The organism is Streptococcus sp. WB01_FAA12, assembly GCF_012843315.1.
Classification (GTDB): Bacteria; Bacillota; Bacilli; order Lactobacillales; family Streptococcaceae; genus Streptococcus.
The window spans coordinates 1-57671 of sequence record NZ_JABAEX010000006.1 but is presented as its reverse complement, the minus strand read 5'-3'; the positions used below and the strand labels follow the sequence as shown (position 1 = coordinate 57671).

Annotated in this window: 56 protein-coding genes and 1 pseudogene (1 of these 57 running past the window's edge); 18 read left to right on the top strand and 39 right to left on the bottom strand. The window is 41.2% G+C overall.

Annotated elements, in window-relative coordinates; translation table 11 throughout:
- The 3 genes from HF881_RS07565 to HF881_RS07555 all read left to right on the top strand — a co-directional run.
- Nucleotides 1-194, top strand: partial view of a hypothetical protein gene (locus HF881_RS07565; RefSeq protein ID WP_169447010.1) — the 3' portion only. 154 nt of this gene lie to the left of the window's left edge; only the last 194 of its 348 coding nucleotides appear in the window; its start codon lies off the left edge, out of view; it ends in the stop codon at nucleotides 192-194.
- Nucleotides 195-361: 167 nt separating this feature from the next.
- The gene (locus HF881_RS07560; protein WP_169447008.1) at nucleotides 362-1396 is read left to right on the top strand and encodes a S66 peptidase family protein; all 1035 of its coding nucleotides are present in this window, start codon (nucleotides 362-364) and stop codon (nucleotides 1394-1396) included.
- A 105-nt stretch (nucleotides 1397-1501) separates the two neighbouring features.
- On the top strand, nucleotides 1502-1765 hold the full coding sequence (locus HF881_RS07555; protein WP_000166112.1) for a SemiSWEET family transporter: 264 nt from the start codon (nucleotides 1502-1504) through the stop codon (nucleotides 1763-1765).
- A gap of 83 nt (nucleotides 1766-1848) precedes the next feature.
- Here the strand turns inward: HF881_RS07555 and HF881_RS07550 are convergent, their stop codons facing one another.
- Nucleotides 1849-2412 (bottom strand): DNA-3-methyladenine glycosylase I, encoded by a 564-nt coding sequence (locus HF881_RS07550; RefSeq protein ID WP_093586100.1) that lies wholly within the window; start codon nucleotides 2410-2412, stop codon nucleotides 1849-1851.
- A gap of 9 nt (nucleotides 2413-2421) precedes the next feature.
- Nucleotides 2422-3015, bottom strand: a complete 594-nt coding sequence (ruvA, locus tag HF881_RS07545) for a Holliday junction branch migration protein RuvA (protein WP_169447007.1) — start codon at nucleotides 3013-3015, stop codon at nucleotides 2422-2424.
- Nucleotides 3016-3173: 158 nt separating this feature from the next.
- Here ruvA and HF881_RS07540 point away from each other — a divergent pair, with 158 nt between their 5' ends.
- Complete coding sequence (locus tag HF881_RS07540) at nucleotides 3174-3671, top strand: helix-turn-helix transcriptional regulator (protein WP_093586104.1); 498 nt, start codon at nucleotides 3174-3176, stop codon at nucleotides 3669-3671.
- Nucleotides 3672-3821: 150 nt separating this feature from the next.
- Here HF881_RS07540 and mutL read toward each other — a convergent pair whose 3' ends face one another.
- The gene (mutL, locus tag HF881_RS07535; RefSeq protein ID WP_093586106.1) at nucleotides 3822-5771 is read right to left on the bottom strand and encodes a DNA mismatch repair endonuclease MutL; all 1950 of its coding nucleotides are present in this window, start codon (nucleotides 5769-5771) and stop codon (nucleotides 3822-3824) included.
- Between the two features lie 208 nt (nucleotides 5772-5979).
- Here mutL and HF881_RS07530 point away from each other — a divergent pair, with 208 nt between their 5' ends.
- Nucleotides 5980-6420 (top strand): LytTR family DNA-binding domain-containing protein, encoded by a 441-nt coding sequence (locus tag HF881_RS07530; RefSeq protein WP_093586108.1) that lies wholly within the window; start codon nucleotides 5980-5982, stop codon nucleotides 6418-6420.
- On the top strand, nucleotides 6417-6875 hold the full coding sequence (locus tag HF881_RS07525) for a DUF3021 domain-containing protein (protein ID WP_093586110.1): 459 nt from the start codon (nucleotides 6417-6419) through the stop codon (nucleotides 6873-6875). The genes HF881_RS07530 and HF881_RS07525 overlap by 4 nt, the downstream gene beginning before the upstream one ends.
- 42 nt (nucleotides 6876-6917) lie before the next feature.
- Here HF881_RS07525 and mutS read toward each other — a convergent pair whose 3' ends face one another.
- On the bottom strand, nucleotides 6918-9452 hold the full coding sequence (gene mutS / locus HF881_RS07520) for a DNA mismatch repair protein MutS (protein ID WP_093586112.1): 2535 nt from the start codon (nucleotides 9450-9452) through the stop codon (nucleotides 6918-6920).
- A gap of 50 nt (nucleotides 9453-9502) precedes the next feature.
- A complete protein-coding gene (gene argR / locus HF881_RS07515; protein ID WP_061418468.1) occupies nucleotides 9503-9949 on the bottom strand; it encodes an arginine repressor in 447 nt (148 codons plus the stop codon).
- Nucleotides 9950-10096: 147 nt separating this feature from the next.
- On the opposite strand from argR, the gene argS reads away from it, so the two are divergent.
- From argS to HF881_RS07500, 3 genes are all read left to right on the top strand, one after another.
- The gene (gene argS, locus HF881_RS07510) at nucleotides 10097-11785 is read left to right on the top strand and encodes an arginine--tRNA ligase (RefSeq protein WP_169447005.1); all 1689 of its coding nucleotides are present in this window, start codon (nucleotides 10097-10099) and stop codon (nucleotides 11783-11785) included.
- Between the two features lie 443 nt (nucleotides 11786-12228).
- Complete coding sequence (locus HF881_RS07505; RefSeq protein ID WP_000084853.1) at nucleotides 12229-12474, top strand: hypothetical protein; 246 nt, start codon at nucleotides 12229-12231, stop codon at nucleotides 12472-12474.
- 197 nt (nucleotides 12475-12671) lie between these two features.
- Nucleotides 12672-13934 (top strand): NRAMP family divalent metal transporter, encoded by a 1263-nt coding sequence (locus tag HF881_RS07500; RefSeq protein WP_169447003.1) that lies wholly within the window; start codon nucleotides 12672-12674, stop codon nucleotides 13932-13934.
- An 84-nt stretch (nucleotides 13935-14018) separates the two neighbouring features.
- On the opposite strand, the gene nrdI is transcribed toward HF881_RS07500, so the two are convergent.
- The 5 genes from nrdI to HF881_RS07475 form a co-directional block, all read right to left on the bottom strand.
- Nucleotides 14019-14489: a class Ib ribonucleoside-diphosphate reductase assembly flavoprotein NrdI gene (gene nrdI, locus HF881_RS07495; RefSeq protein ID WP_169447001.1), complete on the bottom strand. Its 471-nt coding sequence runs from the start codon at nucleotides 14487-14489 to the stop codon at nucleotides 14019-14021.
- Between the two features lie 77 nt (nucleotides 14490-14566).
- Nucleotides 14567-15100 carry an ABC transporter permease gene (locus tag HF881_RS07490; RefSeq protein ID WP_084975960.1) on the bottom strand — a complete coding sequence of 178 codons (534 nt, stop codon included), beginning with the start codon at nucleotides 15098-15100 and terminating at the stop codon, nucleotides 14567-14569.
- A gap of 60 nt (nucleotides 15101-15160) precedes the next feature.
- Complete coding sequence (locus tag HF881_RS07485; RefSeq protein WP_169446999.1) at nucleotides 15161-16447, bottom strand: response regulator transcription factor; 1287 nt, start codon at nucleotides 16445-16447, stop codon at nucleotides 15161-15163.
- 12 nt (nucleotides 16448-16459) lie between these two features.
- A complete protein-coding gene (locus HF881_RS07480) occupies nucleotides 16460-18130 on the bottom strand; it encodes a sensor histidine kinase (protein ID WP_169446997.1) in 1671 nt (556 codons plus the stop codon).
- Nucleotides 18108-18722: a DUF624 domain-containing protein gene (locus HF881_RS07475; RefSeq protein ID WP_000514455.1), complete on the bottom strand. Its 615-nt coding sequence runs from the start codon at nucleotides 18720-18722 to the stop codon at nucleotides 18108-18110. The genes HF881_RS07480 and HF881_RS07475 overlap by 23 nt, the downstream gene beginning before the upstream one ends.
- 133 nt (nucleotides 18723-18855) lie before the next feature.
- Here HF881_RS07475 and HF881_RS07470 point away from each other — a divergent pair, with 133 nt between their 5' ends.
- Complete coding sequence (locus HF881_RS07470; RefSeq protein WP_169446995.1) at nucleotides 18856-19410, top strand: MptD family putative ECF transporter S component; 555 nt, start codon at nucleotides 18856-18858, stop codon at nucleotides 19408-19410.
- Nucleotides 19411-19598: 188 nt separating this feature from the next.
- Here the strand turns inward: HF881_RS07470 and dltD are convergent, their stop codons facing one another.
- From dltD to HF881_RS07385, 17 genes are all read right to left on the bottom strand, one after another.
- Nucleotides 19599-20771, bottom strand: coding sequence for a D-alanyl-lipoteichoic acid biosynthesis protein DltD (gene dltD, locus HF881_RS07465; RefSeq protein WP_169446993.1), 1173 nt, complete (start codon nucleotides 20769-20771; stop codon nucleotides 19599-19601).
- A gap of 47 nt (nucleotides 20772-20818) precedes the next feature.
- Entirely contained in the window at nucleotides 20819-21973 is a 1155-nt protein-coding gene (dltB, locus tag HF881_RS07460; protein WP_169446991.1) for a D-alanyl-lipoteichoic acid biosynthesis protein DltB, read from the bottom strand.
- 171 nt (nucleotides 21974-22144) lie between these two features.
- The gene (locus HF881_RS07455; RefSeq protein ID WP_169446989.1) at nucleotides 22145-22837 is read right to left on the bottom strand and encodes a methionine ABC transporter permease; all 693 of its coding nucleotides are present in this window, start codon (nucleotides 22835-22837) and stop codon (nucleotides 22145-22147) included.
- A 1-nt stretch (nucleotide 22838) separates the two neighbouring features.
- Nucleotides 22839-23900, bottom strand: coding sequence for a methionine ABC transporter ATP-binding protein (locus HF881_RS07450; protein ID WP_125394962.1), 1062 nt, complete (start codon nucleotides 23898-23900; stop codon nucleotides 22839-22841).
- Nucleotides 23893-25266 (bottom strand): M20/M25/M40 family metallo-hydrolase, encoded by a 1374-nt coding sequence (locus HF881_RS07445; protein ID WP_169446987.1) that lies wholly within the window; start codon nucleotides 25264-25266, stop codon nucleotides 23893-23895. Before HF881_RS07445 ends, HF881_RS07450 begins: the two co-directional genes overlap by 8 nt.
- A 98-nt stretch (nucleotides 25267-25364) precedes the next feature.
- Nucleotides 25365-26219, bottom strand: a complete 855-nt coding sequence (locus HF881_RS07440; RefSeq protein WP_000694539.1) for a MetQ/NlpA family ABC transporter substrate-binding protein — start codon at nucleotides 26217-26219, stop codon at nucleotides 25365-25367.
- Nucleotides 26220-26373: 154 nt separating this feature from the next.
- Nucleotides 26374-27219 (bottom strand): transporter substrate-binding domain-containing protein, encoded by an 846-nt coding sequence (locus HF881_RS07435; RefSeq protein WP_125398529.1) that lies wholly within the window; start codon nucleotides 27217-27219, stop codon nucleotides 26374-26376.
- Between the two features lie 102 nt (nucleotides 27220-27321).
- Entirely contained in the window at nucleotides 27322-27645 is a 324-nt protein-coding gene (locus HF881_RS07430) for an AzlD domain-containing protein (protein WP_000253912.1), read from the bottom strand.
- The gene (locus HF881_RS07425; protein ID WP_206283181.1) at nucleotides 27635-28330 is read right to left on the bottom strand and encodes an AzlC family ABC transporter permease; all 696 of its coding nucleotides are present in this window, start codon (nucleotides 28328-28330) and stop codon (nucleotides 27635-27637) included. Before HF881_RS07425 ends, HF881_RS07430 begins: the two co-directional genes overlap by 11 nt.
- A gap of 143 nt (nucleotides 28331-28473) precedes the next feature.
- Nucleotides 28474-29079 carry a hypothetical protein gene (locus HF881_RS07420; protein WP_169446986.1) on the bottom strand — a complete coding sequence of 202 codons (606 nt, stop codon included), beginning with the start codon at nucleotides 29077-29079 and terminating at the stop codon, nucleotides 28474-28476.
- Between the two features lie 184 nt (nucleotides 29080-29263).
- Complete coding sequence (locus HF881_RS07415) at nucleotides 29264-30490, bottom strand: MFS transporter (protein WP_169446985.1); 1227 nt, start codon at nucleotides 30488-30490, stop codon at nucleotides 29264-29266.
- Nucleotides 30487-32421, bottom strand: coding sequence for a protein kinase family protein (locus HF881_RS07410; RefSeq protein ID WP_169446983.1), 1935 nt, complete (start codon nucleotides 32419-32421; stop codon nucleotides 30487-30489). Before HF881_RS07410 ends, HF881_RS07415 begins: the two co-directional genes overlap by 4 nt.
- Before the next feature lie 680 nt (nucleotides 32422-33101).
- Entirely contained in the window at nucleotides 33102-33965 is an 864-nt protein-coding gene (locus HF881_RS07405; RefSeq protein ID WP_169446981.1) for an XRE/MutR family transcriptional regulator, read from the bottom strand.
- A 103-nt stretch (nucleotides 33966-34068) separates the two neighbouring features.
- Nucleotides 34069-35079 carry a tRNA (adenosine(37)-N6)-threonylcarbamoyltransferase complex transferase subunit TsaD gene (gene tsaD, locus HF881_RS07400; protein ID WP_125399516.1) on the bottom strand — a complete coding sequence of 337 codons (1011 nt, stop codon included), beginning with the start codon at nucleotides 35077-35079 and terminating at the stop codon, nucleotides 34069-34071.
- Complete coding sequence (gene rimI, locus HF881_RS07395; protein ID WP_169446979.1) at nucleotides 35069-35506, bottom strand: ribosomal protein S18-alanine N-acetyltransferase; 438 nt, start codon at nucleotides 35504-35506, stop codon at nucleotides 35069-35071. The genes tsaD and rimI overlap by 11 nt, the downstream gene beginning before the upstream one ends.
- Entirely contained in the window at nucleotides 35503-36186 is a 684-nt protein-coding gene (gene tsaB / locus HF881_RS07390) for a tRNA (adenosine(37)-N6)-threonylcarbamoyltransferase complex dimerization subunit type 1 TsaB (RefSeq protein WP_169446977.1), read from the bottom strand. Before tsaB ends, rimI begins: the two co-directional genes overlap by 4 nt.
- 348 nt (nucleotides 36187-36534) lie before the next feature.
- A complete protein-coding gene (locus HF881_RS07385; protein WP_000492021.1) occupies nucleotides 36535-36750 on the bottom strand; it encodes a hypothetical protein in 216 nt (71 codons plus the stop codon).
- Nucleotides 36751-37040: 290 nt separating this feature from the next.
- Between HF881_RS07385 and HF881_RS07380 the strand changes: the two genes are divergently transcribed.
- The gene (locus HF881_RS07380) at nucleotides 37041-37274 is read left to right on the top strand and encodes a DNA-dependent RNA polymerase subunit epsilon (RefSeq protein WP_000639571.1); all 234 of its coding nucleotides are present in this window, start codon (nucleotides 37041-37043) and stop codon (nucleotides 37272-37274) included.
- A 1-nt stretch (nucleotide 37275) separates the two neighbouring features.
- Nucleotides 37276-38958 (top strand): ribonuclease J, encoded by a 1683-nt coding sequence (locus tag HF881_RS07375; protein WP_000331971.1) that lies wholly within the window; start codon nucleotides 37276-37278, stop codon nucleotides 38956-38958.
- A 36-nt stretch (nucleotides 38959-38994) separates the two neighbouring features.
- Here HF881_RS07375 and mnmG read toward each other — a convergent pair whose 3' ends face one another.
- The 9 genes from mnmG to HF881_RS07335 all read right to left on the bottom strand — a co-directional run bounded on the left by mnmG (nucleotide 38995) and on the right by HF881_RS07335 (nucleotide 48534).
- Entirely contained in the window at nucleotides 38995-40908 is a 1914-nt protein-coding gene (mnmG, locus tag HF881_RS07370) for a tRNA uridine-5-carboxymethylaminomethyl(34) synthesis enzyme MnmG (RefSeq protein WP_169446975.1), read from the bottom strand.
- On the bottom strand, nucleotides 40898-41329 hold the full coding sequence (locus HF881_RS07365) for an NUDIX hydrolase (protein WP_169446973.1): 432 nt from the start codon (nucleotides 41327-41329) through the stop codon (nucleotides 40898-40900). The genes mnmG and HF881_RS07365 overlap by 11 nt, the downstream gene beginning before the upstream one ends.
- An 8-nt stretch (nucleotides 41330-41337) precedes the next feature.
- On the bottom strand, nucleotides 41338-41793 hold the full coding sequence (locus tag HF881_RS07360; protein WP_169446971.1) for an NUDIX hydrolase: 456 nt from the start codon (nucleotides 41791-41793) through the stop codon (nucleotides 41338-41340).
- 140 nt (nucleotides 41794-41933) lie between these two features.
- Complete coding sequence (gene mnmA / locus HF881_RS07355; RefSeq protein WP_001282938.1) at nucleotides 41934-43055, bottom strand: tRNA 2-thiouridine(34) synthase MnmA; 1122 nt, start codon at nucleotides 43053-43055, stop codon at nucleotides 41934-41936.
- Nucleotides 43056-43216: 161 nt separating this feature from the next.
- Nucleotides 43217-44608, bottom strand: coding sequence for an argininosuccinate lyase (argH, locus tag HF881_RS07350; protein WP_169446969.1), 1392 nt, complete (start codon nucleotides 44606-44608; stop codon nucleotides 43217-43219).
- Nucleotides 44609-44635: 27 nt separating this feature from the next.
- On the bottom strand, nucleotides 44636-45832 hold the full coding sequence (locus HF881_RS07345; RefSeq protein WP_000031901.1) for an argininosuccinate synthase: 1197 nt from the start codon (nucleotides 45830-45832) through the stop codon (nucleotides 44636-44638).
- Nucleotides 45833-45847: 15 nt separating this feature from the next.
- A complete protein-coding gene (locus HF881_RS07340) occupies nucleotides 45848-46654 on the bottom strand; it encodes an ABC transporter substrate-binding protein (protein WP_093586168.1) in 807 nt (268 codons plus the stop codon).
- A 463-nt stretch (nucleotides 46655-47117) separates the two neighbouring features.
- Nucleotides 47118-47324, bottom strand: coding sequence for a hypothetical protein (locus HF881_RS10520; RefSeq protein ID WP_084925431.1), 207 nt, complete (start codon nucleotides 47322-47324; stop codon nucleotides 47118-47120).
- Nucleotides 47325-47805: 481 nt separating this feature from the next.
- The gene (locus HF881_RS07335; protein WP_084925429.1) at nucleotides 47806-48534 is read right to left on the bottom strand and encodes a hypothetical protein; all 729 of its coding nucleotides are present in this window, start codon (nucleotides 48532-48534) and stop codon (nucleotides 47806-47808) included.
- 157 nt (nucleotides 48535-48691) lie between these two features.
- Between HF881_RS07335 and HF881_RS07330 the strand changes: the two genes are divergently transcribed.
- Nucleotides 48692-49555 carry a helix-turn-helix transcriptional regulator gene (locus HF881_RS07330; protein ID WP_093586172.1) on the top strand — a complete coding sequence of 288 codons (864 nt, stop codon included), beginning with the start codon at nucleotides 48692-48694 and terminating at the stop codon, nucleotides 49553-49555.
- A gap of 50 nt (nucleotides 49556-49605) precedes the next feature.
- Here HF881_RS07330 and HF881_RS07325 read toward each other — a convergent pair whose 3' ends face one another.
- On the bottom strand, nucleotides 49606-50232 hold the full coding sequence (locus HF881_RS07325) for a LysM domain-containing protein (RefSeq protein ID WP_038804695.1): 627 nt from the start codon (nucleotides 50230-50232) through the stop codon (nucleotides 49606-49608).
- A 240-nt stretch (nucleotides 50233-50472) separates the two neighbouring features.
- Between HF881_RS07325 and sdaAB the strand changes: the two genes are divergently transcribed.
- From sdaAB to HF881_RS07310, 3 genes are read left to right on the top strand one after another with little or no spacing between them, the layout of a single operon-like run.
- Nucleotides 50473-51144, top strand: coding sequence for an L-serine ammonia-lyase, iron-sulfur-dependent subunit beta (gene sdaAB / locus HF881_RS07320; RefSeq protein WP_169446967.1), 672 nt, complete (start codon nucleotides 50473-50475; stop codon nucleotides 51142-51144).
- A gap of 8 nt (nucleotides 51145-51152) precedes the next feature.
- On the top strand, nucleotides 51153-52025 hold the full coding sequence (gene sdaAA / locus HF881_RS07315; protein WP_000500025.1) for an L-serine ammonia-lyase, iron-sulfur-dependent, subunit alpha: 873 nt from the start codon (nucleotides 51153-51155) through the stop codon (nucleotides 52023-52025).
- Between the two features lie 21 nt (nucleotides 52026-52046).
- Nucleotides 52047-52676 (top strand): HAD-IA family hydrolase, encoded by a 630-nt coding sequence (locus HF881_RS07310; protein WP_084925422.1) that lies wholly within the window; start codon nucleotides 52047-52049, stop codon nucleotides 52674-52676.
- A gap of 95 nt (nucleotides 52677-52771) precedes the next feature.
- Here the strand turns inward: HF881_RS07310 and HF881_RS07305 are convergent, their stop codons facing one another.
- Together HF881_RS07305 and HF881_RS07300 are read right to left on the bottom strand one after the other, a co-directional pair.
- The gene (locus HF881_RS07305) at nucleotides 52772-54622 is read right to left on the bottom strand and encodes a nucleoside-diphosphate sugar epimerase/dehydratase (RefSeq protein WP_125424959.1); all 1851 of its coding nucleotides are present in this window, start codon (nucleotides 54620-54622) and stop codon (nucleotides 52772-52774) included.
- A gap of 81 nt (nucleotides 54623-54703) precedes the next feature.
- A complete protein-coding gene (locus tag HF881_RS07300) occupies nucleotides 54704-55534 on the bottom strand; it encodes a glycosyltransferase (RefSeq protein WP_125424958.1) in 831 nt (276 codons plus the stop codon).
- Nucleotides 55535-55756: 222 nt separating this feature from the next.
- On the opposite strand from HF881_RS07300, the gene HF881_RS07295 reads away from it, so the two are divergent.
- On the top strand, nucleotides 55757-56923 hold the full coding sequence (locus HF881_RS07295; RefSeq protein ID WP_125424957.1) for an MFS transporter: 1167 nt from the start codon (nucleotides 55757-55759) through the stop codon (nucleotides 56921-56923).
- A 203-nt stretch (nucleotides 56924-57126) separates the two neighbouring features.
- A pseudogene (locus HF881_RS07290) lies at nucleotides 57127-57671 on the top strand (hypothetical protein); the annotation flags it as partial.

Genomic DNA, 57671 nt, shown 5'->3' with positions numbered 1-57671 from the left:
GAAATCATGAGCTGGTTATGGTCAGAATTGGCAAGAAAATGGAGAAGCAAGTTCTACCCCGAACAGGAGCTCATACTACATTGATGAGGGGGCGCCTTTATCATGGCTATATAGACTTAGATATAGAAGGTCAAAAAGAATTGCCTTACTGGATTGATTTGGCTCTCTCCTATAATCAAGAGTTGACCAAGTAACTCATATCTAGTAAGGTTACAGATTAGAAAAACGAAAAGCAACTGCACCAGTGGTTGCTTTTCACTTGCTTTCTTGAGATTCAATAGAACTTCTGAGTCTCATTCTTGTAGTTTTCTCTCACCTTTTGTGATAAAATAGGCTCAATCAATTTCTAGGAGGATGAGATATGGTTTCTACTATTGGTATCGTGAGCTTATCTAGTGGCATTATCGGGGAGGACTTTGTCAAACACGAAGTGGGCTTGGGTGTTCAACGTCTCAAGGATTTGGGACTCAATCCTGTCTTTTTGCCCCATTCGCTAAAGGGCTTGGACTTTATCAAGGACCATCCTGAAGCACGTGCAGAGGATTTGATGCAGGCATTTTCTGATGATAGCATCGACATGATCCTATGCGCCATCGGTGGGGATGATACCTATCGTTTGCTACCTTATCTTTTTGAAAACGATCAGCTTCAAAAGGTTATCAAGCCAAAGATTTTTCTTGGCTTCTCGTATACAACCATGAACCACCTTATGTTGCATAAACTAGGGGTCAAGACTTTTTACGGGCAATCCTTTCTAGCAGACATTTGTGAATTAGACAAGGAGATGTTACCCTATAGCTTCCGCTACTTTAAAGAATTGATTGAGACTGGAAGAACCTCAGAAATCCGTCCTAGCGACGTTTGGTATGAGGAACGGACTGATTTTAGTCCCAAGGCCCTGGGAACAGCTCGTATCAGTCATGTAAATACAGGTTTTGACTTGTTACAAGGAAATGCCCAGTTTGAGGGGGAAATTCTCGGCGGTTGCCTTGAGTCTCTCTATGATATCTTTGACAACTCTCGATACGCAGATAGCACGGAGCTCTGCCAAAAATACAAACTTTTTCCTGACTTATCCGACTGGCAAGGAAAGATTCTCTTGTTAGAAACAAGCGAAGAAAAGCCTGATCCGGAGGACTTCAAAAAGATGTTGCAGGCTTTGAAAGAAACTGGGGTATTTGAGGTCATCAGTGGACTCTTGGTCGGAAAGCCAATGGATGAAACCTCCTATGACGAGTATAAGGAAACGCTATTGGATGTAGTTGACAGCAGTGTCCCGATTGTCTATAATCTGAATGTCGGCCACGCAACTCCAAGAGCCATTGTTCCCTTTGGCGTTCACGCTTATGTGGATGCACAGGAGCAAGTCATTCGCTTTGACTATAACAAAAAATAAACAATTTCTCCATTTTTGTGCTTTGGTATTGATTTTCGTTACAATTTGTGTCTGAATTTATTGCATTTTGCTTATTTCTATGATATCCTTTTGAAGGAGGTGTATATGACTAAACAAAAAATAAATCAAATTGTCGGTTCAATCGGGGCTTTTATCGGGATTATTGTATTTATCGCCTACATCCCACAAATTTTTGCCAATTTACAAGGCAACAAAGCTCAACCATTCCAGCCTTTATCCGCAGCAGTATCTTGTTTAATTTGGGTTATTTATGGATGGACAAAAGAGCCTAAGAAGGATTGGATACTAATTATTCCAAACTCAGCTGGCGTTGTCTTAGGTGGACTGACATTTCTTACTGCACTATAAAAATTACTAGCATATAATCAAAAAGCTGAGAGGAATTTCTCAGCTTTTTTCTATATTCTCAGATAGTTAGACGCTTGCACTCACTAATTTCCGTTTTTCCACTCACAATCATTCTCGTGGTCGTCAATCAGACCTGCCGCTTGTAAAAAAGCTAAAACTGCGACTGGACCTGTGAATTTGAATCCTTTTTTTTTGAGATCTTGAGATAACTTTTCAGACAAGGCTGTTTTAGCAGGTGCTAGGTGATAGTCAGGAACATCATTGATGATGGTTTGTCCATCTACAAAAGACCAGAGGTAAGCATCAAAGGAACCGTAGGTTTTCTGGACTTGTAAAAATGCTTGGGCGTTGGCGCGTGTTGCAAAGAGCTTGGCACGATTTCGGATGATGGCTGGATTATCTAACAAGGCTTCCAACTCCTCATCTGTCATCTCAGAGATACATTGGGCTTGATAGTTGTAAAAGACTTCTCGGAAAGCTTGGCGCTTGTTTAGCACCGTTTCCCAAGACAGACCAGCCTGATAAGTCTCCATACAGAGCAGTTCAAAAAGAGCGCGGTCATCATGAAGGGGTTGACCCCACTCTTCGTCATGATAGGCTATATACAGAGGGTTGTTCATTTTAACCCAACCACAGCGTTTTGGCATCTTATTCTCCTATTTGACCAACATCTTAAGAGCTGACTTGATATAGTTCTCAGCTGTATCCGTCGTTCCCTCAAAGAATCTCTTGATTTTCTTAAGCTCGGTTGCCTTGTAACCCAGTGCCAACATGGCTTCCATAGCTTCTTCCAGTTCTTGGTTTTCAGCGCTGGTTTGCACTGCCACCTTGGCAGGAAGATCATCACTAGCCACAACTACCTTCCCTTCCAAGTCCAGCACCATCTGTTGGGCTGTTTTCTTACCGATTTTAGGGAACTTAGTCAAGTAGGTGATGTTCTTGGTTTCGATGGCTTGAACCAAGCCAGCATTGTCATCGGCTGCGATGATAGCAAGAGCTGACACAGGACCAATCCCTGAGACCGAGATCAGACTAAGAAAGAGTTTCTTCTCATCTTCTGATCGAAAACCATAGAGCAGATGGGCATCTTCACGGACAACTTGATGCACATAAGTTTGAGTTTCTTGATTAACCTGACCTGAGTAGGCATAGGGATTGGCTACATGCAAGATATAACCGATACCATTTGCCTCTAGGACAATGTATTTAGCAGTGATTTTGGTAATGATTCCTTTTAGATATTCGTACATAATTTTTCTCCATTATTTTGCCTATCTAGTATACCATATTTCCCCAAGACAGACTGCAACAAAAGGCGCAACCTCTGGTTGACAAATAGTACAGGAGATTGTATTCTCATTATAAGTAAAAATTGTTAGGATAGAGGTAGAAAAAGGAGGATAGAATCATGAAACTCGCAGAAAAACTATTTGAGCTCAGAAAGGAAAAAGGTTGGTCCCAAGAAAAACTAGCAGAACAAATCAATGTTTCTCGGCAAAGCATCTCCAAATGGGAGTCTGGACAAGTCTTTCCTGAAATCGAAAAAATCATTGAATTAAGTAAGATTTTTCAAGTGACAACTGACTATCTACTATTAGATGAAAACTCTGAAAAAGCTTCCACAGCAGTGATCTTGGAGGAAGACAAGGACAACTACTATAAAGAGGTTAAATCCTTTGGCCTCTGGCAAGTGATTTATATTTTCGTTTTGGCTCTGGCCATCTATCTCTTTTTAGCTGGTTCTAGTTTCCCAGCTGAATTCACCGCCTGGATCTGGCTGACCTTCGTTCTCTTAATCGCTTCTGCAATTGCTATCAACAAGGCTCTCAAAACCAAACAACGTTATCTTGATAAGGTGATTGGTCTTGAGAATCCTTTAGACCAAGACGACTCTACGAAACCTTGAGTCAATTGATTCATATTTTTCAGTACTTTTATAGGACTGGTCTTGTCAAGCAAGTGTAAACCTCGTGTCAAGTTTCCCATGTTCAGTCAAAGTACCTCCTTAGAAAAGCTAAAAAGCCTTGTTCAAAAGGAACAAAGGCTTTTTGTGTTCTTAATATTTCCCCAACTCACGAAGACTAGTATGATTTTCCTGAATACGTCGGAACATCTTTTCCATATCCGACTTGGTGAAATGCACCAAAACAGGACGTCCATGAGGACAGTTATAAGGATTGTCACATTGAGAGAGCTGATAGAGAAGCTGTCTGGCTGAGTGGTCATCGATACGATGGTTGGCCTTGATAGACCGCTTGCAGGACATCATGATAGCCAACTCTGCTCGGTATTTCTTGATCGAAACTTCCTTGGTCAAGAGCAGCATGTCGCACATTTCATAGATACCTGACTCAATCTCTTCTTCTGCCATCCATATGGGATGTTCGCGTAGGATAAATTGATTTTCTCCGTACTCTGCTAGGAAGACGCCCACCTCCTCTAAGAGAGGCATTCTTTCCCTGAGACGAAGGGCATCATCCGCTGGGAATTCAAAGATGTAGGGCACTAGGAGTTGCTGCTGACTCTGGTCAACATTGCCAATACTTTCTCGGTATTCCTCATACTTGACCCGTTCCTGAGCCGCATGCTGGTCTATGATATAGAGGCCATCTCGCCCTTGGGCAAAGAGATAAGTTCCATGCATCTGCCCGAAAAACTCCAACTCTGGGAAGTTTGATGATTCTTCTCGCTCCAGCTTATCATAGGCCTTATCAAGACTAGCTAGATCTAACTCTGGATGATCTAGTTGGTCGTAGTTAGCAGGCTTTCTCTCTGCAAAATGCAGTTTTGCGGGCTTGGTCAACTGGTCCAAGGTTTCCTTGGCAAATAAGGTCAAATCTTTCCCTTCCTCAGTTAATTCAACCTGATGATCAGCCACCTCAGCTTGACTGGGTTTTGAGAGTTCTGTTTTTTCATAGTAGAGCGTATTTTCTTTGAGTGGGAGAATGGTCTGCTCTACCTTTTGACGATTGCGCACGGTCGACTTGGCAAGATTTTCTAAAGCATCAGGTATCAAGGCTTGTTCCTTGAGACTGTTAGAAATAGCCTCTGAAAGCAGCGCCATCAGTTCTTTTTCCTTAGAAATTCGCACTTCTTGTTTGGTTGGATGCACATTGACATCAGCCAGATAAGGATCGATATGGATGTGAATGACAGCCAGTGGAAAGCGCCCTACCATGAGTTTGCTTCCGTAACCGTCAAGGATAGCGCGATTGAGCAAGAAGTTCTTGATATAACGGCCATTGATAAAGAGGCTGATATAGTTGCGGTTGGCTCGGGTTAACTCAGGCAAAGACACAAAACCTGTAATTTCAAAATCTAGATCCGAATTCTCAATGGCAATCATCTTCTTAGCACTCGCCAAACCGTAAATCCCTGCAATAGCTTGACGCAGTTGACCAGTCCCTGCTGTCCGTGTCATTTCCTTGCCATCACTAATCAAGCTAAAAGAAATCTCAGGATGGGCCAACCCCAGACGGTTGACAATATCAATGATATGAGACAACTCCGCCTGCTGGCTCTTCATATACTTGAGGCGGGCTGGTGTATTGAAAAAGAGGTCCTCCACACAAACCTTGGTCCCCACAGGACTAGTCGCTGGGATGATTTCTTCAACTTCTCCTCCACGCGCAACGATCTTGGTCCCATGACTCTCACCATCCACCGCTGTCAACAGAGTCAATACACTGACAGAAGCGATAGAGGGCAAGGCTTCACCACGAAAACCAAGCGTCCGAATCCGAAAGAGGTCTGCTTGATTTTTTATCTTACTGGTCGCATGGCGACGGAGAGCCAATTCCACCTCATCGTGGGCAATTCCATGACCATTATCGGTGATTTGAATTTTCTTAAGACCAGCTTCCTCAATCTCAATGATAATCTGGCTAGAACCGGCGTCAATAGCATTTTCTACCAACTCTTTGACCACACTAGCAGGACGTTCAATAACCTCCCCTGCTGCAATCTGGTTTGCCAGCACCTCTGGCAATTCAATAATATGAGACATCTTTCAGCCCCTTTCTGTATCTATTTTCCTAGAAATTGATTAGTGCTATTATACCATATTTCAGATACTATCAGAAAAAGCAAATACCACATAGACTCCAAATCCCGCCGCATAGGCAAAAGCTCTTGCCATGGGCCCTAAAATAGTGTTTAATAAAGGTGTACAAGAAGTGATCACAATTTTGTATGAAATATAAGGAGAGAAATTTATGAAAGTAGAACTACAGATTAAGGAGACTTACAAGGAAGAAAAGCTGATTGTCCAAGCACCTCAGCCAACCGAAAAAGTCCAGAAAGTCATCGAGTTCGCTGAAAATCTTGACCAAAAAGAAACAATCAAAGGTAAGATTGATGATCAGGTCTATCTAGTTGAAATTGGCAAGATTCAGCGCTTCTATATCGAGAATCGAAAGGTTCTAGCAGAAACTGCCAGTCAGATCTACAGCATTGATTTGCGACTCTATCAAGTGCTTGAAATTCTACCGACAACTTTTATCCAAATTTCCCAATCTGAAATCGTCAATATCGACTCCATCTCTCATCTCAGGCTCACGCCCAATGGTCTGGTTGAAATTTTCTTGAAAAACGAAAGTTTCACCTACTCTTCACGCCGTTACCTAAAAACCATCAAGGAGAAATTAGAACTATGAAAAAACAAATCTTTCACGATGCAGCCACTGGTGTTCTTATCGGCCTCATCCTCTCTATCCTCTTTTCACTCATTTATGCACCAAATACCTATGCCCCACTGAGCCCCGAGTCTCTGATTGGCCAAGCGATGGTTCAACATCAGGTTCACGGTGCCCTGGTCTTACTCTACTGCACGATTATCTGGTCAGCTATCGGCGTTCTCTTTAGCTTTGGCAGTCGCTTATTCAGCCGTGACTGGAGCCTTCTCCGTGCGACGCTTTCCCATTTCTTCCTCATGCTGGCTGGCTTTGCCCCACTAGCAACTCTGGCTGGTTGGTTTCCCTTCCACTGGACCTTCTATCTCCAGCTCATTCCAGAGTTTGCGATTGTCTACCTCATCATCTGGGCTATTCTCTATAAAAGAGAGGCAAAAAAAGTAGACCATATCAATCAACTCTTGGCCCATAAAAAGTAATAGAGAAAAATCCCACTCACAAATGCATGAGTGGGGGTCTTTTTATAATTTTTGCTTGAACTCGACTAAGACATTCATAGCCTGCATAGGCGTCATGTTGTAAACATCCAGTTCAGCTAATTCTGCTAGGATAGGATGCTCTTCAGGCGTATCAAAGAGTGACATCTGTTCAGTGATGGCGCTAGTTTGCCTCATCGGAACTGGACTTTCTTGCCCCTGACTCTCCAGTTGCGTTAAAATCTTATCCGCTCTTGCTAAAAGTTCTGCTGGTAAGCCAGCAATCTTAGCAACATGGATACCGTAAGATTTGTCAGCTGGTCCTGGTTCAATCTTGTGAAGGAAGGTGACTTGTCCATCCTGCTCCAAGGTTGCCACGTGGACATTGATCAAGTGTTCCAAGCTAGACTCCAGACTGGTCAACTCATGGTAGTGGGTCGCAAAGAGGGTCTTGGCTCCGATATGTTCATGAATGTATTCAATGATGGACTGGGCAAGAGCCATCCCATCATAAGTTGCAGTTCCACGTCCCAATTCATCAAAGAGAATCAAGGAATTCTTGGTTGCATGCGAAATGGCATTGTTGGCCTCCATCATCTCTACCATGAAGGTTGATTGCCCTGAAACCAAGTCATCTGCTGCTCCAATGCGGGTAAAAATAGCATCAAAAATCGGCAAATGAGCGCTCTCAGCCGGAACATAAGAACCCAGCTGAGCCATAACCGCCGTCATAGCTAGCTGGCGCATGTAGGTAGACTTCCCGCTCATATTGGGCCCTGTAATCAATTGAATGCTGGTATCTTCTGACATCTGAATACTGTTTGGAATATAGGTCTGAGCTCCCATGACCTTTTCAACGACCGCATGGCGTCCTTTCTGGATAGCGATTTGGGAATCCTCTCCAAACTCAGGCCGAATCAAATGCTGGGTTTCAGCCACAACTGCGAGACTTTGCAAGACATCAACCGTCGCAATTCCTTGGGCTAAAGCCTGCAATCGCTGGATGTACTTGCTGACTTCCTCACGGATGCGCATAAAGATTTCATACTCTAGGTCGGCTGACTTCTCACGCGCCTCCAACATATCCCCCTCGATACGGGCTAATTCCTCAGTACCAAAGCGTTCTGAGTTTTTCAGCGTCGCCTTGCGGAAAAAGTGGGCTGGCACATTTCCCAGTTGCGAATTGGTCACATGGAAATAGTAACCATCCTTTTTATTGTAGTCAATCTTGAGCGTGCTGATGCCAGAGTTTTCTCTCTCCTTAGCCTCAATCTCAGCAATCCATCCAGTCCCTTCTCTGAGCACTAGGCGGTATTTATCCAAGGTCTCATCAAATCCCGTACGGATAATGCCACCCTCCGTAATCACATGAGGAGCTTCAGGAGCAATCGCTGCGCTAATCAAGCTCTCCAACTCAGGGATTCCATCCAACTGTGTGATGAGATAGGCCAGAGCAGGCTGCTCCATGCCTTCTAAAATCGCACGAATCCGTGGCACACTAGACAAGGTGGTCGCTAACTGCAAGAGATCCTTGGGATTGGTCTTGCCAAAAGAAACCCGACTAGCCAAGCGTTCGATATCATAAACACCTTTGAGACTGTCTGTCAAATCACTGCGCTCAAAGAAGTGGTCAAGAAAGACCTGCACCACCTCTTGACGCTGGACGATTCGCTCCTTATCAATCAAAGGGCGATGAATCCAAGAACGCAAGAGGCGCATACCCATAGCTGTTTTGGTTTCATCCAAAAGCCAGAAAAGACTGCCTTGCTTCTTGCCTGAACGGGCATTCTCAACCAAATCCAGACTAGCCTTGGTCGCATAGTCCATCTGTAAGAAATCTTTGATTTCATAGCGAATAACGGGTTTGAGATGGTTCAATTCCCGCATCTGGGTCCGATGAACATACTGGAGCAACTTACTAGCTGCCGCTTGCTCCACAGTTGCTAAACGTGAATCCAGTAAATGAATATCCTCAAAGCCTTCTTTCTCGTAGGAAAGTACCAGATTCATCTGACGACTGAGGATTTGTTCTTCTTCCTCAGACAAGTCATAACCCAGTACCACTTCACGAGCCTTGAGGTTACGGATTTCCCCACAAACCAGCGTAAAATCCAATAGACCCGTCACATAAAAGTCACCAGTCACCAGATCCATATAGGCTAGGCCAAATTGATTGCCATCACGATCTATGGCAACCAAGAAATTGTTCTGACTATCAGGCTTACTGCTATCGACTACTGTACCAGGTGTGATGACTTGAACCACCTCTCGCTTAACAACCCCAACTGCTTGTTTAGGATCTTCCATCTGCTCGGCAATGGCCACCTTATAGCCCTGCTCAATCAAAACATCAATATACTGCTGGGCAGAATGATAGGGGACGCCCGCCATGGGTATCGGATTTTCTGCATTTTTATTACGACTGGTCAGTGAAATCTCTAAAATCTGCGCCGCATTGACCGCATCTTCATAAAACAGCTCATAAAAATCACCCATCCGAAAGAGCAAAAAAGCATCTGGATATTGCTTTTTTATATCCACATACTGCTGCATACCAGGTGATAGTTTTTCTGTCGTCATATTGGCTCTCTCCTTGTCAAAAATAAGGCTTGGGAACAAGTCCCAAAACCCTATTCATCCTTCATCAAATCTAGCAAACGCTCTTCCATGAGCTTGGCAACATGCTGGTCTCGACAAATAACCAGTAAGGTATTGGCTCCCGCAACTGTTCCTAAAATCGCCTCGTCCTTATTTTCATCAACAATATTTGCTAAGACAGCTGCTTCTCCCAGCTTGGTATGAAGTACCAAAGTAAACTCTGCTCTCGCAACCCCTTCTAGGTGATGCGACAAAAACTCTACCAAATCAATCTTTTCTGTTTCATTCGCTAGCACATAATACACCATACCATTTTTCTTAACCTTGATCAAGCCGATCTCGCGCAGGTCGCGAGACAAGGTCGTTTGCGTCACAAAGACATTCCGAACTTCTAGGCGATCTTGGATATCCTTTTGTGTAGCTAGTTTTTCCTCAGTGATCATCTTTTTAATCAACTGGTGTCGTTCTTTTTTTCTCATATCAACCTCTTACATGAATATTTATAACCGATTTCGGGTTTATTTTTAGATATAATTATACCAAAAAAACTGAATAATTCAAAAAAATCTTTCTTCTTTCACTAAATTTATGATAAAATAGAATAAAAGTCCAAAAGGAGCCTACTTATGAGTACAAAAAAACTGATTGCTAGTGAATTGGCTAGCGTCATTGATAGCCTGGATCAAGAGGCTATTTTCAATTTATTAGAACAACCAAAAAACTCTGACATGGGAGATATCGCTTTTCCTGCTTTCTCACTTGCAAAAGTCGAACGCAAAGCCCCTCAAATGATTGCTGCTGAAATCGCTGAAAAAATCAACAGCCAAGCCTTTGAAAAAGTTGTTGCAACTGGCCCTTACGTCAACTTCTTCCTTGATAAATCTGCCATTTCTGGAGCAGTTATCAAAGAGATCATCGAAAAAGGATCTGACTACGCTCAACAAACGGAAGGCAAAGAGCAAAATATCACGATTGACCTATCAAGTCCAAACATCGCAAAACCTTTCTCAGTAGGTCACTTACGTTCAACTGTTATCGGAGATGCTCTTTCTAATATCTTTAAGAAAATGGGCTACAACACTATTAAAATCAACCACCTTGGAGACTGGGGTAAACAGTTTGGTCTTCTCATGGTTGCTTATAAAAAATGGGGAAGTAAGGAAGCCGTCGAAGCTAATCCGATTGACGAATTGTTGAAATTGTACGTTCGCATCAATGCTGAAATCGAAAATGACCCAGCTCTTGATGATGAAGGACGTCTCTGGTTTAAAAAATTGGAAGATGGCGATCCAGAAGCAACTCAACTTTGGCAATGGTTCCGTGATGAAAGTTTGGTTGAGTTCAACCGCATTTACAAACTATTAAACGTTGAATTTGACAGCTTAAACGGGGAGGCCTTCTATAATGACAAGATGGACGAGGCCGTGCAAATCCTTGAAGAAAAAGGCTTGCTAGAAGAATCACGCGGAGCTAGCATTGTTAACCTCGATGATGTTGAACTTCCACCTGCTATGATTAAGAAATCTGACGGTGCAACCCTCTACATCACACGTGATATTGCGACAGCTATCTACCGTGCACGTACTTACAATTTTGTTAAAAATATCTACGCAGTTGGTCAAGAACAATCCAACCACTTTAAACAGTTGAAAGCTGTCTTGAAGAAAATGGGATTTGCTTGGAGTGACGATATGGTTCACGTGGACTTCGGTCTTGTAACCAAAAATCGCCAAAAGCTCTCTACTCGTAAAGGAAACATCATCCTGCTTGAACCAACTCTCCAAGAAGCCATCACTCGTGCTAAAGCTCAAATTGAAGCGAAAAATCCTGACCTCGAAAACAAGGATCAAATCGCCCAAGCTGTTGGGGTTGGAGCTGTCAAATTCTACGATCTGAAGACTGACCGTCGAAATGGTTATGACTTTGATTTGGAAGCAATGGTTTCCTTTGAAGGTGAGACTGGTCCATATATCCAATACGCTTACGCACGTATTCAGTCTCTACTTAGAAAAGCAGACTTCCAACCAAATGCTCAAGCAAGTTACAGTCTAAATGATGCTGAAAGCTGGGAAATTATCAAACTTCTCCAAGACTTTGCCCGTGTCATCAAACGCGCATCTGTTAACTATGATCCGTCGCTAATCGCTAAATACGCAATCAGCTTGGCTCAAGCTTTCAACAAATACTATGCCCACACTCGTATCCTGGATGAAAGTCCAGAGCGCGACAGTCGCCTAGCCCTCAGCTACGCAACAGCTGTTGTTCTCAAAGAAGCCCTTCGTTTGCTTGGAGTAGAAGCACCAGAGAGGATGTAAATCGCCAAAGTTACTTGATTGCAAAGCAATCTAAGTAACTAACGCCAAATCCTATACGGACTTTGGCTTGGCGCTTCACTAGTAAAGAAACATAAATAAGATCGATTTATGTTTCTTTACGTCGTAACTTGAGATACGTGTCTAAACGCTTCACTAATGCATCCCAACAAATAATAGCGATTGGTTTAGACGCATGTCCCAATCACTCAAATAACTTAATCATAAAGCAATCTAAGTAACTAACACCAAATCCTATACGGACTTTGGCTTGGCGCTTCACTAGTCTTCATTTCAACTGGACGGACTTTTCAGTTAAAGGTCAAGACCGTCTTGTTTTATCTGTCGGATACCTGTTCCGCTAGTCTAATCACTTAGTTGAAAAGCGAAAATTTCTTTCGCTTTTCTTATACCATCAACTTTTTTATCAAACCAGGAGAGATTTTATGAGCCAGTATGCTTATATCTTAGTTCTTATCAGTCTTGTCGTTCTTTTTCTCATCAATAAATACGAAAAAGAAAAACTTCAACAACTCCTTCAGGAACAGCTTCTGAAGGACGAAGCTTTCAAAACAGACATACGCGAAAGGATCCAAACAACGGAAAATATCAATGATGTGATTGACTACATCAATAAGGGTTACCGTTTGGGACTCCTGCTTTCTAAGGAAATCACTGAGCAACTGAAATAAGGGAATCCGAGAAGCTTTCTTCTCGGATTTTTTACTCCCATCAATACCATTTCCTTGTGATAATCATATCTTTCATATGATTTTTCTGAAATTTTCTAAATTTTTCAAAAATTATCTTGCATTTCCTTTAAGATTTTTGTAGAATAGTAGCTATCTATTCAGATTATTCTGAAAATTCAAAAATAGGAGTGTTTATTATGTCACAAGTTACGTTATCAAACCAGTCAACCTGGGCAAGCAAACTAAAGGCAATGGGGCCAGGAATCCTAATGGCTTCTGCTGCCGTTGGAGGTTCTCACATTGTATCCTCTACTCAAGCTGGTGGTTCTTATGGTTGGTCACTACTCCTCTTGGTTATCTTGGCCAATGTTTTTAAATATCCATTTTTCCGTTTTGGTGCCGAATATACTGCCGACACTGGCAAAACCTTGGTGGAAGGCTATGCTGAAAAAGGAAAACTCTATCTCTGGATTTTCTTTATCCTCAATGTCTTTTCAGCTATGGTCAACACAGCTGGTGTTGCCATTCTGTGCTCAGCTATCATCGCCAGTGCCTTCCCAATGATCGGTCTTAGCATCACTCAATGGTCCCTCATCCTTGTTGCGGTCATTTGGGCTATGTTACTCTTTGGTGGCTACAAACTATTGGACGGTATGGCAAAATGGATTATGTCTGCTTTGACCATTGCAACAGTTCTTGCAGTTATCATTGCAGCAATTAAGCATCCTGAATACAGCTCTGATTTTGTCGAAAAGACACCTTGGCAAATGGCGGCGCTCCCTTTCATCGTTTCCCTCTTAGGATGGATGCCTGCCCCTATTGAAATTTCAGCCATCAACTCACTCTGGTCTGCTGAAAAGAAAAAGACCGTCAACTTTAATACAGCGGACGCTCTTTTCGACTTTAACGTTGGTTACATTGGAACTGCTATCCTAGCTGTATTCTTCGTGGCACTAGGAGCACTTATTCAATATCCTACAGGACAGGCAGTTGAAGCCGCTTCAGCCAAATACATCTCTCAATTCGTGGGTATGTATGCCTCTGTTCTTGGAGAATGGTCTCGTTATTTGATCACCTTTATCGCCTTTCTTTGTATCTTTGGAACGGTCATCACCGTTATCGATGGCTATTCACGTGTCAATCAGGCATCCCTTCAACTCTTGGCAAATCAAAAAGAGGATAATCGTAAATCTTTGAACATCTGGATGACCATCACAGCTATCATTGGTATCGTCATCATCAAGTTCTTTGCCGGTCAAGTTTCAACCATGCTCCGCTTTGCCATGATTGGATCTTTTCTTACAACACCATTCTTTGCCCTTTTGAACTATGTCTTGGTCACAGGTGAAAATAAAAATCTTCCTTCTTGGTTGAAACTCCTCGCCATTGCAGGATTGATCTTCCTCTTTGGATTTGCGATCTTCTTTATCTATGCACTTGCCATCGGAAAAGCAGGTTAGTTCACAAAGCAGCACCCTCGTCTGGGTGCTTTTTTCTGCATTCAAAAGGCAGTTGAGAAAATCCAACTGCCTACTTGAACGATTCTAACTTTCTGAACCCAATCCATATAAGTCCGCGATAATCGTTGCGACTTTTTTAATATCTCCCAGCATACCACGCATTTCAAAGTCTGCTAGGACCGGGAAGCCAAAGCGCTGGCTGTACTGCTTGGCAGTCAGACAGTACTGGTTATTAAAATTGCGATTACCAGAGCCCACTACACCAAAACACTTACTGGCATTGTCTCCATAGGCGATAAAATCACCCACTGGAGTCGTTAAAATCTCAACATCGCCGTTATCGACACCATTTCCACCTTCTAAATAAGTTGGTAAAAAGGCGACATAAGGGTGATCCATCTCAAAGAATTCTTGACCTTCCTTGACCAGATCCTTGATATGGATTTTTTCAACCTCAATCCCTTCGTACTGAGACAGGAGATAGTCCTTGAGTCGGGTTACAAAACTCTCTGTATTCCCACTCAAACTGATATACACTAAGGATATTTTTTTCATTTTGACCTCGATTTTTATGTTTACGATATAAAAAGAACTAACAAGATTGTAACTTGATAGTTCCCTTTTGTCAATACTTAGGCAGCTTCTTCTGCTTCAACTTCCTCAGCCAAATCTTTTTGTTGACGCCACATCTTGTAAAAGACAATAGCAAGGAAGAGGACATTGATAACAACAAATAAAATCGTTGTTCCCTTTCCAAGGACTTCTGTTCCTAGTCGCAAAGTTTCATCACGGATGGCTTGTACAGCATCTTGCATACCCATATAAGTATAAATCGAACCAACAATGGCAAGCAAAACATAAGCAATGTAAGCATAATTTGCATATTGCAAATGATTACGAACCAAGAGTACAATACCTGCGACTACTAAAATCGCAGATAAAATAATCAAAACGATGTTAACAGTCGAATGCGATAATTCAGCTGTCTTATGTAGATAATTAATCGTATCCTCCAGCTGCTGAGCGCTAATGCCTTGTACTTGTGCTTGACTGGCACCTAGTGCTTCTTTACTAGGTACTGGACTTAGTATTCCAAACAAGGACATAGCTGAAATCAATGCTGATAGGACTAATAAAACCCAAAGATAAATAGGTTTCTTTTTCATAAATTTTCCTCCTTAAGGTATTTTGGACATTATAGCATTTTTTGCACGTAAATACAAGTTTTACAGGGAACTTTCGACTTGTTTGCGGTAAGCTTTTGGTGATTTTCCGCACAATTTACGGAAAACCTTGTAGAAATATCCAACATTGCTGTAACCAACAGCATAGCAAACATCTTCAATACTATCATTGGTTGAAAGCAAGAGCTGTTGCGCTGCCTTAATCCGCTGTTTGTTGAGCAATTCTGCGAAGGTTGAGTTGGTTTCTCGCTTGATTAACTGACCGAGGTAGACAGGATTGATAAAGAGATCCTTGCTGATATCCTTAAGCGAGAGCTCTTTCTGATAATCACGTCCGATGACTTCAAGAACACTCACCACATTTTCATTCATGCGGTACTGGCCAAAAAACTTAGTCAAGGTTTCTTTGATGTAGGCAACCAATTCTTTAAAGGAGTTAATAGCATGGATGGCTTTGACAATCTCGGTCATATCATCCGCTTTTAGATGCTCAAACAAGTGGAAGACATCCATGACAAACTGAGTAAAGAGTTGTTTGGTGATAGCCACGCGCGGGGTATTCTCCAAAACAACCTTCTCTAGCAAGGTTAATTCTTCGATGATTTGATTGATATTTCCTTGGATAATCACGCGATAAATCGGTTCGTAATAAGCAAATAAACTCTCGGATTTTTCTAGATTAACTGAACCGTAGAAGAGGGCTTTTTCAGCGTTGATCTTCCATTTTTCAAAGGCTTGTTGGTAGGGTGCTCCAAAAGGCGTTACTACGATTCCATCTAGTGGTTGATCAGAGATAAAAATCTGCCAGTCTTGACCTAAAACATAGTAAGGAATAGTGAAAGATCCTTGTTTTTCCTTTGAAAGGCCTATCCACCAGCTGTCTTTACCCGCTAAGAAGTTGGTAAATCCCTCTTCATCCAATTCTTGGCTGAGAGTTTGGCTTTGCTCCACCTTTTCCTGAAGCTGTCTCGCAATTTTTTCTAATAGATGACTCAACTCCACCTTATCCACTGGCTTCACTAGATAATCCACGACACTAAGGTTCATTGCTTTCTTGACATAGTCAAACTCCTGATAGCCCGACAGCAAGATATAATAGGTATCTGGAAGCAGCTCCTTCATTTCCTTAATCATCTCAAGCCCTGTCTTATCTGGCATATTGACATCGGAAATGATCACATCTACTGGATTTTCCTTGACATAGTCTAAAGCATCATCAGCATGATTGGCTGTTGCGACGACTTGCATATCCCATTTTTCAAAGGGGATTAATCGCTTGAGCCCCTCTGTCACCATATACTCATCGTCTACTAATAAAACTTTATACATTTCCCTTCCTTTCTATTCATTTTGAATAGTAATACGGTAACGAACACCTTCTTGCTCAGCTGACTCTACACTGATTTGGTAACGATCCCCAAAATAGAGGACAAAGCGTTCGTGTACATTGACTATTCCAATTGATTGTCGCTCTCCGCTATAGCTTGCCTCGTGCTCAAAACTTCTCTGAGTTAGTTTTTCTTGCAAGCTAGCTAGTTTCTCAGCAGTCATCCCGCGACCATTGTCTACCACTAGGATTTCAACAAATCCCTCACCCTTCAAGACCTTGATGCTGATTACATTGTCTGTTCGACGGTGGTCAATACCGTGGGCAAAGTAGTTTTCGACCAATGGTTGGAGCGTAAACTTGGGAATCTTCATATTTTCTAATTCTGGCGCAATCTTAAAACCATAGGCAACTGACTTTGGATAACGCACCATACAGAGATAGCTGTATTTGCGACAAAATTCTAATTCTTGCTTCAGCGTCGTTTCCCGCTCGTCGGAGATATTATTGCGTAGTAAACTGCTAAATTCATAGATAATATCCGCCAGTTCATCTTGGCTTTCCATGACGGCATACATGCGCAGAAACTCTAAGGTATTGTACATAAAGTGAGGATTGATTTGAGCTTGCAGGGCTCGCATATTGGCATCTTTCTGACTTAGCTCTAGCTGATAAATATCGTGGATATTCTTTTCCAGGCGATCCAACATATCATTGGTGGTTTCTGCAATGAGAAGCAACTCTTGGTCTTTTTTAGAGGTATCGATCCGAAGTCCCTCTTCTCCTTGGGCAATAACCTGGATAGACTCCACCAAGTCCACAACCTGCCTTTGGTAATTGGAGAAGGTCTGCCTCAAAGTGGTATATAAGATAATGATAAAGAGAACACTCAAACCAACAATGACAGCGGAACTAGTTAAAGTCCCAGTAAGAACAAAATTCTTGGGAACTGCTGATTGGACTTGATAGCCATGTGATGTCAAACCAACAATCCAATTTTCCCGTTCAGCTACTACATTTTCCCCTATATGAAACAATTCAGTATCAAAAGGGGAAGTGATCGTCACGGCCACAGGAATCAGACCGCGAGTATTATCAATTGCTTGGTAAAGTACATCCTGCGATAAAGAAATGTAGATAACACCTAGCGACTGATCGGAGTTAGGATCAAGTACTGGTATGGCAAAACTATTGGCTGCTGGTTTGAAATCCTCAGCAAGAATTTTCTCCCCGCTACGTTTCTCTCTAGTAGAAACGTAGACTTCCTTGTAGTCTTGCAAAACAATTGCAACACCTGTCACAAAGTCATTTCTTACATACAAATCATCAATGTTTTCATACAAGGATACTGAGACATAGGGAGACGCTTTACGTTGCAACAGCCAGTAAAAATAATCCGATGTACTGAGACTAAAATACTTGTAAATCCCTTCAATCCGTGCTCGATTTTCAACCAGTTCCTGCGCTAGCTGAGTCGACTCTCTGTGGTAATATTCAATCTCACTCACTGTCCGAGTCGTTACACGTTGAGCTACTCGCTGGGCTTCTTTTTCACGGGAACTCCAGTCAGCATAGGAGAGCATGACCGCAAAACTTGCAATGATGACAATCATCACCAAGGTATAGATGCGCAAGAGCGAGTGGAGCCAGAACGGCTTCATTTTATTTTGTCGCCAATTTTTCATGGATACTTTCATATACAGGTTCCAACATATCACTGATAAAGAAATGCCACATCCCAATTCCTACGAAGGAAAGCAAGGCGGGCATATAGTAACCAATTCCTACAAGCATGACCGTACCAAATAAAACCTTGGCAATTGCCGGCAAATTCATAAAAATTCCGATAAGAGCGAGTTTTACAGTATTTCGATAAGAGAGCTCATAGTGAACTTGGAGTTTCAATGAAACGGTATAAGCCAAAAAAACAAAGGCAACAACAAGGATATTGAGAAAGGTTGCCAAGAGATGGAAGATAGTCTGATGGGGCAATTGAACCAAAAGGTACAAACCATAGACTAAGACCAGATCTACAAGTACAAAACTATAGAAAGCTAGGTTGCTCTTGACAAAGTTACTCTTATACAATTCCCAAGCTTCTTTCAAACTATAAGCTCGATAAGTATAACCGTGCTCCGCATATAAACTCATAAGAGTTGCACTAGCTGGTGCCAAACCAAAGACCACACCTCCTGCTAGTGTCAATAACCAGAAAAAAGCCGTCGCAATCATTCCTAAAAAGAAACGATTAAAGACGAATTCTAGAAACTTTCCCATGATATCCTCCTTAAAACAACTATGTAACTATTATATCATATTTCAAACGTTTTCAAAAACATAGAGCACCCATTTACAATCCTCTAAAAGCGTGATACAATTGATTTTGACAGTTTTATATAAGGAGATTCTCATGAAGAAAAATATCTTAACTACCCTCTTAGCCGTCGTCCTCTACTTCCTCTGTCTAGGAATCGGAGTAGTACTTGGACACTTGGTGGATTCAACGGGCAATATGTTCTATGCGCCTGCCTTTTCTGCCCTTGTCGGGGGTAGCGTCTACATGTTTCTTTTGGCAAAGGTTCCTCGTTTTGGAGCGATTACCACTCTCGGACTCTTTATGGCTCTCTTTTTTCTAGCTAGTAAACACGGCGCTGGTGCCTTTCTACCGGCTATCACTTGCGGTCTTGCAGCAGATGCCATCGCTCGTCTCGGCAACTACAGAGATCGAATCAAAAACACCCTCTCCTTCCTCGTCTTTGCTTTTAGTACAAGTGGCCCTATCTTCCTCATGTGGATCCGTCCCAAAGCTTACGTGGCTACCTTACTCGCGCGTGGAAAATCCCAAGAATACATTGACCGTATCATGGTCGCTCCAGAGTGGGACAAAATCCTTCTCTTTGTTTCAAGTATCCTCCTTGGTGCCTTGATGGGTGCTGTGGTTGGGCAATTTCTAAGTCAAAAATAGCCGATAAACTATAAGGTAAAAGCCCTGAAGACTAGCAATGCCTATTTCCAGGGCCTTTTTGTATACAATCTTAGAATTCACTATAGATAAATTCTTGAATGTTGGAAAAATCGGTCACAAAACAGTAAATCACGATGCTCAAGATAACCGTATAGAAAAATAGTGTCCACAAGATTAAACGATGTGTGTTAGTTAGCTTGGTTTGCAAATTTGTAAAGTTCTTTTTCAACTTCCATCCATCCTTTCACTCCAACGTGCATCACGTCAAATAAAAAGTAATCATCATACTCTCTGTTTCCATAGTTTAGTACCGTTGCACCATGGCTTTTTGCGACATCTTCTATTTTTTTATAAGTTTTTTCCCGCATCTCTCTTGAGACACCAGTGTAGTCATTCCATTTCCCGTTTACTGGGAAAATAATAACCTCAACTTCAATGCCCAATTCTTTAGCAACTGTCAAGAAGAGTTCCATATCTGAATATTCAGGTGACTCTAGGTAGCTCAAATCTTTATTGGAATCTTTTAGCGATGCATAGCGATCTTTTAAGTAAGTATTGTAGTAGTTATTATCAACAGCATAGTCATTATTGTCTGTTTTCTTTTTGACCTCTTCCACAAACTGATCCGTCATTTTCTCCCAATCATAGTCTGGGGTTTTATCTCCTAGTGAAGGATAATCTGATTTAGCATGTTTTTGATAAAAAGTCTGTTTGAGCTTAAAGGAATACATCGCGTTCTCAAACTCTAATAGTTTTTTATCAACAATAGTTCCTTTTCCATCTATGAAATAACTTTTGTATTTTTTGTAGATGTCATTTTGTTGCTTGTTCCCCTTGGTAATCTCGATAATGCGATTGATTAGTTTTTCTTTCGTTTCTTTACTAATCTTATCATTATCTAGCATGTGGAAAATATGTTCCTGAGAAGCCTTGTTCAAAAAGGCATCTTGATGGGTCCCATCTTTTTCAAACCACTGAACCGACTCTACTATAGCTACTTTTCGCTTACTCATAGATCCTTCAATAGAGCCCAAGGTCGTAGCCTGAATGATGTTTTGAGAATAACTGGTCCCAATCTGCATGATATTAAAATCGTTGTAGTTAAAAATTTTATTTGGATGATAGTCTTCATTTATCGTTGCAACCAACTCTGAGGAACCCATTAGAACCAGTGTATTGGGGGTGATATTGCTTGTTAGAATATCTCTACTTTTATACTTTTCATATGAGGTGCTATAACGAATACTGTTATCCTTGACTTTATAATAATCATCAATCTTCTTGACATACGTCACATTTAAAAGGGCAAGCGTCGCAATTACGAGCACAAGCGATAGTAAAAATGCTTTTAATTTAATCATCTCGTTTTATCCCATCCCTTCGATCCGTCTAATCTCTTTTCAATCTCTTATCTCTTTAAAATCGTCAGTAAGATTTTATAGGGTTCACCTGAAAAGATAAAGAAACCAACCATAACCAGATTCATGGTCACAAACCAACTTAGTAGCTTATACCAGTTTTTGTTTTTATTTTTCTTATAAAAATTGCTTTTCTTTTGATACACTTCAAATCCAGCCATCAAGATACCATGATAAAAACCATAGACAATGTAACTAACACTAAGACCATGCCAAAAACCCATGACCAACATATTGACCATATAGGCATAGGTTGCATTGTGTAGTCTATTTTTAAACCATTTTTTCCTGATAACCTGCATCAATACTCTTGAAAATACAAAATCTCTCAACCAAGTCGACAAGGTGATATGCCATCTGGTCCAAAAATCCTTGATATCGACACTCAAGAAAGGTTTGTTAAAGTTCATTGGTGTCTGAATACCTAAAATATTACTACTTCCAACGGCCATTAGACTATAGCCCGCAAAGTCGAAGAACAGATACAAGGTATAGAGGTACATATATTTAATTGAGTAAACGACTGTGCCAGTATTATTTAGAGTAAGTAACATCTGGTAAACATAGGTTGATAAAACAACCTTGTAAAGAAGGCCTAGAACGATACGATAAATACCGTCCCCAGCTAACTCTAGATACTCTTTCCGAGGCATGACCTCGTTTATCTCTTTTAAAAATCTCCTACTCCGATCAATCGGACCAGCACTAACTGTTGGGAAAAAGAGCAAAAACTGTAGATAATCTTTTACACTGATTTTTTCTTTGATCAAGCCATCCGATATTTCTAGCATGATCTGAATGGTCTTAAAGGACATATAGGAAATACCAATAAAGGCCAACAAATGCAGAGAAGTCAGGGCAAAGACTTTATTGATCACCAAAGGAAGAATGGAAAGGAAAACCAGTGGTTTCAGCCGCTTTGCTTCTATCCTCTGTGCTAGAAAAACTAGAAAATATTGGTAAACGACAAAAGCGAGCAAATAGACTATCATCGCTCGACTCTTGCCATAGATAGCTCCTGCGAATAAGAGGGAGAGCGCCAAAATATAGTAGTCCTTACGTTTTTCAAAAAAGTTTACCACAAAACCAATCAGTAAAACTATAAACAAGAGAAGGAAAAACTCATTCCCCTCGAAATAATTCATACCAGCCAAACTCCTTTTTCATTTTCTTATCTTGCTTCAGAACTTATCTTTCTAGTTTTTTCCTATCCTATCACTAGAGAGAATTAGCTTTATCTATTATACCATAATTTAAAAACTTTAAATGCCCCTGTTGGCAGCTTCCTAGAACAAAAAAGAGCCCTTCGGCTCTTTTTATTTATGACTTAATTTCTTGGTCAAGAAATCTCCCAAGAACTGAATCGTGAAGATAATCAAGATGATAATGATGGTTGCTAAAACTGTCACATCGTGATTGAAACGGTTAAATCCATAAGCAATGGCTACATTACCAATACCGCCAGCTCCGACCGCACCAGCCATAGCTGTTTCACCGACTAGTGAAATCAAGGTCACAGTCGTCACACGAATCAAATCTGGAAGACCTTCGGATAGGTATACCCCAACGATATCCCAGAATGTCGCTCCGCTAGCCTGAGCCGCCTCAATGACACCACCATCTAGCTCAGCCAAGACAACCTGCACCTGACGGGCAAAGAAGGCAAAGACTGCAAAAGAAAGTGGCACAAGGGCTGCATTTGGCCCGATACTAGTCTTGACGATCAAGTGAGAAAGTGGTGACAAGATAGCCAAAAGGATGATAAAGGGAACCGCACGGAAAATTGAGGTAATCTTATCTAAAATCCAGAAGACTACCTTATTTTCCAAGACACCACCTGGCGCTGTCAAGACGAGGAAAAGACCTGCCACCAGTCCCAAGAACCCTCCGATGATGAAGGAAAGAACTGTCATATAAAGAGTTAGGTAGATAGCCGTTCCCCAGCCGGCTTGACCAGCCCAGCCCATCTTGTAGACATTTGGTAAGTAAGTTTGAATCAACTCGGTCATTTTACTGTCCTCCCTTCAATACTTTTAGCTGTACGCCAGCCTGACGAATGGCTTCTTGAGCACCTGCTAGCGCTGCTTTTTCACCTGACAAGACCACAACCAATTCTCCAACAGGAGTGCCGTCGAGAATCTCGATATTTCCATAGAGGATATTAGCCGTTACTTGGTAATGTTTGTATAATTCATTCAAAAGTGGCTCGTCTGTCGAAGCCCCTGCATACTTGAGTTGGACCAAAAGGCTATTCGCAGACAAATGCTCCACAATTTCTTGCTTCTCAATCTTAACCATGGCTTCGTCAATACCTGTGGCAGTTGAGATGAAGTCTTGAGTCAAAGGTTGTTTAGGATCTGAGAAGATTTCAAGGACACTGCCTTCTTCAATCAAACGACCATCCTGCATAACTGCCACACGGTTGGCAATGTCTTTGACAATCTGCATTTCGTGTGTAATCAGGACAACTGTCAAGCCTAATTTTTGGTTCAAATCTTGCAACAAGGCCAAAATCTGCTTGGTTGTCTTAGGGTCGAGGGCAGACGTTGACTCGTCTGAAATCAAAATTTTCGGATCATTGGCCAAGGCACGCGCAATGGCCACACGCTGTTTTTGCCCTCCAGATAGTTGAGAAGGGTAGTTTTCAGCGCGGTCTGCAAGGCCAACCAAGTCTAACAACTTAGCTACTTTGGCCTTCTTTTCTTCCTTGCTGAGTCCAGAGTGTTTGAGGGCAAAGGCCACATTTTCCTCTGCTGTCTTTTGACTCATGAGGTTAAAATGCTGGAAAATCATCCCAATGTCTTGACGCTTACGGCGCAACTGCTCTGCAGTCAAGGTCACCTTGCCGTCAAAAATCACATCGTTATCAATGGTAATTTTCCCAGCAGATGGCTTTTGCAAGAGGTTAATCACCCGTACAAGGGTTGATTTCCCTGCTCCAGAATATCCAACGATTCCGTAGATATCCCCTTCTTGGATGTGAATGGTCACATCCTTGACCGCTGTGATGGTTCTCTTCTTTTGGTGAAAAGTCACATCGATCTGATCTAACTTAATAATATCTCTACTCATAGCTTCTAATCAGCTCCTCTACTAATTCAATATGGGTGTAGTAATCGGCGATTCGCACGTTTTCATCTCCACCGTGGTCTCGGCTATTGGCATTTCCTAGACCAAAGGCTACCATGGGTACCTCTAGGGCATCAAAGACCGTATGCATAGGCCCTGTACCTGCTGTTGTCGGTAAGACTGAAACGCCCTGTGGATAGAATTTCTTGGCCAACTCAATCACATTGAGAATGGCTGGCGCACTCATATCGCTTCGATAGCTCATCTCTCCCAAGGTATAGTATAATTCTACCTTATCAAAGCCATTTTTGTCTAGCTGTTTCCGAATTTTTTCCAGAACATCATGCGGTTCTAAGCCAGGAACCAAACGAACCTCTAGCTTTGCACTAGCTTCTGCTGGCAAAATAGTCTTAACCCCTTGCCCTTGATAACCTGACTGAATCCCTTCGATATTGAGAGCTGGTTCAAAAAAGAACCGTTTTAGAAAGGCTGCACGATCCTCTTGTAAGAGAGGCAATTCCAAGCCATAAATGCGACTGATTTCCTCAGGATTGCGTTGGGCGTAAGTATCCACCAAGGCCAATTCACGTTCATTTGGCTCTTGTACTTCTTCGTACAAACCTTCAACCAAGATACGACCATCTGCTGCACGCAGGCTACTTAAGGCCTGGATGAGATACCATGGTGCTGACTCCACAACTCCACCATAACTCGAGTGGATATCCACATCAGCACTTTTTACCTTAGCATCAAATGTCACAATCCCCTTGTTTCCGCCAGAGATTTCCAGCTGCTCCAAGGCGTTCTTTGTACCTTGTTCCCAGACTAGCAAGTCCGCCCCACGAAGTTTGTCTGCGTGTTTCTCTAAATACTTATCTAGATCCATGGAAGCAGACTCCTCTGCCCCTTCCATGATAAAGCTAATATTGACAGGTAGGTCATCATGGTGTTGCATGTATTTTCTCAAAGCACTCAAACGAGCCGTGATATGCCCCTTGTCGTCGTCAACTCCACGCCCATACATAAAGCCATTGCGCACAGAAAGGGTAAAAGGATCCTCTGTCCACACCTGGTCACCATCCGCTGGCACGGTGTCATAGTGGTTATAGAAGATCAAGGTCTTAGCATCTGGACGCGAACTCTTGAAATGCGCCATGACAAAGGGAGCCGTATAAGTCTCATCAATCTCTACTTCAGCCCCTACGCGCTTGAAAATCTCACCCAGATAGTTTGCGACTTCCTTAAGTCCAACCTGCTGGGCAAAGACTGATTTCTTGGAAATTAAGGTGCGCAAGACTTCAAAATAATGTTGAGCTACATGATCCTTTTCAAATTTTTCAATCTGTTCTTGTTCACTAGGAAAAACCATATTCTCTCTACCTTTCTATGAACGTATAGTCTTCTTTACAATCCATGCTCTAGACAAAAGTAAGAGGTGGAAACTCTCTCCCACCTCCCTGTGTCTTATTACCAAACTGGTTGGTCCAAACCGTCTGATGTTTCTTCGATAACTTTTTTCACTTCATCAGTGTGGTAAGCTGCGATAATTTTCTTGATGGCATCAGCCTTAGGTGATGATTCCCAATCTTTTTTCGCAACGATGATGTTGTACCATTGTTTTGAGTTTTCATCAGCTTGTTCTTTGAAGAGTGCTTTTTTGTAGTCCAATTTTGCTTCTGTAACGAAGGTATTGTTTACAACGGCAGCGTCAACTGATGACAATGAACGAGCTGTTTGGCTAGCGTCCAATTCAGTAATCTTCAAGTTCTTTGGATTTTCTTTGATGTTTGCGATAGTAGCAAGTTCAGTTCCAGAAACATCCAATTTGATCAAACCAGCTGATTGAAGCAAGTAAAGCGCACGGCTTTCGTTTGTTGCATCGTTTGGTACAGCGATTTCACCGTTATCTGGGATTTCTTCCACTTTAGTGTACTTGTTTTCTTCTCCATTTTTACCTGAGTAAAGGCGGATTGGTGAGATGTAGGTATCTGCAATCGCTACAAGGTCTTTCCCGTTTTCTTTGTTCCAGTTGTTCAAGAAGTTGTAGTGTTGGAAAGCGTTCAAGTCTACTTCGCCATCAGCAGTTGCCTTGTTTGGTTGAGAGTAGTCAGTGAACTCTGTGAATTCCAATTTAATACCATCTTTTTTAACCAATTCTTGGATTTTATCCCAACGTTTTTCTTCAGAACCGCTACGGTTAACTGTTGCTATTTTAACAACTGTTTCATTGTCCGCTTTCTTTTCTGAATTTCCGCAAGCTGCAAGAGTCAAACCTGCGACTGTAGCAAGAGCTGCTACACCGAGCCATTTTTTAATTTTCATGATTCTTTCTCCTTTAAAAATAATACCGTAATAGTATCTCATACTTTATTTGATTTAGCAAATTGTTATTAGATAGGCAGACATATAGTTTGAAACTATATACCCAAAAATTGAGAAACCATCCGCCTTTCTCAGACTGGATGATTTCATACGACTATTTAATATCAGCTTCTGCTGGGAGGTAAGTGTCCCCGAAGAACTGTTTAGACAATTTTTCAAGAGTTCCATCTTTGTAGAGTTCTTGGATACGTTTGTCCACAAATGATTTCAACTCATCTTGACCTTTAGCAAGAAGTGGGTATACGTAAGGTTGTTGGTCGCTTGGAAGCTCAATCACTTTCAAGTTGTCCAAACCTTGATTTTTGATAACTGTCTCCACACCAATTTTATCAAAAATCTTGTAGTCAAACTGACCATCGCTCAAACGAGACATGATTTGCTGGAAATCAGCCTTGGTGTAGTTAAGAACCGTTGGGTTGTCTGCGTGTTGTTTGTTATAGTCTTCCAGTTGTTTAGCTGTTGTTGTTCCTTGAACGACTTCAGTAGATTTTCCACCAATATCATCGAGAGACTTAATACTGTTATCGTCTTTCTTTACAACGAGAACGTTAGGATTTTTAGCAGTTGGAGCTGCATAAAGGTATTTTTCAGCACGTTCTTTGGTATAGCTGATATTGTTCACAGCCATTTGGTAGCGATCAGCGTCAAGGCCCGCAAAGACACCTGACCACTCTGTCTTTTCAAACTTGACATCGTATTTGTCAGAGTCTTTAAAGATAGCACGAACTACTTCAATCTCATAACCAGTCAACTCACCGTTGTCTTCATAGTTAAATGGTTTTGGTGAAGCGTTGGTCGCTACAACAATTTCTTTCTTACCAGGTGTTGCTGCTTCGCTAGATGCGCTATCTTTCTTATCTCCACCTGAGCAAGCTGCTAGCACACCTGCGGCAACGAGCCCTAAGGCAGCAAGAGATGAATATTTGACGATTTTTTTCATGTCATTTCCTCCAAAATAGAATACTGTACTATCTTAACAGAAAAAAATTTTTTTCGCCATTATATGATACCTATCTCGGTGATAGATTTTTCTTATGGCTGATTAAAAGACCAGACGCAAGACGGCAATCAAGACTACCCCAAAAAGAACCGTACCCACTAGATTGCGGTAGCGAAAGGCTACCCAAGCCGTTGGAAAGACTGCTAAAAAGTCTAGCCATTTGATTTGAGGAAGGCTTCCAACCTTACCTGTCACTACGCTTGAAAGGATCAAGGCAAAGATAATAGAAACAGGCAAAAACTTCAAAAATCGCTCTACGATAGCTGGCAAACCCTTGTACTTAACCAAGATGAAAGGAATCATACGGGGAATCCAAGTCACCAATCCAGAAAAGACGATTGCCATTAAAATATACTTACTGACCATCTAAGACCACCCCCATGGTACAACCTAGCAAGGTCGCAAATAGAACAGCTAGCGACTGAGACACCACTGTCAAGAGGAAAAAGAAAGACACCGCAACAACAGCTAGAATCATCAGTAGATTGCGAACAGGAATTCGTCTTTGCATAATCTGAAATTGCGAAGTAAAAATCCCAATAAACATCCCCACGAGGGCAAAGTCTAAACCAAAGACCTCAGGATTTGGAAGAAGGCCACCTAAAGCAGTTCCCACCACTGTTCCAATAAACCAGGCTACATAACTGTTGAGATTGTTCCCATGCATCCACATGGGATGGACCTTGTCTGTATGTACTAGTTCTCCCATCAAAACCCCATAAGTCTCATCTGTCAGGAGACTGGACATGCCGATATTTTGCCAGAGACTGGTGTGACGGAAATAAGTCGACGCATGCAAGCTCAGCAAAAAGAGGCGCAAATTGATCAAAAAGACCGTCATAGCAATAGCTGCCACAGGCGCTTGTACCGCAATCAGTGCCAACATGGCAAACTGGGCACTCCCAGCATAAACAAAGAGACTCATTAGGCCCATCTCAACAGGTGTCACATGGGGAGCGCCGATAATCCCGCAAGCTAGACCGATACTAACATAGCCAAGGGCAGTCGGCATGGCGGCCTGAAAACCTTCCCAAAATCCTTTTTCTTTCATCTCTCTCCTCATATTATCTTCAATTGAGGCTGTTCATGGTCACAGCCACAGCAAGGAATATTATAACACATTCAAAGAAGAGAAAAAAGTTTAGAGTTTGAAACTTAGAGCTAGTAAAAAATGCTGAAATCCCATGAGTGTTATTAATGCATCCTAAACTGATCCACCCGAATAGTATACTTTTTATCTTCAATTTCTTTAGCATCTTCATCTTCTGTCGGATAAACATCGATCCAAAATTCTCTCCTTTGTCCTTTCAACTTGACTTTATAGCGATAGCCGTCATCGTATAGTCCTACCGTCTCGGTAGTTACAGATTGAAAATTCGGAAGAGCTTCAATTTCTTTTTTTATAGTATGGGATAGATTGTTGAGCACTACATATTGCTCCCCTTTTGAAGCTACAGGAATATGAGCTGTCGCTTCTTCCAAGCGATGCGATTTTGAAAATGTGAATCTTGCTCGACCTGTATAACCATTCAAAGCAATATTTTCGTAATCATAGAAAAGGCGGCCTGTTTTATAGAAATAAGGGTCTTCTGCACGCCAAGTATCTCGATAGGCCATCTCTGTTTCCTCCACTACCTCGCTAGCCTCTCCAAACACTTCTTCAAAGGATTTAAGGGACATATTGAATGAAAGGGATTCAAACAAAACCAGTTGTGTCTTTTTAACATTCTGGCAAGCTGATAAAAGCATAAGTAAAGCTCCAAGAGCAAGCAAACTACTGATTATTTTTGTAAATTTCATATTTCTACTATACAAAAAAACTCTAGAATTGACAAACTTTGATAGAATCGGATTCCGTGATTGATTTTAAAAATGCTTCTTTTTACTTAAAATTGAGCAAGAGTCAGTAACAAACCGTCATAATAAGAAAAAGACTGGGGAGCCAGCCTTATCGTATGAACAAAAGTTAAATCAGAAATCCCTACTAAATGCTCTCACGAATATTCAAGAGCATGACAAATGCGGTTAGGAGTAATAGCAATAGAATAAAGCTGACCGCTAGGGTTCCAAAACTTGTAGCAATCGTTACGAAAACGATTGTGAATAGACTTGGTAAAACAACCGTAATAGCACCAATAGAGGATTGAACCGCTCCCATTGACTCCTCAGGTATTTGTTTAAAGACGAGTTCTTGCAATCTAGGAGAGAGTATACCTGCGATAAAGGCATCCAAGGAGCTGAAAAGCAGAATCAAGCCAAAATGAACTGTGGCAAATCCTACTAAAAGGAATAACTGGATGACAACTGAGGCATATAGAGCTATTTTTATAGAAATCGTATTTTTCAGATAGCCACTTACAAGACTTCCGACAATAAGTGCTGACAATTCTAGTGTTGATAACAAAGCGAGTGATTGACCAGTTTGTAAATCCAAAAACGGTTGGTTTCTTAAAAAAAGAGTTGAAATAGGAACAGTGACATTGATCACAGCTTGGCTGATAGAGACGATAAATAAAATGAAGATCACTCTATCCATATTCCAGATCAATTTCGATGATTGGAACAAATGCTGGCAAAACGATTTTACGGAAAGGCCTTCTTGATAGCTAATTGTTTTTTCAACTTTCAAAAGATCATTTTTTATGAAAAGAATACCTACAAATGCTATCAGAAACGTAAGAGCGTTTAGCAAGGAAATGAACTGAATGGAAAGAATTCCTAGTAAAATCCCTCCTAGAATATTACTGATTGTCCGAACTAAACTAGCTGTTGATTGTTTAAAGCCAATGGCTTCTGTCAGATGTTCTTTCCCAATGATTCTTATAAAAATAGGAGTTAGCATGGCTCCTGAAAAGTAACTCAATGTATCCGACAAGAGGTTCATCAAACAAATAAAGAATACGAGCCATAAGGAAAAGGACTGCCCTGAAAGCGAAAGTGCCACTATAGAATAAAGTACAAATTTGACAAAACTAATAACCGTGTACTTTAGGACACGATGATGTTGAAAATCCGCCAAAACTCCCATAAAGATTTGCAGAACTTGAGGAACAGTCTCTGAAATCGTAATGAGTAAAATCGCCAAGGGGGCAAACGAAGCATCTGCCACATAATTCAAAAAAGCAAGATAAAAAATTGTATCCCCAACCGTTGAAATCCACTGGTTGATGGTTAATTGCCTAAAATCTCTATTTTGAAGAAATACTTTCATACTAATTCACCATCCCCCAGTTCCATGTACTTAGATAACACATAAAGGTACTCCTGTTTATCTACTTTAGAATGCTTCACATAACATTTTACTGTATTTAACAACTCCCCTGCAGCGTCTTTATATTTTCTTACTCTAAAATAAGAATACAATTCCAACAATGTATCAACTATCCCTAGCATACCATTCCATAGATCTGCATATTGAGCAAATTCTGTAATTAATCCTTCAGACAGTTCTTTGATTAGGTCTATATACTTTTTAAAATCTATAAAAATCAAGGCACGAATAAATCCTGCTGTCCCATTATTTAGATAAGGTGAAGCTAAATTTGATTCTATCGGGACCATCCTACCATTATCTGTCATAATTAATTTTTCAATGATGATATTAATTCCATAGTCAATAACATCGCAATCAAAATTATGTTTTTTCATCAAAATAAGCAAGCCAGACAATCCATCTAATCCCAAATTTTTCTCTCTATGCATCAAATGCTGTAGTAATCGATGATTATTTTTGGCATTCTCATATCGTTGAAAATTAACTAGTTTCTTATTAATAATCTCAGTAATACTAAAAGACCTTTCTGGTGAATCAGTTAGAAACTCATCTAAACTATGCTGGGATTCAATTTGATAAACATAAATTTCATTTAAATCTTTAAGAATATTAGATGCAGTTGCATCCTTAGAAAATAGTTTTTCTATAATACTTATAAAATTTGTTTTTAAACCAAATTCTTCCAATAAAGAATTTAAAATTTGAGATGATTGTGATAAATCGTTCATTGATTTTACATGCAATCTAGCCAGTAAAAATAGTAGTAAATTCCCAACTTTATGGCAATCAGATACTTTTCCATCTATAGAGTTCCACTCTTTTAGGCTAATTACACTATACAAGCCAATAGCTGGTTTATTACCATACTCATAACTATTTTCTAAATCTACAAAGTAAAGTTTATCCTCGGATTTTATAAAATTTCCAGGATGTATATCATTTAAAATAATATTCCTACTATGAAGATATTCAACCAATTTTAACAATTCCTTGGTAATTAATACAAAACTTTTAAATTTCCTAGCGTTTAACTCCTTATTAGACCTATGATAACTAACAATAGAATATGGTTTTGTAGATTTTAATAAATCACTACCATCTATAAACTCATAAATATAATATTGGTTAATCCACTCTGTGACGGTTTCGTGCACAGCTGGAACGCAGTCTAGTAATTTTCTTGAAATTTCATATTCATTTTTTCTAAGAGTTTGATTCTCTACCCGTCCAAAAGAAATAATATGAGGTCGACACTCCTTTAAAATATATTTTTTCCCTCCTGTCACTGAGTCTACTTGATAGACATTTCCTCCATTTGACTGTGATAGTACGGTTTTTAATCTATAATTTCTTGCTAAATATGAATCCTTTGTAAACGTATTCTCTTGAATATCTTGAATCCACTCTGGTAAGTTAAAATATGGTTTTTGGTAGTCTTGCCACTTTTCTCCATTTGGCCCTAGTAAAGTCGGAATACCTTTTTCTAAATACTCCAAATCTTCTCTAAAGAAGCCATATCTGTAAAAAATTGTATTGGAATCTTTATAAGCACGATCGCTTAGAATATAAATTCCCTCCATATTTTTAGGAATAGTTTGGTAAAGAAGCTCTAAGATATTACGAAAAGCATAATCATTTTCAGGATAAATCGTAAAGTATTTCCCCGAATTAGCAGGAGATTCTCTAACAGAGAAATTATAGGCCACATCTTCTTCCCGATATATATACTTATAAGATATCTTTCTATCATCTAACAACGGAGAAAGAAGATTATAGATATCCTTGTAATTATTAAGAGTTGCTGATATGTGAATTTTATAACCATAAATAGGCAGACTTTCTTCATCTACAATTTTATATTTATACATCTTTCTCTCCTGTTGTTATAATGACTTTTTCTTTAACAATTACCTGAATTGGTATCTCCTATATTGAAATTCAAAAAACATTATAAGTCTAAAAATAAACTTATTAATTGAGGATCTTTTACAATACTGTACAAAAGAAAGTAATTGTTACGTCTTCAGACTGGTTGAATCTTTCTGATTCACATGATAATTCATGTACAAACGCTGTCATATTCTTCTCCTTTTCTATTTTATATTTCAATCCTGTAAGTAATTAAGCTACTCTATTTTTGTATAAAAATACATTTACCAAGTGGTATGGTATCAATTGAATTTTCAATTACAACACTACGCACTTGAAATTTTTGTACTGCGAACTAAGTTCAAGGTAGAACTGTAAATTCCATAGAATGACAACCTAACAAGAGCAAAATTCTATTTGTAAACCACTTCTACGACCTAGGATTTGCTTCAAATGATTTACAAGGATAGTATAACACGGAAATTGGCTTGTTTTAAAAAATCGCATATTTGATATTTTTTCTTATAGAAATTTCACATTTGCGATTTTTGTAAATTTGACTCTTTCCTTGATATAATGAAGGTAGTACTAACAAGGAGGAATATAATGATGAAGAAAAGAAAAATTCAACTAATGCTTCTACTCATTTCAGAGTGGGTTATTATCATTCCATTTCTAACTAATCGATAAGTTCTTTGTATTGCTGGAAGCGTAATTCAAAAAGGGCTGTTAATTGGGGATTTTCTAATACTTGCAGAGATTGGATAAAGTTTTCAATCTCTTTTTGATTGCTTCCTTTGGTTTGAAGGAAAATGCTCAATTTCTTTAAAAACTGCAATGATACTTTCTCGAAAACATCATATGGTCGGAGCATGCTCCCCAACTCGGCTTCAAAGATTGGGATATAGGAAAAAAGTTTGCGCTCCATGAGCTCTGAGATGATATTAAGATAACCACTTTTCATATACAATCGATTGTGTACTAACTCTTTAAATTCCTTGGATTTTTCCAGTAAAGAGGTAGATAAAAAGATCAAATCTTGATTGCTCAAGAAGGGCATGGTATTGCAAAAAACATAAAGTTCAAACCAGGTCCAAGATTCAATAGCATAGAGGTAAGTAGTCAAAAACTCGCTATCCTCCTCTTCTAGCAGATAGTTTTTATCCAAGGAATGAATGGCATCTTTGATCACAATAGCATTTAAACGACGATAGGTATGTGCCATCTGTTCTTGCTCGACTTCCTCTAATAGTTTCTCTAAGCCAGCTATATCTTGATGGGCAAAACGATTTACAACCTTTCGACCGATTCGCATATGTGGGGATTCCTGGTAATTATTAAGCTTGTGTCCAAACTCATCGAAGGTCACATTTATCCCTTGGATAGCTAGTATCAGTTTATCCGCAGACAGCATAGACTGCCCTAGTTCAAACTTAGATAGCTGGGATGCTGTTAGACCCTCACAAGCCACATCTGACTGCTTGAGTTTTCTAGCCAATCGCAATTCCTTGTAAAATTCCCCTAATTCCATTCTCTCAATCATCTGACCACCTCCTAATTTTTACATATTATATCATCATTTTTACGGTTGTGTCAAAATATTCTGACATTTTTCGGAGTTAAAAAGCCAGCTCAAAGCTGACTCTTTATTCCACCGTATCAAAGGCGAGACTTGGTTTGGCATTGAGATCCAAGCCTGCAAAGTTTTCTTTATTCCACTCGCTTACGCTGGCATATGCAATCATACCTGCATTGTCTCCGCAGAGGCGCAGGGGTGGGATAATTACCTTGACATCTGTGATTTCAGCTGCTAGGCGTTCTCTGAGGCCTTTATTAGCTGCCACGCCACCTGCCACGACTAGGGTTTTAACAGGGTATTTTTCTAAGGCCTTCTTGGTTTTGGCCATAAGAATATCCATGACTGCTGCTTGGAAGGAAGCAGACAAGTCTTCCTTGGACAAGCTCTCTCCCTTTTGCTCGGCATTGTGGTGAAGATTGATAAAGGCAGACTTCAAACCTGAAAACGAAAACTCCAGATTGTCTTCCTTGATCATGGCACGAGGGAAATCATACACATCCTGCCCTTTATGAGCTAGCTCGTCAATCTCACGACCGGCTGGATAGGTCAAGCCCATGACGCGGCCGACCTTGTCATAGGCCTCCCCAACCGCATCGTCTCGTGTCTCTCCAACAATCTTGTAATCGCCAGCCTCTGACACATAGACCAACTCGGTGTGTCCTCCGCTGACCAAGAGTGCCAACAAAGGAAACTCCAAAGGCTCCACACTCTGAGCTGCCATGAGGTGACCAGCCATGTGATTCACAGGGATAAGCGGAAGTCCATGAGCCCAAGCAAAGGCCTTAGCAGCTGATAAACCAACCAGTAAGGCTCCAACCAATCCTGGTCCGTAGGTGACCGCAACAGCTGTTACATCCTCTTCTCTAATCCCTGCTTCTGCTAGCGCCTCCTCGATGCAGGCTGTAATAACCTCGACATGGTGACGACTGGCCACTTCTGGCACTACGCCCCCAAAACGTTTGTGACTCTCAATTTGACTCGCAATGACATTGGACAAGAGCTCATCGTCGTTTTTCAAGACAGCGACACTGGTCTCATCACAGGATGTCTCAAATGCTAAAATATATCTATCCTTCATCTACTTCTCTCTTCATGATGATGGCGTCCTCGACTGGGTCATGGTAATAGGCCTTTCGCTCAGCGATGATCGCCATCTTTTCTTTCTTGTAAAATGCTTGCGCTCGATGATTTGACTTTCTGACTTCGAGGAAAATCTCCTTGTCTACTGGTAATGTTACAAACAAGGCTGATGCAATTCCCTGACCCTGATAGGCTCCCTTGACAGCGATTTGCAGGACTTCTGCCTCAAAGAGATTCTCCTGAACGGCTAAAAAACCAATCACTTCTGTCCCATCATAAGCCAGAGCATACCAAGTCTGGTCTTGGGACAGGTCTGCTTGGATTTGTTCCAGCGTCCAAGGGCTAACTGAGTAAACATCCACCATGACAGCGTAAATGGCTTGAGCCAGGTCAGGTTGCTGTTGAATTCGTTTGATTTCAATCATAGGCGTTTAATGTAAGATTCGCCAGACTCGGTGTGATTCTTAAGCCAATTTTCCTCAGCCTCAACTCGTTTGAGGTAATTTGGCACAAAGTCGTGCAAGGAGGCTGCTTCCTTATCCCAGGCCCAAAGAGCTAGATTAGCTGCATTTGGCAAGGTTTCTTGGTAGCTAGCTTGTGGTAGTTGTTCTTGGATTTGTCCCACAAAGGCTCCAACTTCTCCGACAAAGGTTACCTGTTCAGCATCCTTGACCTGCTCTAGCACTTCCGCAAAAGACAAGTGCGCTTCTGGCAAGACAGACTGAGCATTTTCATAAAACCCTGCATAAACATTGTTGCGACGCGCATCCATCAAAGGAACCACCAAGCCTTCTTGTTGGCGTGGCACCAGAGCCAAGAGGCTAGACATACCAACTAACTCAATGTTCAGGGTATGAGCCAAGGTCTTAGCAGTTGCTACCGCAATTCGCAAGCCTGTGTAGCTACCTGGCCCTTCAGCTACCACGATTCGATCCAAATCTTTGGGCGTCAGGTCCAGACTCGACATCAAAAAATCGATGGCTGGCATGAGGGTAATACTGTGATTTTTCTTGATATTGATTATGGTCTCGGCAAGGACCTGCTTATCCTCCAAAATGGCTAGAGAAAGAGCCTTGCTAGACGTATCAAAAGCTAATACTTTCATAACACATTCCTATCTTTTTGTCTGTTTACTATTATACTACAAAAGCCAACGCATGGGAATTTTCTTTCTTCCCAAACAAAAAGCCCTGCCACTTAGACAAAGAGGAAAGCACAAAAATTTTAAAAAAGTTGTAGATTTTTCTATCTTTTCCGAATAGAAAAGTAATCAAGGCAATTGAAAGGTCCTTCATAGGAAGTTTAGATAAGTCATATATGCTTCAACTCGGTTTTCGATGCGAGAAATCATCATCGTAACAATAAAGAGCTCATCTAAAAATAGAAAAATCCGCCCCTTCTATCAAGACGGGGTGAACTTTTCGTATCTGTTTATTTAGACGAATAATTAAGTTTAAGCATTTAAACCAAAATGAAAAACGAGCCAGACAACATAGGTGACAAGGAGCAGAAATATAGAGTAGAGTGTTACAAAGGTCAGCTTCCAAAGGAATTTTGTTTTTCGGTGCTCTAGATATGTAAAAATAAGATTTCCTCCATAAACACAAGCTACAAAGACTACAAACATCAAGAGGCGAACCCCAATCGCAAATTCAAACAAACTAAACATCCTTAATCCTCCTTGTTTTAAAAGCTATAGGGAATGTTCCCATCCATAAACTTCCCTCTCTCCTTCCATTATAACACCTTATAGCTATCCGACCAAGCCCTACCTGTCTTTTTGCTCCTTCTTCCCCTACCGACTTTCTCCATTTCCGTCTTTTACTAATTTTTCATTTTGTGGTATAATTGAAATAATTGTAACGAATCAAGGTCAATCTAGACACAAAATGGAATGAAATCAAGCAAATCTCTGCTAAAAGTTTGGAATAAGCTGACCTGTAAATAGAAAGGAACTATATGATTTACAAAGTTTTTTATCAAGAAACAAAAGAACGTAGCCCACGTCGTGAAACAACACGCGCACTTTACCTAGACATCGATGCCAACTCAGAACTTGAGGGCCGTATCGCTGCTCGCCAACTTGTCGAAGAAAACCGCCCAGAGTACAACATCGAGTATATCGAACTCTTGTCTGACAAATTGCTAGATTACGAAAAAGAAACTGGCGCTTTCGAAATCACGGAGTTCTAATATGGCCTACACTCTTAAACCTGAAGAAGTCGGCGTTTTTGCCATCGGTGGTCTGGGAGAAATCGGGAAAAATACATATGGAATTGAATACCAAGACGAGATTATCATCGTCGATGCTGGGATTAAATTCCCAGAAGATGACTTGCTCGGTATCGACTACGTTATCCCCGACTACTCTTACATCGTGGACAATATCGACCGCGTCAAGGCTGTCTTGATCACACACGGACACGAGGACCACATCGGTGGGATTCCCTTCCTGCTCAAGCAAGCGAATGTCCCTATCTACGCTGGACCGCTTGCCTTGGCTTTGATCCGTGGAAAACTCGAAGAACACGGCCTCTTGCGAAACGCCAAACTTTACGAAATCAACCACAACACTGAGTTGACCTTTAAAAATCTCAAGGCAACTTTCTTTAGAACAACCCACTCTATTCCAGAGCCTTTGGGGATTGTCATTCATACTCCTCAAGGTAAAATTGTTTGTACGGGTGACTTTAAGTTTGACTTTACTCCAGTTGGAGAACCTGCAGACTTGCACCGGATGGCTGCCCTTGGGGAGGAAGGTGTGCTCTGTCTCCTCTCTGACTCGACAAATGCAGAAGTGCCAACCTTTACCAACTCTGAAAAAGTCGTTGGTCAGTCTATCATGAAGATCATTCAAGGTATTGAAGGACGCATCATCTTTGCATCCTTTGCCTCAAATATCTTCCGTCTCCAGCAAGCAACGGATGCCGCTGTTAAGACTGGACGTAAGATTGCGGTCTTTGGACGTTCCATGGAAAAAGCCATTGTCAACGGAATCGAACTTGGCTACATCAAAGCTCCTAAGGGAACCTTTATCGAACCAAATGAAATCAAAGACTATCCTGCAGGCGAGGTCCTTATCCTCTGTACAGGTAGTCAGGGTGAGCCTATGGCAGCCCTCTCTCGTATCGCTAACGGAACTCACCGTCAGGTGCAACTCCAACCCGGTGATACCGTTATCTTCTCTTCTAGCCCAATCCCTGGAAACACCACTAGCGTCAACAAGCTGATTAACATCATTTCTGAAGCTGGTGTCGAAGTTATCCACGGTAAAATCAACAACATCCACACCTCTGGACACGGTGGTCAGCAAGAGCAAAAACTCATGCTCCGCTTGATCAAGCCAAAATACTTCATGCCTGTCCACGGTGAATACCGCATGCAGAAAGTCCACGCTGGACTAGCAGTGGATACTGGTGTTGAAAAGGACAATATCTTTATCATGAGCAATGGTGATGTCCTTGCCCTTACTGCTAATTCTGCTCGTATCGCAGGTCACTTCAATGCCCAAGACATCTATGTCGATGGAAATCGTATCGGTGAAATCGGTGCGGCTGTCCTCAAAGACCGTCGTGATCTATCTGAAGATGGTGTCGTTCTAGCAGTCGCTACTGTTGACTTCAAGTCTAAAATGATCTTGTCTGGCCCAGATATCCTCAGCCGAGGCTTTGTCTACATGCGAGAGTCTGGAGACTTGATTCGCCAAAGCCAGCGCATCCTCTTCAATGCTATTCGTATCGCACTGAAGAACAAAGATGCTAGCGTACAATCTGTCAATGGCGCCATTGTCAACGCCATTCGTCCTTTCCTCTATGAAAATACGGAACGTGAACCGATTATCATCCCGATGATCCTCACACCAGACGAAGAAGAATAAATCAACAAAACAGCTCCGTCTTCGGAGCTGTTTTTTCTATGCTTTCTTTTCTTGATTTTTAGAAATACTACGATTTTTACCTTCAAGATAGACCATCAAAATAGAAATATCTGCAGGGTTTACTCCCGAAATACGGCTGGCTTGGCCGATGGTTTCTGGATTGATGAGTTTGAACTTCTGGCGGGCTTCGGTTGCGATAGAATCAATGTCATCCCAGTCAATGTTAGCTGGAATACGTTTTTCTTCCATGCGTTTCATCTTGGCAACCTGATCCATGGCTTTGGAAATATAGCCTTCGTACTTGATTTCTGTTTCAATCAATTCGATAATCTTGTCATCTAAGTCCTCAGCAGCTGGTCCGATGAAGGCCACCACATCTTGGTAAGAAACTTCTGGCCGACGGAGAAATTCTTTGGCTGTCACTGCATCTGTCAATGGCTTGAAGCCCATCTCCTCAACCTTAGCATTGGTTTCCTTGACTGGCTTGAGTTTGATGCTATCTAGTCGCTTCATCTCATTGTCAAATTGATTTTTCTTGATTTCAAAACGAGCCCAGCGTTCATCATCTACAAGACCAATCTCGCGTCCCATCTCTGTCAAACGCATATCCGCATTGTCATGACGAAGAATGAGACGGTATTCAGCTCGACTGGTCAAGAGACGGTAGGGTTCAACGGTTCCCTTGGTCACCAAGTCGTCAATCATGACCCCAATATAACCGTCGCTTCGTTTCAAAATCAACTCTGGCTTGCCTTGGATTTTCAGAGCCGCATTGATACCCGCGATAATCCCTTGACCAGCAGCTTCTTCGTAACCTGACGTTCCATTTGTCTGACCAGCTGTGAAGAGGCCTGATATTTTCTTGGTTTCCAGAGTCGCACGCAACTGGTGAGGCAAGACCATGTCGTACTCAATGGCATAACCAGTTCGCATCATTTCAGCATTTTCCAGACCTTTAATGGAATGAACCAGCTCACGTTGGACATCCTCAGGCAGACTGGTTGAAAGTCCCTGAACATAGACTTCCTCAGTGTCACGCCCTTCGGGTTCTAGAAAGAGTTGGTGGCGTTCCTTGTCCGCAAAGCGCACAATCTTGTCCTCAATTGATGGACAGTAACGAGGTCCCACTCCCTTGACCACACCTGTAAACATAGGCGCACGGTGGAGGTTGTTTTGGATAATCTCATGACTGGTACCATTGGTATAGGTCAACCAACATGGTACCTGATCTTTGACATAGTCCTCATCACGTGAAGTGTATGAGAAGTGATTAGGCACTTCGTCCCCTGGCTGAATCTCTGTCACATCATAATTGATAGAGGAAGCCTTGACACGTGGAGGCGTTCCTGTCTTGAAACGACCGATTTCGAGTCCAAGATCCTTAAGATTATCAGCTAGGTTAATCGAAGCTAGGCTGTGGTTTGGTCCTGATGAGTACTTGAGGTCTCCGATGATAATTTCTCCACGGAGAGCAGTTCCTGTGGTCACGATAACAGCCTTGGCAGCATACTCTTGATGGGTCGCCGTACGCACACCGACAACCTTGCCATCTTCCACCAAAATCTCATCAATCATGGTTTGACGGAGGGTGAGATTCTCTTGATTTTCAACTGTCTTGCGCATTTCCTTAGAGTAAAGCTCCTTGTCAGCCTGCGCACGAAGAGCTCGAACTGCTGGACCTTTGCCAGTGTTGAGCATCTTCATCTGGATGTAGGTCTTGTCAATGGTTTTGGCCATCTCGCCACCGAGGGCATCGACTTCACGCACGACAATCCCCTTGGCAGAACCACCGATAGAAGGGTTACAAGGCATGAAAGCCAGCATTTCAATGTTGATGGTCGCGAGCAGAACCTTACAACCCATACGGCTGGCAGCCAAGGAAGCCTCGACCCCAGCGTGTCCCGCACCGATTACAATAATATCGTATTCTTCTGTAAAATTATAAGTCATTTCTTAACCTTTCAAAAATTTCTCGCAAATAAGGAACTAACTTCTCCTCCTCTAGAGCTTGAGCCATAGTAACCCATTTAAAGTGTGTATGCTCTTCAGGATCTAATCTGATAATTGGCTTCTCCCCAACCCACTCTGCTTTATAAACTAAGCGAGTAAAGACCGTATCCTTAGAGGTATCCAGTTGACTATCTTCGTGAAGAAGTTTGAGCGAACTGCTATCTAGCCTAACTCCCGCTTCTTCAACACATTCTCTAAGAGCACCATCTCGCGGAAGTTCACCCTTTTCAACCCCGCCACCAGGAATATCCCAGTAAGTTGGATAAACGTTGGGTTCTCCTCTTTTAATTTCCGAACGCTGAATGAGCAAATAATCACCGCCACTATAAACAAGTACATGGGCAATAAGCTTAACCATCATTTTCTCTCCTATTCCTCAAGATGGATGTGTCTTAGTTGGCCGTCCCAATCTGGTAGAGCTGTTTTCAAAAAAGCTGGAACGAGCTGGATATTCTGGAGCTGATCCAAGTCAATCCACTCACAAGGCTGCGTTTTCTCATCTTCCTGCATGGTCAATGGAGCATCTTCAAGCAAGTTCACCAGATAATGAAACTCGATGTTGTGATAGGAAACACCGCCCTGTTCAAAACGATTTTCAACCACGAAAGCTAGCTGCCCAGCTTGAGCTTTGACACCCAGTTCTTCCCTCACTTCACGGACTACCGCGTCTTCCGTGCTTTCATTGACTCGAATCGCACCACCAATAGTGTAATATTTGCCCTTGTCTTTGGTGACTAGGATCTTGCCATTTTGGAGAATCAAGGCTGTCGCCCGAACACCAAAAACTGTTTTTCCAACTTTTGTCCGAAAGTCTTGCTGAGTCATTCTTATCCTTTCCCTTAAACGACACAAAAACAGTCAAAACTCCAAAGAAGTGCAGGACAAAAAAGCCTGCAACATCCATGAGCTTTGACCATCATTTCTATTGCTTTTATTATTGTAGCAAATTGAGAAAATTTGTCAATCTAAATGTACTGACAAACTTGTCCATCGCGGTAGGCATTGTCAATCAAACCGCCACCTAGACACTCTTCGCCATCGTAAAAAACAACCGCCTGTCCTGGTGTGATCGCGCGCTGCGGTTCCGCAAAGATGACTTCTGCCTTGTCTCCTTTGACATGTACTGTCACCTTAGAATCAGGCTGACGGTAGCGGAATTTAGCCGTACATTCTAGCGTAAATTCCTCTGGCATGTCACGAGTAAAGTGAACTTGACTGGCTTCTAGGCTTGTTGACATGAGCGAGTCATGATAGAAACCTTGGCCGACATAGAGGATATTCTTGCTGAGATCTTTTCCGACAACGAACCAAGGAGCATTGTCACCGCCATGTTGGCCACCGATACCAAGTCCGCCACGCTGACCGATTGTATAGTACATCAGACCTGCATGCTCACCCATATCGCGACCATCCACAGTCATCATGCGACCAGGCTGAGCTGGCAGGTAATTACTGAGAAAGTTTTTAAAGTTCTTTTCTCCGATAAAGCAAATCCCTGTCGAATCTTTCTTCTTAGCAGTCGCAAGTCCTGCTTCTTCTGCTAGTTTTCGCACCTCAGGCTTTTCCAAATGCCCCAACGGAAACATGGTTTTTTGGAGTTGTTCTTGCGACAGTTGGCTGAGGAAATAGGTCTGGTCCTTGCCATTGTCCACGCCACGAAGCATGTGAACGATGCCGTCCTCATCACGCGCCACTCGAGCATAATGCCCAGTCGCTACATAGTCTGCCCCCAAGGTCATAGCATAGTCCAAAAAGGCCTTGAACTTGATTTCCTTATTGCACATAACATCTGGATTTGGCGTGCGCCCTGCACGGTATTCTGCTAGGAAATACTCAAAAACGCGGTCCCAATACTCTTTTTCAAAATTGACAGAGTAGTAAGGAATGCCAATCTGGTCTGCCACCGCAGCCACATCCTTGTAATCTTCGGTCGCCGTACAGACGCCGTTTTCATCTGTGTCGTCCCAGTTCTTCATGAAGATACCGATCACATCGTAGCCCTGCTCCTTGAGCAAGAGAGCCGTCACCGACGAATCAACACCACCACTCATCCCCACAACAACACGTGTTTTAGAGTTATCACTCATGGTAAGTCTCCCATCTATTCGTTTATTCACGATTGAAGGTCGTGTGTGCTTCAACGATTGAAGGTCGCTTGAGCAGTATTCATTATAACACGCTTGGTTGGAGAAGACAAGAAAGAGGCTGATAAATCATCTCAGCCGCTCTTTCTTACTTTGCAAATGAATCAATTTTCCCCTTTAAGTTCTTTCTTCGCTTGTTCTATCTGGTATTTCACTTGCTCAAAGCCGGTTCCTCCTAAGGAATTCCGTCTCTGAACAGCGGTTTCTGGGCGCAAGTAGATATAAATATCCTCTTCAATCAAGGGATGGTAGACTTGCAACTCCTTCAAATCCCAATCTTGGATATTTTTATCATGCTTGATAGAGTCTAGAACCAATTTCCCTACTATTTCATGCGCTTCTCTAAAGGGGAGGCCTTTTTCTGCCAAATAATCTGCCAGTTCGGTCGCATTCGAAAAATCATTCTCTGTGGATTGCTGCATTTTGGCCTTATTAACCTGCATGCTCGATAGCATACCTGCCAACACATCTAGAGAATTTAAAATCGTTTCTACTGTATCAAACATGCCTTCCTTGTCCTCTTGCAAATCCTTATTATAGGCCAGAGGCAACGACTTCGTGACGGTCAATAGTCCAAGCAAGTTCCCGTAAACTCGTCCTGTCTTCCCTCGAATCAATTCGGCCATATCAGGATTTTTCTTCTGGGGCATGATAGATGAACCCGTTGAAAAGCTATCAGACAAGCTAATGTACTGATACTCAAAACTGCACCAATTGATGATTTCCTCACAAAAACGACTCATATGCATCATCAAAATGCTGGCATTTGACAGAAATTCTAAGATAAAATCACGGTCACTCACGGCATCCAAGGAATTGGTATAGGGTTGTTGGAAACCCAGTAAATCACTCGATAATTGACGATTGATTGGAAAAGTTGTCCCCGCCAAGGCAGCCGCACCCAGTGGAGATAGGTCCGTATGTTTCAAGTTAAATGCGAATCGCTCGCTGTCCCTTTGAAACATATTGTAATAAGCCATGAGATGGTGGGCAAAACTAATCGGTTGGGCGTGCTGTAAATGGGTATAGCCTGGCATGATGGTTTCCACATGTTTTTCAGCTAAATCCAGCAAAACACTGTTCAGGTTCGCCAACTTATCCAAGACATGTCCAAGCTGCTCCTTTAGATATAAGTGCATATCCGTTGCGACTTGGTCATTCCGAGAACGAGCCGTGTGCAATTTCCCAGCCAGAGGACCGATTTTCTCTGTCAGCAACACTTCCATATTCATATGAATATCTTCATTTGCAATATCAAAATGAAGCTCTCCCGCCTCTAAATCTCGCAACAAATCTTTCAGACCATCTTGGATCTGCTCTGCCTCTTCCAAGCTCAAAATGCCAGTCTGTCCTAGCATTTGAACATGAGCTAGGGAACCCATCAAATCAAATTTTGCCAGCTGGTGGTCAAAGGAAATACTCGCACCGAACTGTTCTACCCACTCTTCCACAGTGCCTTCAAATCGACCACCCCATAATTTTGTATTTTTCGACATATCCTGTCGTCCCTTTCTATCGCGTCACTACTCAACATTTTTCTGAACTTCTGAATAAACCTTAGTCGGAAGCCCCCAAAGCTTGATAAATCCAACAGCCGCATCTTGGTCAAAGGTATCTGCACTAGTATAAGTCGCCAAATTTTCATCGTAAAGAGAATTTGGAGATTTCCGAGCCACTACCTGAGCATTCCCCTTATAGAGTTTAACTTTTGCAGTTCCATTGACAACTTTCTGTGTCTCCTTGATATAGGCTATCAAAGCCTGAGTTGCTGGGCTAAACCACAAGGCATTATAGATGAGATTGGACAACTCATTTTCGATAATAGGTTTGAAATGAGCCACTTCTCTCACAAGAGTCAAGTCCTCAATCTCCTTATGAGCTGCCAATAAAGTCACAGCACCTGGGCACTCATAAATCTCTCTTGACTTAATACCGACTAGGCGATTTTCCACATGGTCAATACGACCAACACCGTGTTTGCCCGCAATTTCATTTAGCTTTTGAATCAAATCCGCCACTTTCATCTTCTCTCCATTGAGGGATATGGGCGCCCCGCAACTAAACTCAATGTCAATAAATTCTGGACTGTCTGGTGCCTCTTCTGGAGAAGATGTGATTCCAAACGCTTCTTCTGGCGCTTGGTTCCAAGGATTTTCCAAGACACCACATTCATTTGCACGTCCCCAAAGATTTTGGTCAATAGAGTAAGGATTGTCAAGGTCAGCTGGAACTGGAACGCCGTTTTCCTTGGCATATTGGATTTCTTCTTCACGAGACCATTTCCACTCACGAACAGGTGCAACTACCTTTAAATTGGGATCCAAAGCTGCAATAGAGACTTCAAACCGAACTTGGTCGTTTCCCTTACCTGTGCAACCATGAGCAATTGTGGTTGCCCCCGTCTGATGAGCTATTTCAACGAGTTTTTTTGAAATAAGAGGGCGACTCAGAGCAGATACTAAGGGGTACTTTTGTTCATAGTAGGCATGAGCCTGAAGGGCCACTAAAACATAGTCATTAGCAAATTCTTCCTTAACATCAATGACATAAGACTCTACAGCCCCAACCTTGAGAGCTTTATCGTGGATGAACTCCAAATCTTTTCCCTCACCCACATCCATACAAACAGCAATCACATCATAGTCTTTTTTTAACCATGTAATCGCAACTGATGTATCCAATCCACCTGAATAGGCTAAAATAACTTTTTCCTTACTCATTTCTCTTCCTTCTTTCTATTTTTCGATAGAGGCTTTAAAAGCATCGTCAATCAATTTGTCCAACTCCCCAGAATCCTTCAACTTCTGGATGGTTTTGTCAACCGCCTCTTTTAATTCTTTACTGTCTTTTTTCATCGCAACAGCGTAGGAATCTTCTTTGTCATTGTCAACATCAAACTCAGCGATGGCTAGGTCTGGATTATTCTCTACAAATCCTTTCGCCACTGGTTCCTCAAAGATAAGAGCATCCAGTTGCCCTGATTTCAAATCTGTTATCAAATTTCCATTTTTAGGAAGTGAAACGAGAGAAGAATTCTGCAAAGTTTCTTTGACCAAAGTCTCCTGGATAGAACCTTTCTGCGCTCCAACCTTTTTCTGAGCCAAATCCTTGACTGATTGGTAATTCGTTAATTCAGATTTTCTTACAATCACCTTATTTTTCGAAGTGTAGTAGGGAATTGAAAAATCGTAAACTTGACTTCTCTCCTCCGTTTTAGAAACACCTGATATGGCAAGATCGGCCTTGCCTGAATCAAGACTAGCTAGTACATTGTCAAAACTCATTGGAGAGAATTCCACTTCCACACCTAGCTCCTTTGCGATGGCTTTGGCTAGCTCAACATCTGAACCTACAATCTGATTTTTTCCATCGACCAATTTCTGGTATTCAAATGGAGCAAACTCTGGATTTAGGGCCACCACCAATTTTCCTTTAGCCTTAATGCCTTCAACACCTTGGGACTGACTGTTACTACAAGCAAATAATAAGGGAAACATAAGCAAACCAAACATCGTCATCAGCACCTTCTTTACTTTATTCATAGAAAACCTCCTCTTATTTTTATACTTTTAAATTGTATAAATAATACACTTATCAACCTCGTTTGTCAAGTCAAAACTGTATTTTATTCCACTTCAATCAAGAAAATTCTTATTATATGATATATTTTTACATATAATAAGCTTATTTATACTATTTGAGTTTTAAGACAATTTAAAACATTGCATTGAATTCATACAAAAAGATCATTCTGAAAAGATATTTACACTTTTTGTTCTAGCAAAACAAAAAAGAGTCCTAAAGGACTCTCAGAACGTAAACAAACCCTATCAGAGTTGCAAAATTGCTCTTTTGAAGGTTGGCTATTATATAGTAGAAACTCTTAGGAATGCTGATATAATGCTATTTTTAAGAGTTTTCTACTTTCTCTAGTAAAAGAAAAAGATTGAAGAAAATTGTCCAAAATGGACTTTTTCTTCAATCTGGACACTTTTCAAATCCAAACTATTCTTTATAGAAAAACTTCCTATAAAATCGAGCAATAGTTAAAATACAAACAAATATAATTCCCAAAATAGATAATACTATGTTCACAAAACTCATTTCAGAACCTATAACATAGATATGAAAAAGAGGGGCTAGTCCTACACATAGAGACAATAGATAACTAATAAATCTTATCTCACCAATTCCTGCAAAAAAATATTTCATGTAACGATTCTCCATTTGCTCCATTAAATCAGTTTTATTTTAGAGTAGCATAAAATAAGCAATCCTTCAATAAAAACCATTGGCGAAATACTATTCTAAAGCATTGATAGCTCAGATTTCTCAGAATAGAGCTGTCCAAACTATCGAACAGCTCAAATACATATATATCCATGCAATTCTAAACTTAGAATTGCTATAAAATAAATGTTTTATGAGTATTCTAGGTCTTTGACTGCTTAAAATTTTACGTTCTGAAGGATTCTAAAGCTAGAATAGCTCAAAAATCACGAGAACTAAGGTATTTGAAGCTTAAGAGTCATACGTTCTCCATAGGATTTCTCCATTCTTATTAAGCCTAATTAAAATGTATTCCTAATAAGTGATCGTCGACTGTGTTTATAGCACTTAGTTCCCTAGATAAGACTATTTCCCTTTATCATATCTGATTTTAAGCTATTCTAAGACTTAACCTATGTTTCTATTAATTACTATTTTTAAATAATTCGTATTCCTTTTCTTTGATAAATGGAACTGAAAAATTAGAGAAAAGAAGTAAAACTGAAAACAAATAGCCTGCTTTTTGAATCACTAAAAGATATCCTAAAAACAAGTAAACTATAACATCCAATGCGAAAAGAAAAAATATTCTCCTCTTCATTAAAGTACTTGTGTCAAATAATCTGATGAATAAAAATTTTATCGTAGTATCTACACAAATTTTTATCAAAAAGATAAGAGTCAGTACATGATTATCAACTGTACCATGAAGAATAAATGGAAATATGGTTAATATGAAACTAGAAATCTCTAAGTATTTTATCCGAGGAGATTGAGACACCTTGCTTTTGAACTGACTAATTTTTTTATATTCGTTAGTCAATTTAGTATCAAAATCTTTACCAATTAAATGAAAGATTGCTAACTCTAGGATAAAAACACTTATTAATACGATATAAGTGAAAAAACTTTCTGGGAAAAATTTATTGATTAAAATTGGGAAACTCATTAACAGAACCGAATTTATGGCTAGACAGATAGATACTATTTTATTTTTCACAGAATATAGAGGCAGTGATACTATTGAGTAGATAAAAGCTAAAAAAATAAGCAAAAAATACTCCGTGTCATTTATAATCCCCTTGAATGATAAAAATATATACATCCAACATACGATAATGTGTATTTTACGAATTTTATCTACACTACTCATCCTTTTTCCTCTTATCTTTGGTTCCATTTTTAAACTATGTCAACCTTTTTCACAGATTTATTTTAGATTTCTTTTTTACTTTTTATACTACTATGATACAATATTTTTAATCAATTTCAATTTATTGTTAACTTTTTTCACAAATAAGGAGGAAATCATGCGCTACGATTTTGGAAAGGTCTATAAAGAAATACGTGAGTCAAAAGGACTGACTCAGGAGGAGGTCTGTGGGGGTATTCTCTCAAGAACCAGCCTATCAAAAATAGAAAGTGGTAAGACAACTCCTAAATATGAGAATATGGAATTTCTTCTCTGGCAAGTCAATATGACCTTTGAAGAGTTTGACTATATCTGCCAACTTTATCAACCAAGTCAACGCACAGAAATTATGCAAACCTATCTCAATATGAGCTCAATCCTAGGGACTAGTGAACTCGAAAAACTATTTCAAAAATGTCAAGACTACCTCAAAACTCACCACGACCTCCCCATCAAAGAGATACGAGATATGCTAGAAATTGTCATTTATATCCGCCAAAATGGGACTAAAAAACTGTCAATCGAAGTTAACAATACTGTAAAGAAGCTATGGAGGAAGATAGAAAAGCAGGACATTTGGTACGAGAATGACTTAAAAATCCTCAATACCATTCTCTTTACCTTTCCTATAGAGCATATCCATCTCATCACTGGAAAAATCTTGCAACGCCTGGAAATCTATAAAAACTATCAACATTTATATGACTTGCGAATGGCAATCCTACTCAACCTTTCCACCTTATACTTGTACAATCAAGATAGAAACATGTGCCAACAAATCTGCTACACTTTACTGGAGGATGCCAAGAAAAAGAAGCACTACGATAGGCTTGCCATCTGCTATGTCCGTATTGGGATTTGTACGGATGATGCTAAACTTATCCAAAAAGGTTTCTCCCTTCTGGAACTAACCGATGAAACCTCCATGCTAGCTCATCTCCAAAAAGAAGTAGAGACCTATTATCAACCGAAGGAAATATAAAAAGTCGAGGAAATTCCTCGACTTTTACATATTATTCTGTTCGTTAGTTCTTAATACCAACCGTTGTTAAGCCAGAAGTTCTTAGCAGCTGTCCATGAACCGTAACGTCCTGCAACGTAGGCATCTGCTACACGTTCTTGGTTTTCAGCTGAGTAGTCACCGTTCAAGTATGAATCTGTTAATTGGTAACGTCCGATGTAACGTCCGTTTGTAGCTGTGTAGCTACCGCCTGATTCTTTTTGAGCGATCCATTCTTTAGCTTCTGCTTCAGATCCACTTACAGTTGAAGCTGTGTAACTTTCTTCTTCATAAGAAGTGCTGGTTGTAGCAGCTGGCGCTTCGTAAGTTGTTGTTTCAGTTATTTCTTCGTAAGTCGTAGTCTCTTCGATTGTTTCTCCTGTTGCAGCTGGGGCTTCATAAGTTTTCGCAGCTGGAGCTGTCCCTTCGATGACCAAAACTTGATCCACAAAGATCAGATGAATATCCTCTATCTTATTTTTTTCTGCCAATTTTTCAACAGTGGTGTTGTACTTCTCAGCGATTTCTGAAAGAGTGTCACCTGGTTTAACTGTATAAGTGATTGTTTCATCTGCAAAAGCAAGTGATGGTGCAAGGAAAGCAAGGAAAGTTGCTGCTCCTGCAAGAGTTAATTTGATTTTTTTAGTTGTTAATGTCATTTCTAAAAATTCTCCTTTTTACTATGCTTCTATCATACCGTTTGAATATTACCGTTTCTTGACGGTTTCGTGTAGAAATATTACAAAAATATTTTATATTTACTGAAACATTGATATTTTTGTCATAAAAGACAAGATTTTATACTATTTTTATCCATTTTTCCAGTTTTATAAGGGAAATAAGCACAGAACTTCATTCTTTGATATAATAGAAACAAGAATCTTTGTAAGGGGAAACAGATGCACTCACTTCGTTTTCAATCTGTCTTTGATATCATCGGCCCTGTCATGATTGGCCCATCAAGCAGCCATACTGCTGGAGCTGTTCGTATCGGAAAAATTGTCTCTTCCATCTTTAACGATACACCAACAGAAGTCGAATTCCAATTATTTAACTCATTTGCCAAGACCTACCGTGGCCACGGGACTGACCTAGCTCTCGTCGCTGGAATTTTAGGTATGGATACGGATGATCCCGACATTCCCAATAGCCTTGAGATTGCCCATAAACGCGGTATCAAGATTGTCTGGACCATTCAGAAGGACAGCAATGCCCCTCATCCTAATACCACTAAAATTACTGTGAAGAATGAACACAAGTCCATCAGTGTGACAGGTATTTCCATTGGTGGGGGAAATATCCAAGTTACGGAACTTAACGGCTTTGCTGTCTCTCTCAACATGAATACCCCGACCATCATCATCGTGCATCAGGATATTCCGGGTATGATTGCCCATGTTACAGAAGCCCTCTCTCGTTTCGATATTAACATCGCCCAGATGAATGTGACTCGGGAAAAAGCTGGAGAAAAAGCCATTATGATTATCGAAGTCGATAGTCGAAGTTGCGAAGAGGCGATTGAAGAAATCCGAAAAATCCCTCATCTCCACAATGTCAATTTCTTTAAGTAGGAGGAAACATGTTTTATTCTATCAAAGAATTGGTCGAGCAGGCGGATCTAGATTTCCAAGGAAATGTCGCAGAACTCATGATTGCAACAGAATATGAACTGACCGGCCGATGCCGAGACGAAGTTCTCCTCCTCATGGAGCGCAATCTAGAAGTCATGAAAGCCTCTGTCGAGCTTGGCCTTAGTGAAAACAAATCCCGTAGTGGCCTAACAGGCGGAGACGCGGCCAAACTAGACCGCCATCTCAAAAGTGGCAAGGCCTTGTCTGACTTTACCATCCTATCAGCAGCCCGTAATGCCATCGCGGTCAATGAACACAACGCTAAAATGGGCTTGGTCTGTGCCACTCCAACCGCAGGAAGTGCTGGCTGTCTACCAGCTGTTCTCACTGCAGCTATTCAAAAACTTGACCTCAGCCATGAAGAACAGCTCGATTTCCTCTTTGCTGCGGGTGCCTTTGGATTGGTTATCGCAAACAACGCTTCTATCTCAGGTGCTGAAGGTGGCTGTCAGGCCGAAGTCGGATCTGCCTCTGCCATGAGTGCCGCAGCCTTGACCTTGGCTGCAGGTGGAACGCCCTATCAGGCTAGCCAAGCCATCGCCTTTGTCATTAAAAATATGCTAGGTCTCATCTGTGACCCCGTCGCCGGTTTGGTTGAAGTTCCCTGTGTCAAACGCAATGCCATGGGAGCCAGCTTCGCCTTTATCGCGGCAGATATGGCCTTGGCAGGTATCGAATCTAAGATCCCTGTCGATGAAGTTATCGATGCCATGTACCAAGTCGGATCGAGCCTTCCAACTGCCTTTCGTGAAACGGCTGAGGGTGGACTCGCTGCCACACCTACTGGTCGCCGCCTACAAAAAGAAATCTTCGGAGAATAACCTCATCTAATAGGAGAAACTATGTCATCAATCTCAGCCATCTTTTTCGATCTAGACGGAACACTCGTTGACAGTTCTATCGGAATCCACAATTCCTTTACCCATACCTTTAAACAACTAGGAGTTCCGACTCCTGATGCCAAAACCATTCGTGGTTTCATGGGTCCACCGCTTGAAACTAGTTTTGCAACATGTCTTCCCAAGGAACAAATCTCGGAAGCTGTACAGATATACCGCTCTTACTACAAGGAAAAAGGCATCCACGAAGCCCAACTCTTCCCCCGAATAACGGAATTGCTTCGAGAACTTTCACAAAACTACCCTCTCTACATCACTACAACAAAGAATACTCCTACTGCTCATGATATGACTAAAAATCTAGGAATCCATCATTTCTTTGATGGCATTTACGGCTCTAGTCCTGAAACGCCACACAAGGCGGATGTCATCCGTTACGCCTTGCAGACGCATCAACTCCCCGCAGACAAAGTTCTCATCATTGGCGACACCAAGTTTGATATGATCGGAGCCCAAGAAACTGGCATTAAAAAGTTTGCTGTCACTTGGGGATTTGGAGAAGAGGCTGATTTGCTCAGCTATCAACCTGACTGGATTGCCCATACAATCGATGATATCATCAGTCAGCTATAACAAGCTAATAGCTTCAAACTACAGAGTAAAAAGACCAAGGTTCTGTCTATACAAAACCTTGGTCTTTGATTTATGATTAATTGTATGAGTCACTCTTACTCAATATGAGTTGTTTCATTTGCAAAGGAAATGATCGCTTCTTTAAGCTCATCTCCACTGAGTGAACGGAACTCCTCAATTTTCTGATTGATGGCTTCTAGTGGCATGACATTTACCTTACCAACGAAAATCTTGTCCATGACTTGGTTATCAACCAATTCGGTCGAAACCAAGAGTTCTTCATAGAGTTTTTCACCCGGACGAATACCGACTTCAACGATTGGAATTTCACTTTCCGTGTGCCCGCTTAGAAGGACCATTTTCTTAGCCAAGTCATAGATCTTAACTGGTTTGCCCATATCGAGGATAAAGACTTCTCCGTCCTTGGCATAAGCGCCAGCATGGATCACCAGACGGCTAGCCTCTGGAATGGTCATGAAGTAACGTGTCATACGGAAGTCTGTCACCGTTACAGGACCACCTTCAGCAATCTGGCGTTCAAAGACAGGAATCACGCTACCACGGCTACCGAGAACATTCCCAAAACGAACTGCACAGTAGGTTGATTTGCTACGTTGGTTAAAGCCAGTGACAATCAACTCCGCCACGCGCTTAGTTGCCCCCATAACATTTGGTGGATTGACCGCCTTGTCAGTCGAAATCATGACCATCTTAGGTACTTTGGCTGCATCAACAGCCTTGGCAACATTGTAGGTTCCGAGGATATTGTTCTTGAAGGCTTCTTTTGGATTGCGTTCCATCATCGGAACATGTTTGTGAGCAGCAGCATGATAGACAATGGCTGGTTTATACTGTTCAAACACCTGCAAGAGACGGTCATAATCTTGAATATCTGCAATAACAGGAACATAATCAATCCCTTGGAATGTACGGATCAATTCATGATAAACGAGGTAGATGGAATTTTCGCCATGTCCCAGCAAGATGATACGTTCTGGATTGAAGCGGCTAACCTGACGACAAATCTCCGAACCAATCGAACCACCAGCTCCTGTCACCAAGATAGTCTTGCCTGTAAGCTCTGCACCTAGGCGGGATTCGTCAAGACGAATTTCCTGACGCCCCAAAAGGTCTGTAATGTCAATTTTCTGGAAGCCACTACCTGGTTGGTGAAGCCCCTGAACAACTGTTTCAACCTTGGGCATCTTGTAACATTTGATACCAAGTTTATTACACATCTGCAGAATACGTTCGTACTCTGACGGATCAAGCGAAGGGATGGCTACGATGACGCGCTCGATTTGGTGGCGTTTGGCCAATTCAGGCAGATTATCATAAGAGCCCAAAACTGGGATTCCACCTAGTTTTTGCCCTTTTTTCTTTTCATCGTTGTCCAAAATCCCCACTAACTCGAGGTCACTAGTTGGGTGTTGGTAGCTATTCATAAAGAGGGCACCACCATCACCAGCACCAATCAAGAAGGTACGACGGTGCTCGCCATCCCCACTACCCTGCTTGCGCTTAGAATAAATCAACTGCCAAGTAATACGAGGGAGCAAGATCAGGAAGGTACTCAATAAAATAAAGAGTATGATGAACCGGATAGAAAATAGAGGAAGAAAAGCGTAGCAAAGTCCGTAAGAGACAATGCTGCTGACGGTTACGCCAAAAAAGATTTTTAAGAAATCTGTGATTTTACTATAGCGACTAATACTCGCATTGAGCCCCCAAAATCCAATCATGATTTGATAGAAGAGGAAGGCCAAACCAGTATAGATAACATAGTCCACAGGCGCTGGGTTAATCAAGCCATAAAAGAGAATGTAAGACACAATGATGGAAACCACCATACTAATAATATCAAATACACCCCAGAACACCTGCTTTTGCTGTTTATTTAAAATTTCAACCAGATCAATCACATAATCTGTTAGTTTTTTATTCATAGGAATTTACTCTTTCTTAAAAGAATGCAAATAAATATACTGTCATTATAACATCTTTTGGCTATTTTATCTTTTACAATACTATTTATTTTTTCTTAGTAATTTTACAAAAATAAACTGACGTACAAAACCTGGACAAAGTGCCACAACCGCCTGAATGGCAATGCTTTTCGCATATTCCATGTAGGAAATTTGGCCTCTTTCAAGCATGCGCTGACGAGCCTGGCGATAGAGTTTAAGGTAACGCAAGCCACCACGACGTTCAAACATCCCTGCACCGACACGAACCTTACACAAGATCTGATCGAGGTTTCCAGTCTTGGCACCTGCGGCAATCATATTGAGCCAGAGGAGATCGTCTTCCATATAAAGCCCATCTTCATAGTTGCCTGCCTTGAGAACCATATCCTTCTTGAACATGACAGTCATGTGATTGAAGGCACTTCTCATTCTTTGGTAAGCTACAATGTCTGCGTGCTGAGTAGGAACACGACGGTAAGAAACAATCTCGTCAGGATTGTCAATAAATTCTGCAATATGTCCACCTAAGAGGTCCAGATTTTCCTGCTCCATTAGTTGGACTTGCTTTTCAAAGCGGTCAGCTACCGCTATATCATCTGTATCCATTCGAGCGATGATATCGTACTGACACTGTAAAACACCGTATCGAAGAGCCAAACCCAAACCTTGATTTTCTTCTAAGGGGCAACGCTTAACTGGAATCTCTGACTGCGCTTCCACTTCATCTAGCACCTGATAGAGTTCGGGCGTGAGCGGCCCGTCCTCAACAAGAACAAGCTCACTTGGTTTCAAGGTCTGGTTTTGAATACTCTTGATAGCATCTCTCAAAAATGTCGGATTTTCCTTTACATAGACCGACATCAAGACGCTGATTTTTTGCTTTTCAGGCACAGTTTTTCTCCAATTTATAGATTTCCTTCCACTATTTTATCACAAAATTTCCTAGTTTCCTATTTTTATCTCAAATCAAGAAAAATTCTGGTAAAGAAATCTGTCCCCTTTAACTCTATTTTCAGTTAAATCGTTCTAGCTTTCTTAGCAGTCCTCTCCTTGACATTGTAAGAAAAAAACCTTAAAATAAGCTGTTATTAAAATCATCTTATCGAGGTTTTTATGAAAAAACAATCACTCTTTTTTGTTCTAGGAATTGTCTTAATCGGGACCATTTTACGCTCTCCTTTTACTTCTCTTCCAACTATTTTAGGGGATATTGCTCAGGGACTAGGAGTCGAGGTTAGCTCTCTTGGGATTTTAACCAGTCTTCCTCTCTTGATGTTCGCTCTTTTCTCTGCTTTTGCAAGTCGCTTGGCACAAAAAATTGGGTTGGAACACCTCTTCACATACTGCCTCCTCCTCTTAACTGTTGGATCTGTCATTCGGATTTTCAATCTTCCCCTTCTCTATCTAGGAACCCTGATCATCGGAGCGAGCATCGCCATTTTCAATGTACTCCTCCCAAGTATGATCCAAGCAAATCAGCCTCAAAAAATCAGTCTCCTAACAACGCTCTATATCACTGCCATGGGGATTTCAACGGCCATCGCTTCTTATCTATCCGTCCCTATCACCCAAGCTAGTTCTTGGAAGGGACTCATCCTCGTTCTCAGCTTTCTCTGTCTGGTCACTCTGCTAGTCTGGTTGCCAAATCATCGCCACAACCACCACCTAGAAAGCCAAAAAGAAAAGCAAGTCAAAGAGAATATTCTAAAAAGTAAAGATGTCTGGGCTATCATTATCTTTGGCGGGCTTCAGTCCTTGTTCTTTTATACAAGTATGACTTGGTTGCCAACTATGGCTGTTAGTGCTGGTCTTTCTAATAGCGATGCGGCTCTCCTCGCTTCTATTTTCTCACTGATTAGCATTCCTTTTTCAATGACTGTTCCAAGTCTGACGACTCGTCTATCAGATGGTCACCGTCGAATCATGCTGGCAATTATCTCTATCGCTGGGATGACAGGAATTGCCATGCTCTTATATCCAACCAATAATTTCCTCTACTGGTTAGTCGTCCATCTCTTGATTGGAACGGCCTGCAGTGCCCTCTTCCCCTACCTCATGGTTTGCTTTTCTCTTAAAACCAGTTCTCCTGAAAAGACCGCTCAGCTATCAGGACTAGCGCAAACAGGGGGCTACATCTTGGCGGCCTTTGGTCCTGCCTTGTTTGGTTATAGTTTTGAACTTTTCCAATCTTGGATCCCAGCTGTCCTTGCCCTTCTAGTCGTTGATATCATCATGACCGTCTCACTCTTTATGGTCGATCGGGCTGATAAGATACTTTAATTTTTCTAAAATACTTCTCAGATATAAACAATGCAAAGCCAGACTCTATCTGGCTTTTTAGGCGTTTCTATCAAGAAAAAGCGCCATCCATCTGTTAGCAGAAAGATGGCATTTTTGATATAATAAGATGTACAGAAACTAATTGTCATGTGAAAAATAAATTAGTTCATAAGATAGCTACTATTTTAAATGAGGTGTACAGAATGGATGAACAGAAATACAATTTGGATCAAAGTTTAGCAGAGTTAGATAAGCTCTTTGACTTATCAGCAAAGGAGACAGATAAGACTGCCTGCGAAGCTCTAGCAGAAAAAGCAAGAATAATTTATGAACAATACCCTGAATCAGAAGACATTGCGTTGCGGTATGCTAGGATTTTGTTCAATTTGTCAATCCAGCAGACTGAGTTAAAAGAACTGGAGGCTACTGTCGAAAAATTAGAGAAATTACAGCAACAATTCCAGGATTCGCCTGATATAGCTTTGCCGTATGCCATGATTTTGGTTAATTTATCAACCGAACAAACTGAGTTGAAGGAATGGAAGGCTACTGCTGAAAAATTAGAGAAATTACAGCAACAATTCCAGGATTCGCCTGATATAGCTTTGCCGTATGCCAGGATTTTGTTCGATTTGTCAACCGAACAGACTGAGTTGAAGGAACTAGAGACCACTGCTGAAAAATTAGAGAAATTACAGCAACAATTCCAGGATTCGCCTGATATAGCTTTGCCGTATGCCAGGATTTT

Excerpts from the sequence above, each read along its gene's own strand:
- HF881_RS07560 (WP_169447008.1), top strand. The coding sequence starts at position 362 with ATGGTTTCTACTATTGGTATCGTGAGCTTATCTAGTGGCATTATCGGG.
- HF881_RS07555 (WP_000166112.1), top strand. The coding sequence starts at position 1,502 with ATGACTAAACAAAAAATAAATCAAATTGTCGGTTCAATCGGGGCTTTT.
- HF881_RS07550 (WP_093586100.1), bottom strand. The coding sequence starts at position 2,412 with ATGCCAAAACGCTGTGGTTGGGTTAAAATGAACAACCCTCTGTATATA.
- ruvA (WP_169447007.1), bottom strand. The coding sequence starts at position 3,015 with ATGTACGAATATCTAAAAGGAATCATTACCAAAATCACTGCTAAATAC.
- HF881_RS07540 (WP_093586104.1), top strand. The coding sequence starts at position 3,174 with ATGAAACTCGCAGAAAAACTATTTGAGCTCAGAAAGGAAAAAGGTTGG.
- mutL (WP_093586106.1), bottom strand. The coding sequence starts at position 5,771 with ATGTCTCATATTATTGAATTGCCAGAGGTGCTGGCAAACCAGATTGCA.
- HF881_RS07530 (WP_093586108.1), top strand. The coding sequence starts at position 5,980 with ATGAAAGTAGAACTACAGATTAAGGAGACTTACAAGGAAGAAAAGCTG.
- HF881_RS07525 (WP_093586110.1), top strand. The coding sequence starts at position 6,417 with ATGAAAAAACAAATCTTTCACGATGCAGCCACTGGTGTTCTTATCGGC.
- mutS (WP_093586112.1), bottom strand. The coding sequence starts at position 9,452 with ATGACGACAGAAAAACTATCACCTGGTATGCAGCAGTATGTGGATATA.
- argR (WP_061418468.1), bottom strand. The coding sequence starts at position 9,949 with ATGAGAAAAAAAGAACGACACCAGTTGATTAAAAAGATGATCACTGAG.
- argS (WP_169447005.1), top strand. The coding sequence starts at position 10,097 with ATGAGTACAAAAAAACTGATTGCTAGTGAATTGGCTAGCGTCATTGAT.
- HF881_RS07505 (WP_000084853.1), top strand. The coding sequence starts at position 12,229 with ATGAGCCAGTATGCTTATATCTTAGTTCTTATCAGTCTTGTCGTTCTT.
- HF881_RS07500 (WP_169447003.1), top strand. The coding sequence starts at position 12,672 with ATGTCACAAGTTACGTTATCAAACCAGTCAACCTGGGCAAGCAAACTA.
- nrdI (WP_169447001.1), bottom strand. The coding sequence starts at position 14,489 with ATGAAAAAAATATCCTTAGTGTATATCAGTTTGAGTGGGAATACAGAG.
- HF881_RS07490 (WP_084975960.1), bottom strand. The coding sequence starts at position 15,100 with ATGAAAAAGAAACCTATTTATCTTTGGGTTTTATTAGTCCTATCAGCA.
- HF881_RS07485 (WP_169446999.1), bottom strand. The coding sequence starts at position 16,447 with ATGTATAAAGTTTTATTAGTAGACGATGAGTATATGGTGACAGAGGGG.
- HF881_RS07480 (WP_169446997.1), bottom strand. The coding sequence starts at position 18,130 with ATGAAAAATTGGCGACAAAATAAAATGAAGCCGTTCTGGCTCCACTCG.
- HF881_RS07475 (WP_000514455.1), bottom strand. The coding sequence starts at position 18,722 with ATGGGAAAGTTTCTAGAATTCGTCTTTAATCGTTTCTTTTTAGGAATG.
- HF881_RS07470 (WP_169446995.1), top strand. The coding sequence starts at position 18,856 with ATGAAGAAAAATATCTTAACTACCCTCTTAGCCGTCGTCCTCTACTTC.
- dltD (WP_169446993.1), bottom strand. The coding sequence starts at position 20,771 with ATGATTAAATTAAAAGCATTTTTACTATCGCTTGTGCTCGTAATTGCG.
- dltB (WP_169446991.1), bottom strand. The coding sequence starts at position 21,973 with ATGAATTATTTCGAGGGGAATGAGTTTTTCCTTCTCTTGTTTATAGTT.
- HF881_RS07455 (WP_169446989.1), bottom strand. The coding sequence starts at position 22,837 with ATGACCGAGTTGATTCAAACTTACTTACCAAATGTCTACAAGATGGGC.
- HF881_RS07450 (WP_125394962.1), bottom strand. The coding sequence starts at position 23,900 with ATGAGTAGAGATATTATTAAGTTAGATCAGATCGATGTGACTTTTCAC.
- HF881_RS07445 (WP_169446987.1), bottom strand. The coding sequence starts at position 25,266 with ATGGTTTTTCCTAGTGAACAAGAACAGATTGAAAAATTTGAAAAGGAT.
- HF881_RS07440 (WP_000694539.1), bottom strand. The coding sequence starts at position 26,219 with ATGAAAATTAAAAAATGGCTCGGTGTAGCAGCTCTTGCTACAGTCGCA.
- HF881_RS07435 (WP_125398529.1), bottom strand. The coding sequence starts at position 27,219 with ATGAAAAAAATCGTCAAATATTCATCTCTTGCTGCCTTAGGGCTCGTT.
- HF881_RS07430 (WP_000253912.1), bottom strand. The coding sequence starts at position 27,645 with ATGGTCAGTAAGTATATTTTAATGGCAATCGTCTTTTCTGGATTGGTG.
- HF881_RS07425 (WP_206283181.1), bottom strand. The coding sequence starts at position 28,330 with ATGAAAGAAAAAGGATTTTGGGAAGGTTTTCAGGCCGCCATGCCGACT.
- HF881_RS07420 (WP_169446986.1), bottom strand. The coding sequence starts at position 29,079 with ATGAAATTTACAAAAATAATCAGTAGTTTGCTTGCTCTTGGAGCTTTA.
- HF881_RS07415 (WP_169446985.1), bottom strand. The coding sequence starts at position 30,490 with ATGAAAGTATTTCTTCAAAATAGAGATTTTAGGCAATTAACCATCAAC.
- HF881_RS07410 (WP_169446983.1), bottom strand. The coding sequence starts at position 32,421 with ATGTATAAATATAAAATTGTAGATGAAGAAAGTCTGCCTATTTATGGT.
- HF881_RS07405 (WP_169446981.1), bottom strand. The coding sequence starts at position 33,965 with ATGATTGAGAGAATGGAATTAGGGGAATTTTACAAGGAATTGCGATTG.
- tsaD (WP_125399516.1), bottom strand. The coding sequence starts at position 35,079 with ATGAAGGATAGATATATTTTAGCATTTGAGACATCCTGTGATGAGACC.
- rimI (WP_169446979.1), bottom strand. The coding sequence starts at position 35,506 with ATGATTGAAATCAAACGAATTCAACAGCAACCTGACCTGGCTCAAGCC.
- tsaB (WP_169446977.1), bottom strand. The coding sequence starts at position 36,186 with ATGAAAGTATTAGCTTTTGATACGTCTAGCAAGGCTCTTTCTCTAGCC.
- HF881_RS07385 (WP_000492021.1), bottom strand. The coding sequence starts at position 36,750 with ATGTTTAGTTTGTTTGAATTTGCGATTGGGGTTCGCCTCTTGATGTTT.
- HF881_RS07380 (WP_000639571.1), top strand. The coding sequence starts at position 37,041 with ATGATTTACAAAGTTTTTTATCAAGAAACAAAAGAACGTAGCCCACGT.
- HF881_RS07375 (WP_000331971.1), top strand. The coding sequence starts at position 37,276 with ATGGCCTACACTCTTAAACCTGAAGAAGTCGGCGTTTTTGCCATCGGT.
- mnmG (WP_169446975.1), bottom strand. The coding sequence starts at position 40,908 with ATGACTTATAATTTTACAGAAGAATACGATATTATTGTAATCGGTGCG.
- HF881_RS07365 (WP_169446973.1), bottom strand. The coding sequence starts at position 41,329 with ATGATGGTTAAGCTTATTGCCCATGTACTTGTTTATAGTGGCGGTGAT.
- HF881_RS07360 (WP_169446971.1), bottom strand. The coding sequence starts at position 41,793 with ATGACTCAGCAAGACTTTCGGACAAAAGTTGGAAAAACAGTTTTTGGT.
- mnmA (WP_001282938.1), bottom strand. The coding sequence starts at position 43,055 with ATGAGTGATAACTCTAAAACACGTGTTGTTGTGGGGATGAGTGGTGGT.
- argH (WP_169446969.1), bottom strand. The coding sequence starts at position 44,608 with ATGTCGAAAAATACAAAATTATGGGGTGGTCGATTTGAAGGCACTGTG.
- HF881_RS07345 (WP_000031901.1), bottom strand. The coding sequence starts at position 45,832 with ATGAGTAAGGAAAAAGTTATTTTAGCCTATTCAGGTGGATTGGATACA.
- HF881_RS07340 (WP_093586168.1), bottom strand. The coding sequence starts at position 46,654 with ATGAATAAAGTAAAGAAGGTGCTGATGACGATGTTTGGTTTGCTTATG.
- HF881_RS10520 (WP_084925431.1), bottom strand. The coding sequence starts at position 47,324 with ATGAAATATTTTTTTGCAGGAATTGGTGAGATAAGATTTATTAGTTAT.
- HF881_RS07335 (WP_084925429.1), bottom strand. The coding sequence starts at position 48,534 with ATGAGTAGTGTAGATAAAATTCGTAAAATACACATTATCGTATGTTGG.
- HF881_RS07330 (WP_093586172.1), top strand. The coding sequence starts at position 48,692 with ATGCGCTACGATTTTGGAAAGGTCTATAAAGAAATACGTGAGTCAAAA.
- HF881_RS07325 (WP_038804695.1), bottom strand. The coding sequence starts at position 50,232 with ATGACATTAACAACTAAAAAAATCAAATTAACTCTTGCAGGAGCAGCA.
- sdaAB (WP_169446967.1), top strand. The coding sequence starts at position 50,473 with ATGCACTCACTTCGTTTTCAATCTGTCTTTGATATCATCGGCCCTGTC.
- sdaAA (WP_000500025.1), top strand. The coding sequence starts at position 51,153 with ATGTTTTATTCTATCAAAGAATTGGTCGAGCAGGCGGATCTAGATTTC.
- HF881_RS07310 (WP_084925422.1), top strand. The coding sequence starts at position 52,047 with ATGTCATCAATCTCAGCCATCTTTTTCGATCTAGACGGAACACTCGTT.
- HF881_RS07305 (WP_125424959.1), bottom strand. The coding sequence starts at position 54,622 with ATGAATAAAAAACTAACAGATTATGTGATTGATCTGGTTGAAATTTTA.
- HF881_RS07295 (WP_125424957.1), top strand. The coding sequence starts at position 55,757 with ATGAAAAAACAATCACTCTTTTTTGTTCTAGGAATTGTCTTAATCGGG.